Raw genomic sequence first — 54,195 nt, forward strand, 5'->3', positions numbered from 1 at the left:
GGCAACCGGCTGCAACACGCGCTGTGGCGCGAGGCGATCAGCCTGGTCGAAAACGGCATTTGCGATGCCGAGGCGGTGGATACCGTGGTCAAGCAAAGCTTTGGCCGCCGTCTGGCCGTGCTCGGGCCCTTGGAGAATGCTGATCTGGTCGGCACCGATCTCACGCTCGACATCCATTCCACCGTGCTGGCCGATCTGGAGCGGCGGCCCGGCCCCTCGCCCTATCTGGAAAAGCTGGTGTCCGAGGGGAATCTCGGCATGAAATCGGGGGAAGGGTTCCGCAAATGGCGCCCCGAGGAGGCGCAGGCGGTGCGCGACCGGGTGGCCCGTCACCTGACGCGGCTTGAGGGCATATTGGGGGATTGAGCAAAACCCGAAGGCCGCGGGGCCTTTGGGGCGACGATGTGCATGGCCCCGGCAGGGGCATCTTCTGGGGAGGAGATCATCATGAGTGTCACGACAAGACGTCTGTTTCTGACCGGGGCCGGTGCCGCGCTGGCGGCCCCGGCCATCCTGCGCGCCACCCGCGCCTATGCCGCGACGCCGGTGCTGAAAGTGGGCCATGTCAGCCCGCGCACCGGCCCCTTGGCGGGCTTTGCCGAGGCCGATGACTATATCCTGAAGGCCGTGGCCGAGCGGCTGGGGCAGGGGATCGAGAACAACGGCAAGGCCTGGCAGATCGAGATCATCTCGAAGGACAGCCAGTCGAACCCGAACCGCGCCGCCGAAGTCGCCTCGGATCTGATCCTCTCGGAGGAGGTGGACATCGTCGTCGCCGCCTCCACCCCCGACACCGTCAACCCGGTCTCGGATCAGGCCGAGCTGAACGGCGTGCCCTGCATCACCACCGATTGCCCCTGGCAGCCGTATTTCTTTGGCCGCGGCGGCAATCCGGCAACGGGGTTCGAGAGCACCTATCACTTCTTCTGGGGGCTGGAGGACGTCATCGCCGCCTTCCTCGACATGTGGGGCGGCGCGCCGGGCGTGGCCAAGACGGTGGGCGGTCTCTTTCCCAATGACGCCGATGGCAATGCCTGGGGCGATGCCGAGCTGGGCCTGCCGAAACCCTTGGCGGCGGCGGGCTACAGCCTGACCGATCCGGGCCGCTATCAGCCGATGTCGGATGATTTCTCCAATCAGATCGCGGCCTTCAAGGCGGCGGGCTGCGAGATTGTCACCGGCAACATGATCCCGCCGGATTTCGGAACCTTCTGGGCGCAGGCGGCGCAACAGGGCTTTGCGCCAAAGATCGTCACCATCGGCAAGGCGCTCTTGTTCCCCTCGGTGATCGAGGCTTTGGGGCCGCGCGGCGTGGGTCTTTCCTCCGAGGTCTGGTGGTCGCCGGGCCATCCCTTCGCCTCGTCGCTGACCGGGGTTTCCGCCGCCGATCTCGCGGGGGGCTATACCGCCGCCACCGGGCGGCCCTGGACGCAGCCCATCGGCTTTAAGCACGCGCTGTTCGAGGTGGTGGCGGATGTCGTCGCGCGGGCAGAGGATCTGGAAGACCCGGCGGCGATCGTCGAGGCGATCCGCGCGACCAATCTCAAGACCATCGTCGGTCCGGTCGATTTCGCCAAGGGGCCGGTGAAAAACGTCACCAAGACGCCGCTGGTCGCGGGGCAATGGCAAAAAGAGGGCGAGGGGATCGCGTTGAAGGTGGTGGCGAATGCCCATGCGCCCGAGATCCCGACGACGGGCGAGTTGATCCTGCTCTGACAGCCCATGCCTGCCGCGCGGGGCCCTTGGCTGCGCGCGGCACATCTGACGGCCATATCGGGGAGAGCGATGGGCAATATTCTGGAACTGAGCGGCGTCAGCAAGGCCTTTGGCGCGGTGACCGTGGCCGAGAACCAAAGCTGGTCGCTGGCCGAGGGCGAGGCGTTGGGGGTGATCGGTCCGAACGGGGCTGGGAAAACCTCGATGTTCAATCTGGTGACCGGCACGCTGCAACCCGACAGCGGCAGCATCCGCTTTGACGGGGCCGAGGTGACCGGCTGGCCCGCCGCGCGGCGCTGCCGGGCGGGGATGGCGCGCAGCTTTCAGGTGCCGCAGCCCTTTGGCGCGATGACCACCTATGAAAACACGCTGGTGGCGGCAACGCAGGGGGCGGGCCTCTCCGGCGCGGCGGCGGAAGAGCTGTGCCTGCAGGTGTTGCGCCAGACCGGCCTTCTGCCCAAGGCCAACCGGCTGGCGGGCGGGCTGACGCTTTTGGACCGCAAGCGGCTGGAACTGGCGCGGGCGATGTGCGCGCGGCCCCGGCTGTTGTTGCTCGATGAGATCGCGGGCGGGCTGACCGAGCGCGAATGCGGCGCGCTGATCGAGACCATTCAGGGCATTCGCGCCACCGGCGTCTCGATCGTGTGGATCGAGCATGTGGTGCATGCGCTGCTGGCGGTGGTCGACCGGCTGATCGTGATCAATTTCGGCAAGATGATCGCCGAGGGCGCGCCCGAGCCGATCATGCAAAGCGCCACCGTGCGCGAGATTTATCTGGGGCTGGATGCGCATGTCTGACTTTTTCCGCATCACCGCGCTGGATGCCCATTACGGGGATTTTCAGGCGCTTTATGGGCTGAACCTGCATCTGGAACCGGGCGAAGTGGTGGCGATCATCGGCGCCAATGGCGCGGGCAAGACCACGCTGATGCGCTCGGTCTCGGGGCTCTTGCGCAACCGCGCCGAGGCGGTCCGCTGGAAGGGCCGCGAGATTGGCGCGCTCAGGGCCGATCAGGTGGCGGCGCTTGGCATCGCGCTGGTGCCCGAGGGGCGGCAGCTGTTCCCCTCACTCAGCGTCGAGGAGAACCTGCTGATCGGTGGGCAACTGGGGCGCAAGGGGCCGTGGAACCTGCGCCGCCTTTATGACCTGTTCCCGATCCTGGAGGAGCGGCGCGCGGTGCCCGCCACCGCCCTGTCGGGTGGCCAGCAACAGATGGTGGCCATCGGGCGGGCGCTGATGTCGAACCCCGAACTGATCATGATGGATGAGATCAGCCTCGGCCTCGCGCCCGTCATCATCCGGCAGATCTATGAGGCGCTGCCGGGGATTGTCGGCGAGGGGATGGCGGCGATCATCGTGGAGCAGGACATCAGCAAGGCGCTCTCGGTGTCGCGGCGGCTTTACTGTCTGCAAGAGGGGCGGGTTTCACTCGAAGGCGCCTCGGAAACCGTATCGCGGGATGAGATCGCCCGCGCCTATTTCGGGGTGTGAGCATGGATTGGATCAATGCAGGCGTGCAAGGGGCATTGCTGGGCGGGCTATACGCGCTGTTCGCGGCCGGGCTCTCGCTGATTTTCGGGGTGATGCGGCTGGTGAATATCGCGCATGGCGATCTGATCGTGCTCGCCGCCTATCTGGCGCTGAGCACTTCGGTCGCGCTCGGCCTCTCGCCGCTGCTGGCGCTGGTGCTGGTGGTGCCGATGATGGCCCTCCTGGGCTATGCGCTGCAACGGCTGGTGCTGAACCGGGTGATGGGCGAGGACATCCTGCCGCCGCTGCTGGTGACCTTTGGCCTCTCGGTGATCGTGCAGAACGCGCTGTTGCTGGGCTATTCCGCCGATCCGCAAAAGCTCTCGGCGGGGGGGCTGGAGACCGCGAGCGTGCAGCTGGCCGGGCTGTCGCTGGGGGTCTTGCCGCTCCTGACCTTTGCGACGGCAGTGGCGGTGATCGGCGCGCTGCAATGGATGTTTTACCACACGGCCCTGGGCCGGGCCTTTCGCGCCACCTCGGACAATCAGGCGATTGCGCAGCTGATGGGGCTGAACCGGGCGCATATCTTTGGCCTCGCGATGGCATTGGCCCTCGCGGTGACGGCGCTGGCGGGGGTGTTTCTGGGCATCCGCACCTCGTTTGACCCCTCGATCGGCGGCAGCCGCCTGATCTTTGGCTTTGAGGCGGTGATCATCGGCGGGCTGGGCAACCTCTGGGGGACGCTGTTGGGCGGGGTCATTCTGGGCATGGCGCAGACCTTTGGTGCGCAGATAAACCCCGGATTTCAGGTGCTGGCCGGGCATCTGGTGTTTCTGGCGCTGCTGGCCGTACGGCCGCGCGGCCTGTTCCCGAGGATCAGCGGATGAGCCCGATGACGCAGCGCATTTCCGTGTCGCGCCAAAGCCGCGCCACCAATCTTGCGATGATCCTCGCCGCGCTGGCGGTGCTCATCCTCGCGGCGGCGCCCTGGTGGGCGGGGCGCGCCGATCTGCGGCTGATGGGCGAGATCGCGCTGTACCTCTCGCTCGCCTCGCTGTGGAATCTGATGGCGGGCTATGCGGGCCTGGTGTCGGTGGGCCAACAGGCCTTTGTCGGCCTGGGGGGCTATCTGCTCTTTGGGCTGACCATGCGGCTCGGCTGGCCGCCCTTGGCCGCGATCGCGGCGGCGGGGGTCTTGGGGGCGCTGGTGGCGATGCCGGTGGCCACGCTGATCTTTCGCCTGCGGGGGGCCTATTTCGCCATTGGCACCTGGGTGGTGGCCGAAGTCTTCCGCCTCTCGGCCGCGCAATTCTCGGCGCTGGGCGGCGGCTCGGGCACTTCGCTGACGCCAGAGGTGGTCAAGGCACTGGCCGAGGGGCGCGACGCGCGCGAGGCGGTGGCCTATTGGCTGGCGCTGGCGGTGGCGGTGGGGGTGATCGGGGCGGTCTTCGCGCTCCTGCGCTCGCGTCATGGGCTGGCGCTGACCGCCATCCGCGACAATGAGCTGGCGGCGCGCTCGCTTGGCATCGACATCTGGCGCACCAAGTTTCTGGTCTATGTGGTGGCGGCGGGGCTGACCTCGCTGACCGGCGCGCTGATTTTCCTGCAAAAGCTGCGGATCTCGCCCGAGGCTGCCTTTTCCGCCAATGACTGGACCGCCTTCGTCATCTTCATCGTGGTGATCGGCGGCATCGGCACGCTGGAGGGGCCCATTCTCGGCACGCTGGTGTTCTTTGCCCTGCGCGAGACGCTGGCCGATCTCGGCACCCTCTATCTTCTCGTTCTCGGCGCGCTGGCCATCGCGATCATGCTCAAGGCCCCGCGTGGCCTCTGGGGTCTGATACGGGTCCGCACCGGCGCCGAACTGTTCCCCCTGTCGCGCCGCGTGCGCGGCCTTGACCAACCTTCGGAGTGACCCATGGCACGCAAGCCCAGAACCATCATCACCTGCGCCATCACCGGTGCGATCCACACGCCCACCATGTCGGATGCGCTGCCCTATACCGCCGAAGACATCGCGCATCAGGCGATTGCGGCGGCCGACGCAGGTGCCTCGATCCTGCATTTGCACGCGCGGCGCCCCGAGGATGGCGGCGTCTCGGTGGATACCGAGCATTTCCGCGCCTTTCTGCCGCAGGTGAAACAGGCGACAGATGCCGTGGTAAACATCTCGACCGGCGGCAGTCTGACGCTGTCGATTGCCGACCGGGTGAAACCGGCCGAGACCTTCTCGCCCGAGATGTGCTCGCTCAACATGGGGTCGATGAACTTCTCGTTTCACCCCTTGGCCAAGCGCTATGACAGCTGGAAATTCGATTGGGAAAAGGATTACGTCGAAGGGTCGGAAGGCAATATCTTCCGCAATACGTTCAAGGATATCCGTGAGGCCGCGACGCGGCTGGCACCGCATGACATCAAGTTTGAGCATGAATGCTATGACGTGGGGCATCTCTATAACCTGAAATTCTGTATGGATATCGGGCTGTTCAAGGCGCCGATCTTCATTCAGTTCATCTTCGGGATCCTGGGCGGGATCGGGCCGGAGGTGGACAATCTGATCTTCATGAAGCGCACCGCCGACCGTCTGTTTGGTGATGATTACCGCTGGTCCGTCCTTGGGGCGGGGGGCGCGCAGATGCCGCTGGCCACCACCGCCAGCCAGATGGGCGGTAATGTGCGGGTGGGGCTGGAGGACAGCCTGTTCATCTCGCGCGGGGTTCTGGCCGAGAGCAATGCGCAGCAGGTCGCCAAGATCCGCCGCATCGTCGAGGATCTGGGCTGCGAAGTGGCCAGCCCGGATGAGGCGCGCGAGATGCTGGGGCTGAAAGGCGGCGACCGGGTCAATTTCTGACAGCGTCTGAGGGCGTTGCGGGGCAGGGTTGATTGTGTCTGGCCCCGGAGGGGGATGGTGGCAGCGCGTCCGGCTCCGGCTCTGGGGGCCGGAGCGGTTGAAGATCGTTCGGCCAGGGCACGCCGCGCGCGGCACTTCAGGTCCGGCCCGCCGCGTTGTCGGGCGAAACTGCGCGCGGCACCCCGCCGCATGGAGTGTCGCCAAACGCCTTCTGTGGAGGGGCGGCATCCCCCGAGATGCTGCACCCGGACATGCTCAGCGCCGATGCGGCGGCGATGGGGCCGCCCCGGTGCAGCAGCGGAAGCTGTGGCCGCAAACGGGGCATATTCTGCCCGACGCCTGAACGGGGGTGCCGTTCAAGGCCGTGTCACATGGCGCGGTCGCGCGACCACAAGCCACCGATCACCAGGAATGCGGTGCCGAACAGAAGCTGCCAAAGCGCGCTGGAGCCATGCGCGACAAAATCACCACCGCCATAGTTCAAGTAGGTCGCACTTCCGAGGGTGATCGGCGGTTCCGCTCCTTGCCAGCCCTTGATGACTAAAATGCCGATCGCCAGCAGTGACGTAAACAAGCCCGCGAATGTGCAGCCCGAGAGGATCAAAAGACAGTGGCCTGCGGCTTGGCGGGTGCTTGGTGCGCGATCGCCAAGAGATGCGGCCAAATATCCGAAGCCTGTTCCGATGACGTCGTTGTCGAACAGCGCCAAAGGTTTCAATTCGCCGAATAGACTTTCTGCGGCGCTCCTCAATGTCAGATACCACAAGAAGCCGATCAGCGCGCAGGCGAAAAAGCGTTGAACATGCTGAAAATGCGTCATCTCAATCCTGACAGGCTAAACCATTGCATCCTCTATCATCGGCGCATTGCGCGTCAATCTCGGTCTGGACAGCGCCGAGCGTTCCAATGGTCTGAAGGCTGCCCGGGGGCAGATCTCGCCGTTCGCGGGGCAGCTGGGCAAGGTCGCGGCCGGGCTGGTGGCCGCCGCCGTTCCGGCGATGACGGCGAAGCACGCGGGCGCGGCGCGGCAGATCCTGCGGGCAGCTCAGGCGCGACAGAAGCGGCAAGGAGCGGCACGCGGCCAGGGCGGCGACCCGACATCCAGAGTGATGCCCCAGGGGGTGTCGGTACGGCCAATATATTGAGGGAAATGGAGGCGGGTACCGGAATCGAACCGGTCTTCACGGATTTGCAATCCCGAAACAACGTTATTGAATTCAATGCTTTAGATCAAAAAAAGGTTTCCGACAAACCGGGAACGCAAGACGAACGTGATACCCGCAAAAATGCGGTCCAGACCTGCGAGGCCGAGTATCTGCGGCGCGCCGAACGGGCGAGGCCGCTGCAAAACTGGTCCTCTGACCGCTGGGGCTGGAAGCGCGCAATCCGCCGCGATGCGTACCTGTCGGACGCTGCCAAGCTGCTTGCAGCGACGCTGTGCGACGACTTCGCTCACCATGAGACCGCCGCCTGCAACCCGTCTGTCGAGACGCTGGCCGAGGCTTTGGCGAAGTCTGAGCGGTCGATCCAGCGGGCCTTGGCCGAGCTGAAAGACGGTCATTGGATCGCCGTTGCCGCCGTCCAAGGCCGGGGCCGCAAGAACGAAATCCGCTTCCTAAATGGTGACGGAACTGTCGCCCTTACCCCGTCCCAAAAGGTGACAACGCTGTCACCCAAAGAGCCGGAAAAGGTGACAACCGTGACGCTAAAAGGTGACAAACGTGTCACCCCCTATAATAAGGATAAACCAAATAAGAACCAAAGGGCGTGCGCGAGCCGCGAGGCCGAAGATCCGCGCCAACCGCATCAGCGAAAAGTCGTCCACTTCGGCTCCCACAACCTCACCGCGTGGAACGCTTGGCTGGCTGAGCGGGGCTTCAAATTCGCCGTGGAGCAACTGGCCCCGAAAGCGAGCGACCGTGACGGTGTCGGCTACGACATGCCCGGGCGCATGCCTCCGGCCAAGTATGACAAAATTGGTGAAGTCATCGCAGATCGGTATTTCGGGTTCTTGCTAGGGAAGCTGACCGAAGCATGAGCGCCCCCCGTTCCGCCCCCACCCACCAGACCGAAGCACCGAGGAAGCACTGATGGCTCATTGGCCCTACAACACGTCGAAATGGGCGAAGCTGCGCGAGGCGAAGCTGTCGGCGCATCCGCTCTGCGAGATCTGCCAGCGGCGCGGCGATGTGGAAGCCGCTGTGGCGGTCGATCACTTCAAGCCGATCAAGCAAGGCGGCTCGCCGTTCCCGGCCTTGTCGGGCCTGTTGTCGCTTTGTCTGAGCTGCCACAACGAGAAGACCGCCTCTTTCGACAAGCCCGGCGGTCAGGCTTTCCGTCGCCGCTTCAAAGGCTTCGATGCGAACGGCAATCCGATTGACCCCTTCGACGCGTGGCACGCTGCGGCGGGACCGGGGGGCCTTTGAAGACGGGGCTTTGAGGGGTCAAGACCGTACTCCCTACCTTCACGTTGACTTAATTAAATTACAAAAAACAAAAGGTTACGAGCAATGGGCATGAGAGGAAAAGGCGCGAAGCCGAAGGGATTGCTGGTTATCGAGGGCGGCGCGCCGGATCTGTTCCACCCGCAGGGCACCCGCCCGGCACCCCGCGCTTTCCCGTGGGAAGCCCCGGGCCTCGGTCGGGTGGATCGCGTCGTGGCCTTCCTTGAATTCCTGCCGATCACCCAAGGCAAGCTGGCGGGGCAGAACCTCAAGGTGCGCCCGTGGCAGCGCCGCTTTCTCGAAGCCGTCTATGCCGAGGATGCGGCAGGCGACCGCCCGGTGCGCACTGCCGTGCTGACCATGCCCCGCAAGAACGGCAAGACCCAGATCGTCGCAGGCCTCGCGCTGTGCCACCTGCTGGGGCCGGAGGCCGAGGCGCGGGGCGAGATCTACGCCGCCGCCAATGACCGCTTCCAATCGGGCAAAACCTTCAACGAGATCGTGGCCATTCTCGACAGCGTTCCCGAGCTGGACGCCCGGGTCAACGTGACCAAATTCCGCAAAGAGATTGAGGTGCTGACGGGGCCAGGAAAGGGATCGCTCTTCGCCGCCCTCTCTGCCGATGCCGCTGGCAAGCATGGCCTCTCCCCTAGCTTCATCGTCTATGACGAACTCGGCCAAGCCCCGAAGCGGGATCTCTATGAGGCGCTGGATACCGCGATGGGCGCGCGGGACAATCCGCTGATGGTGGTGATTTCCACCCAAGCCGCCGACGATCACGCCATCATGTCCGAGCTGGTGGACTACGGCCAGAAGGTCAACGCGGGCGAGCTGGAAGACGCGGCCTTCCACCTGACCTTCTACGGCGCCAGCGACGCAGACGACCCGTGGCACCCCGACACTTGGGCCAAGGCCAACCCGGCGCTTGGCGACTTCCGCAGCCTGTCAGACGTGCAGCGGCAGGCGGCACAGGCGCAGCGCATGCCCTCGGCCGAGCATAGCTTTCGCAACCTGATCCTGAATCAGCGCGTCTCGGCCCATGTGCGCTTTATCGCCAAGGCCGAATGGGACATGAACGGCACCGCGCCGGATCTGGCCTATCTGCGGGGCCGTCCCTGCTATGCCGGGCTGGATCTTTCGGCCAGCCGCGACCTGACCGCCTTTGTCATGGTCTTCCCCGATGACAACGGCCATTTCGACGTGCTGGCACGGTTCTATCTGCCCGAGGCGGGCCTGCGCGACAAATCCGAGGCGGACCGCGTGCCCTATGACGTCTGGGCGCGGCAGGGCATCCTGACGGCCATTCCGGGCGCGACGGTCGACCCGTCCTTTGTGGCGCAGGACATTGCCGAGGCGGCGGCGGAATACGAGCTGCAGGGCCTCGCCTATGACCGCTGGCGGATCAATGACCTGAAACGCGAGCTGAGCCTGATCGGGGCCGAGGATCTGCCGTTGAAGGAATTCGGCCAAGGCTTCCGCGACATGGCACCGGCCATCGACACGATGGAGCGTCTGGTGGCCGAGGGACGGCTGCGCCACGGCGGCAACCCGATCCTGACCATGTGCGCCTCAAACGCTGTTATTGAGCGGGACGCGGCGGGCAATAGGAAGCTGGCCAAGCATAAGAGCACGGGCCGAATTGACGGAATGGTGGCTCTCGCCATGGCATTGGGGGCGGCAGGCAGACCCGCAGAAATGAGCCTGCCTGCTTGTTTGGCGGAGTTTCTTTCATAGGCCCCAGACGTGCAGCTTAATTTTTGGCTATTGCATTCGGCATCTCTTGCATGATTTTCTGCATTTCGGCGTCAAGCGCAGCTGAGGCCTTCTCTTGCTCTTGGATTTGGAGATCTTGCTCTAAAATCAACATAATTCCCTTCTTTAAAACGGGGAATACTTCTAGGCAGAAACTTTCATCAAGCTCGTGAATTCCCTTACTTAGTATCGCATAGATTTTGCGGTGTTTAACAAGGCCGTCCGGTAGAAACTCCGCTATAGAAGATATCTTCTCGTCCATTCTGAGGGTTTGAAATCCATCAATGGTGCCATTCTTCTTCTCGTATCGTTCAAAATGCGAAAGGATGAGGCTTTCAAAAATTCGGCGCAAGTAAACGAACGATCCAATTCCGATGCCATGACTGGCTAGCCCACTAGCGCGATGCAGTTCTGAAAAATACTTTCTATCAAGAACGCCACGATACTTCTTAAGGTCGGAACTCGCTATGTCCTCCATCGACGGGTACATACCAATTTTGACGATTCCATCTTTAACCACGGAAAATACTGACGTGAACAAATGATCTCGTCGGGTGCACCTCATGTGCACAAAGAAAGTTGCTGGTGAAAATTTAGTTTGCGTCTCGAAGTTAAAATCAGTGAGGTGGGCAGAATATTTCCACCTCTGAAATGTCGCTTCCTGCTCGCACCGCACGCAATAGCAATCGAATTGAATGTCACGCTTCATCAAATCTACGAGAATATCATATTTTTCATCACTCGATATTTCTCGGAAATGCTCGTTGAACTTGAAGGCAGCGTAAAGTGGCGATTCTACGCAGATTTTTCTATAGATATCTTCAACCACTTCGAGACTCCATTTTTTCAAGTGCAATTTTTACACCAACGCCTATACCATGTTCAGAAATAAATATAACTCCAGATTTTTCGAGTGCGGATTTGATTTCAGCGACAGCCGATGCGGAGACCTGCCTTCTATCTTTTTCAAAGTCTACAATCGTTGACAGTCCCACCGATGCGGCATCGGCCAGTTGAGGCTGTGTCATTCCCATCAAGGCACGTGCCGCGCGGCATTGAGCTGGTGTCATATCAACATTTTCTGTTGACGGGCGGAAGGCCCGTAGGTTATCAACATTAAATATTGATACCTCATCTCGGGAGAACCGACAATGCCGAACAAGCACGTTCCGGCAGCCGCCCCCGGCTTGCCTACAGCCCACCTGAACGAAATTCATGACTGCCTCGCCCTAGCGCTGGACGCGACCGAGCGACGGGGCGGCTACAGCCAGACCGAGCGCGAGGCCCGCAGCTACCTGCGCACCGCCCTGCGCCGCACGTCCAAGCTGATCGCGGTGCAGCAATGAACCGCCGCGCCTTCCTCTCTGCCGCCCCCGCCCTCAGTCTGGCCACCCTGCCCGCCGCTGCCGCCGCAGACCCGATCCTGCCGCTCTATGAACGCTGGTGGTTCCTGTTCAACGAGTGGAACCGCCTTTGCACGCTGCTGGAAGACCGGGTTGAAGACACGCCGGAAATGGATGCGATTTTCATGGAGCGTTGGCGGCTCTACGGCCAGATTGCCGACACAGCGCCGCGTAGCGCTGCTGGGGTCGCTGCCATGGCGCATGTCATGTGGATCGAGGAGGGGCCAAGCTCAATCCCCGACACGCCCGCCTATCACACGGAAATCACGCTGGAACGGCACCGCTTGCTGCAATCGCTGCGGCGCGGGGCGCTGGAGATGGCGTAAAAAAATTGCAACGCGACACGAAAATGGATTTATCCCTGCCAATGGTAATGCTACAAATAAAATAACGCAGGAACTCTGGTGGTAGCATGACCAAAACAATCAACCTGAATGAACCGATCTTCGCACAGACTGAACTGTGCGATATGGCGCGGCTGGAAGCGAACACGGTGAACAACTGGGTTCGGCTGAACCATGTGGTGCCCGCCCCCTCGACGGATCGCCGGATGCGGGGGCGTCGGTTCTATACGCTGCTGGAATGCGTCAAGGCGCGGATCATGGGCAGCTGCGTCGAACGTTTGGCCATGCAGCCCGCCCATGCCGCCGAAGTCGCGGCCCATGCGTTGCAGGTGATTGCGAAGGAATTGCCCGGCGAGGAAATCTCGACCATCGACGTTGCGGTTTTCAGCTATCTGATCGTGTCGCAGGCGAGTGGCAATGTCACGGTTTCGACCGCCTATCGCTGGGGTAAGTTCGCGCAGGCCGGGGCAGATCCGACCTTCTACGGCATGAACCCGGACAACTATCCCGCCGCGATGCCGGTGATTTTCCCGCTGGAAGCCTTTGCGATTGTTCCGATCACTCAGTTGTTCCGCGAGGTTTTCAACGCCGCCGCCGAGATCTTGGAAGGGGACAGCGCGTGAAACCCGGCACCCTCGGGACCACCGAAACAGAATTCCGGGTTGCGACCCGTGAAGAGCGCGAGGGGCGGCGCATTTAACAGCCCCACAATCCGGTCGGAGCGGCCTCGGTCGCCAAACTTCACCCGCTCCGACCTTCACCCCATCAACCACAAGGGAATCAAGGATGAGCCTTCTTAACACGTTGCGCGAGAAACGCAGCGCCAAGGTCGCGGAAATGCAGGGCCTGCACAACGCCGCCAAAACAGCGAACCGGGATCTGGAAGCGGGCGAGCGTGCCCGCTTTTCCGCGCTTGAGGCCGAGGTTCGCAGCCTGTCGAACCAGATCACCGATGCCGAGAAGCTGGCCGAGTTTGAGCGCTTTGAGGCGCGCGGCGAGACGCTGGGCGGCGAGATGACCCGCGAGCTGCGCAACTACTCGGTGTCCAAGGCGCTGGCCGAGGGCATGAACGGCGCGCTGACCGGGCTGGAAGCCGAGGTGCATCAGGAATTGTCGCGGGGCCGGGCTGAGACGCGCGGCGTCATGGTGCCGACCGAGATCCTGTTTGAACGCCGCGACCTGACCACCACCACCCCGGCAGGCGGTCCCGGCAACACTCTGATCTCGACCCAGCTTGGCGGTCTGACCGATCGCCGCCGCGCCATGCTGAAAGTGGAAAGCTTGGGGGCCACGGTTCTGCGCGGCCTGACCGGGAACCTTGATCTGCCGCGCCTGACCGAAAGCGGCAGCGCCAGCTTTGTTGCCGAGGCGACCCCGGCCAGCCGTTCTGATGTGAAGTTCGGCAAGGTGGCGATGGGGCCGAAAACCGCTGCGGCGGAATATGCCGTCAGCCGCCGCATGCTGCTGCAAAGCTATACCGCCTTGGAGCCGATCCTGCGCAACGACCTGTCCTATTTGCTGGCGCAAAAGCTGGACAGCGTGGCCATCAAAGGCGGCGGGGCGAACGAACCCGTGGGGATCTTGTCGGATGCGGAAGTGCTGTCGATTGCCAGCGCCGATATGAAGTCGGATCTGCCTGCCGATCTGATCGCGGCGCTGGAGGTTGACGACGTGACGGGCACCCGCGCTTTCCTCACCCATACCTCGGTCATGGCAATGGCGCGCAAGGTCAGAGACGCGGACGGGCATCTTTTCTCTCTGGCCGAGATCTTCCACAACGAACGCGTGGAAGCCTCGACCAACGTTGCGGCCACCACCGCTGCCGCTGGCGAAGATCCGGCCATGTACCCGCTGATCTATGGCGAATGGGCCAGCCTGCATGTCGGCTACTGGTCTGGCGTCGATATTCTGGTGAACCCCTATCACGCCGATGTTGCGTCGGCTGGTGGCGCGATGCTGCACGCCTTCCTCGATTGCGACGTGGTGGTGCGGCACAAGGAAGCCTTCCGCTGGGCCGAGGTGGCGTAATGGCAGTGACCGTGCAAGCGGTGCGCGATGGCGTACCCCTCGGCGTGGCCGTCATCGATACGACGATTGAGGCGTACATTAGGGCGGCAGAGGCTTGGATGCGCGGTATTGGGATTGCTGAGGGAGACCTCAGCAATCCTGCCGTTGAAATCGCCGTAATCGTGTTGGTCAAGACGTGGCTGTTTGAGAACGTTACCCTCGACCCGCCAACGCCCATTGTCATTCCGCGCGGGGTCTTGGCGCTGCTGGCCCCCTTCCGGGAGATCTCGCTATGACGCAGGAACGCCGGGCATTTGCCTTTGAACTGAGAACCAAAGGGCGGCGGCTGGAAGGCTATGCCGCCACTTTCAACACCGAAACCCGCATTGCCGATGCATGGACCGAAACCATCGCGCCGGGCGCTTTCGCGGCCTCTCTGGCATCGGGGGCCGACATTCTGGCACTGATGGACCATGACGCCACCCGCGTCCTTGGCCGCACCCGCTCAAAAACCCTGCGCCTTTCGGAAGACACGCGGGGCCTGACCTTTGAGATCGATCTGCCCGACACCCAAACGGGCCGGGACGTGCTGGCCTTGGCCGAGCGCGGCGATCTGGGTGGCATGTCGTTTGGCTTTAGCGCCCGCGATCAACACCGCAGCGGCGACCACCGCGAGCTGCGCCAGGTCGATCTGTTTGAAATCTCGGTGGTGGCGGCTTGGCCCGCCTATCCCGACACTTTGGTGCAGGCGCGGGCGCGTGATGCGGTCCTGCCGGGGCTGACGGATGCCGGGCGCGTTCTGCGGATGATGGAGGCACAGAAATGGAATTCCTGAACCGCCTGCTGGGCCGTCAGACCCGCGCCGCCGTGGCTCTCTCCGACCCCTATCTTGCCGAGTATTTCGGGCAAGGTGGCGGCGCTTTGTCCTATGTCGATCCGACCCGCGCCTCGGGAACCGCCGTGGCGCACCGCTGCACCATGCTGATTGCCGAGCTGCTGGCCAGCGTGCCCCTGCATGTGTTTCGCCGCGGGGACCGGGGCGGGCGTGACCGCGCCGCGGATCACCCGGCCTACAGCGTGCTGCACGATATGCCGAACGAGGAACAGACCGCCTTTGACTTCCGCCTGAGCCTGACCCTCGCCATTCTCACCCTCGGCAACGCCTATGCCGAGATTTCCCGCAACGGGCGTGGTCAGGTGACGGGCCTGCGCCTGATAAACCCAAAGGCGGTGACGGTAGAGCGGCTGCGTTCGGGACGCCTGCGCTACACCGAGACCGGAACCCCCGGCAAAGTGCTGTTGCAGGACGAGGTTTTGCACATCCGCTACCGCATGGGGCCGGATGGGGTGATGGGGCAGTCGCCTTTGCAGATCGGGCGCGAGACCTTCAACCTCGCGCTGGCGCAGAACGACGCGGCGGCAAAGCAGGCTTCCAAGGGCTTCCGCCCCGAGGGGGCCGTGGTCTTCGCGCAGTCGATCAACCCGAACCAGAAGCTGGACGTGCTCGACAAGCTGCGCCAGAAGATCGAGCGCAACGACAGCACGAGCGGCGTTCTGGTTCTGGATGGCGGGGCCGATTGGAAACCCTTCGCCTTCAGCTCCAAGGATGCTGAATTCCTCGAAAGCCGGAAGCTGACCGCCCTCGATATTTGCCGGATCTATGGCGTTCCCCCGAGCGCCGCCGGCATCACCGATAACGCGACCTATTCCAACATCGGCGAGGAAAGCCGGGCCTTGGTGCAGCGTTGCCTCGCGCCGATGGCGCGGCGCATCGAGCAGGCCATGAACGCCGCTCTGCTGACCGCTGAGGGCCGCAAGGCGTTCTTCATTGAGCATGACCTTGCCGGGCTTCTGCGCGGCGATATGGGGGCACGCTATGAGGCCTACCGCGTCGGGCGCGATGGCGGTTGGCTCTCGGCAAACGAGATCCGGCGGCTGGAAAACATGCCCGAGATCGAAGGCGGCGACGAATACCTGACCCCGCTCAATATGGCACCTGCGGGCACAACGGAGGAAAAATGATGGCGACTGCAGCCCTGTTTGCCAGTGAAAACAGCGCGGCCCGTCTTCTGGACCTGCGGGTCACCGAATTCCGGTCATTGGTCCGGGCGGGCAATCTGCCGCGTGGCCGCGAGATCGCCCCCGGCTTGGTCCGGTGGTCGGTGGAGGATCTGCGCAAGATTGCAAGTGGCGATGCCACCGAAGGAATGGGAGACGTTCAATGGTAAGCGCAAAAAAATTCCTGTGGAGGCATCCCAGCGGGCGTATTTACGTTCGCATCAAAGGCAAGCTGCACCGCATCAAGGCGAGTGAAGGCACCCCAGATTTCGACCGTGAATATTGGGACATCCTGACCGGGAGGCGGATTCAGATCAAAACGTCGTGGCGTACGCTGATCGGCGACTACATGACCTCTGACCGTTGGCTGCGCCTCAAGCCCCGGACGCGGGCGGATTACGACCGCGTAATGACCTATCTTATTGAAAAGATCGGTGACCGTGATGTGAAGGCGCTGACCCGCGCGGATGTTATTTCGGCCCAAAAAGCCAATGCTCACCGGACCCGCTTTGCGAATTACATTCCGCAAATGCTGGTGATCCTCTGTGAACATGCGATTGATCTGGGTTGGCTGGTCAATAACCCGGCCAAAGGCGTGAGGGCGCTTAAAACCCCGGACGAACGGAAGCGCGAGCACCTGCCGTGGCCGGATTGGGCGGTTGAGAAGTTCCGCAACGAAGCCGGGGCGCTGCCGCTGCTGATCTTTGAAATCGGCGTCGGGAGCGTTCAGCGCCCCGGTGACTGGGTGGGGTTTCGCTGGGGGGACTATGACGGCGATTCCCTGACGCTGCGCCAGAACAAGACAGACAAGCCTCTGGTGCTGCCGTGTACCGATCACCTTAAGGTCTCTCTTGATCGGGCCAAGGCGGCACTCGGCGCAGTGCCTATCGCCGCCCGGCCCATCCTGATCACGCGCGAGGGAAACCCGATAAGCTACCGATATATGGCCGATCTGATGCTCAAAGAGCGCAAGCGGCTGGGGCTTGAAGCCTATGATCTGCACGCGCTGCGGTATCGCGGTGTGCAGGAGTTGGCATGGCATGGCTGCGACGATGACGAGATCGCCGCCTATTCCGGCCACGCCACGAAAGAGATGATTGCGAAGTATGCGGGTGAGGCCAGGCAGATCATGCGGGCACGTCAGGCGCGGGAGAAACGGCAATGAACGGAACGAGACCAGAACAGAAACGTGATACCCATAGTGATACCCTGAGGGGTGTATGTACTGCTAAGTCATTGAAGGAAATGGAGGCGGGTACCGGAATCGAACCGGTCTTCACGGATTTGCAATCCGCTGCGTAACCTCTCCGCCAACCCGCCGGAGGTGGGGCGGAGATATACCAATGAAAATCTCTGTGCAAGAGCTTCTGTGACCCGATCTCTGGCCTGGGGGGGGCGGCACTGCGATCTGGTGCCTCTTGCGGGTGCGCAGATGCCCGGTTGCGCAGATGGCGGGCCCGTCAGGGCCGAGGAGCAGGGGGCAGGTGAACAGGGGGCGGGGCAGAATGCTGGCGCTGTGGGGCCGATCCCTCTGCGGCGTGGTGCCGCGATGGTGCGTCTCATTCGCGGGGATGGTGCGGCCGCGGTTGCCGCCGCCGGTTTTCTATGGCAAGAGAGTTTCAGGCATAAATCAGACCCAAGAGTTCAGAAAATGCAGGATTTCGCCACGCGTCGCACCATGATGGTCGACAGCCAGGTTCGCCCCAATGATGTGACGAAGTTCCCGATCATCGAAGCGATGCTCGCGATCCCGCGTGAGGCATTTGTGCCCGCAGCGCGCCGTGAGGCGGCCTATGTCGGGGAGAACCTCGAGATCGGCGGCGGACGCGTCATGCTCGAGGCGCGCACCCTCGCAAAGCTGCTGGACGCGCTGGATGTCACTCCGGCGGATATGGTGCTCGATATTGGCTGTGGGCTGGGCTATTCGGCGGCGGTCATTGCGCGGATCGCGGATGCGGTGGTCGCGGTGGAGGAAGAGAGCTTTGCCGATCAGGCGCAGGCGCTACTGTCGGCCGAGGGCGCGGATAATGCCGTGGTGATCACCGGCGTTCTGGCCGAGGGCGCGGCCAAGCACGGCCCCTATGATGTCATCATGATCGAAGGGGCTGCGGAAACCGTTCCGGACGCGCTGCTGGCACAGTTGAAAGAGGGTGGCCGCATCGGCTGTCTCTTCATGGAGGGCGCATTGGGCATTGCCCGCGTCGGCCACAAGATTGATGGCGCGGTCAGCTGGCGCTATGCCTTCAATGCCGCAGCGCCGGTGCTGCCGGGCTTTGGTGCCGCGAAGGGCTTCGTGCTCTGAGCTGACAGGCGGTAAGGATTGCAGGAAATCCGGGTCTTGGGGCCCGGATTTTTTCGTATCCGGGCGGCCCCTGCGCTGGATCGTTTCCCCGGGGCGGGGCATGTCGTTGCGCGGATGCCGCGCGGTGGGCAGGCCATTGGTGAAAAATGACGATTTCAGATGCGTTGTCTGTGTCGGCGGCACAGAGTAGACTCAGAGCCGCCGCGAATTTTCGGTGATGGGAGTGACGGATGACTGATTCCAGAGCGAATGTGGAAATTGAGGACGTGCTGTCCTCGATCCGGCGACTGGTTTCGCAGGACGTGCCGCCGGTGGCACGGACAGTGCCGGCCCCGGGCCAACTGCGCGCGGCTGTTACGCCATTGACGCCGGTGGCTCCGGTGGCTGCGGCAGCGCCTGCGGTCACCGAAGAGACATTGCGGACACTGAATTTGCGCGCCCCGGCAGCGCCCGCGGCGGCAACGCCGCCGGAGGTACCGGCGCCCGAGGCCGCAGAGGCCAATGATTTTCTGGTGCTGACCCCCGCGCTGCGGGTGAGCGACGCCGCGGAAGAGGATGCCGCCGAAGCAGAGGATGATGCCTGGGAGGTCGAAGACCTTTCCGGGCCTCAGGCCCTGAGCGAGGCCGATGACTGGGTGGTCGAGGAGGTGGCAACGCCCGAGGCGCCGCATGCCGAGGCGATGCCACAGCATGCCGATGAGGCCGAAACCCATGAGGTGGCGGCAGAGGAAGTGCCCGAAGCGGAGGCCGCCGAGGCCCCGTTCTGGGAAGATGCCGTTTCCGAAGACGCGCTGGATCTGGCGCCGCCGCAGGGCGGGTCGGTCACCGCTTGGCCGCATGGTCCTGCGCTGCGCCGCGGGGAAGATGCGGTGGATCTGGTCGCGGAAACGGCTGCCGGGGCCGATCCGGATGACAGCGATGCCGGATTTGTGTCGGAGGCGGAAGCGGCAGCCCTTGCCGATCCTGCGGCGGAGGGGCTGACGCTCGACTATGCGGATGACCTCGGTGAGGAATTGGCGCGGCTCGAGCATAAGATCGCCGAAATGGAAGCTGCTGTGGCCCTCGATTCGCAGGCATTTGAGGCCGATGCGGACGCGGCGGCGGTGCCGGGGGCCGGGGATGGCTTTGCCGCCGAGGCGGCTGCGGGCTTGTCGGCTTGGGAAGAGGATGCCGCGCGCGACCAGAGCCTTGAGCCGATTGGCGACCAGATTGCCGATGTGGCTGATGAGTGGCAGGCTGAAGGGGATGAGGCGGACCCGACGCTGGAGGAGCCTTTGGTGGATCCTTGGGGCGCGCCGGGTGAGAGCTGGGATGACCTCGCCGCGTTGGACGGGGCCTCTGAAGCCGACATGCGGGCGGGCACGGACGTGGCGGACGGCGAGGCAGGCACTGACGCATCGGGCAGTGATGCATTGGACGCTGATGGAGCGGAGGGCGCCTATGGACAGGCTCGGGCTGCGGCCGATCTTTCGCTGACGGACCCTGATGCAGAGGCAGCTGAGGATGCCGACGAGGACGGTGCCTCGGCGGGGGCATTCGCCGAGGCCAGCGTTGCGACGGAGGATGCGGACCCTGAGCAGGCGCTCTGGGCCGACAGCGGCGCTTTGGACTGGAGCGACGAGGATGTCGATGCGACACCTGCGGCGGCCTATGAGGCAGGCCCGCGGCGGCTGCATCTGGCCGATGCGCAGGAGGAACCGCACCATCCGCGCATCCTGCGCTCGACCTACGAACAGCTGCGCAGCGAGGAAGTGCCCTTTGAGGATGAGGCCGAAGAGGGCCTCTTTGATGAGGGCGCTGAAGGCCTGATGGACGAGGAGGCGCTGCGGGTGCTGGTTTCGGAAATGATCCGGCAGGAGTTGCAGGGCACCCTGGGCGAGCGCATCACGCGCAACGTCCGCAAGTTGGTGCGGCGCGAGATCCAGCGTGCGCTGTCGAGCCAGGACTTCGACTGACCACCGCGCGGCGGATCCGGTGGCCGGGCGCGCCTCTGTCCGGGGATGCCGGACCGGCCAGGGAGCGCCCAGGCAGGGTGCGCCGCGGCGGCCGGTGGTGAGGCCGCGAAGCGGTGCCAACGTCCGGATCCCAGGCTACAGGGTGCCGCAACCACAGGACATCACAACATAAAAACGCGCCCCGGTGGGGCGCGTTTTTTGCTCATCCTGAACAGGGTCAGGGATCAGGCAGCTTCCGCTTCTTCGGCAGCCATCCGGCGTTCGCTCTCTTCGCGCGACAGCGCGACCGAGGTGCGGACACCTTTCGAGACAAACTCCATCAGCCCCTTCACCACCCGTTCGTTCGGGTCGATTCCGGCGCAGGACAGCACTTCGCGCCCGTCGCGCGACCGCGCCCAGCGGGCGATCTGCTCGGGGCCGTTGCCGTATTTCTTGTCATCGGCAATCGCGTCATCCAAAGCGGCGAGAACAACGGCTGCAAAAAGTTTGCGGGCCCGTTGGCCTTGCTCATAGTTGAATGCGGAGCCGTCAACGAAATCGCGCATTGTTCCGTCCTTTTTTATTGCTCTTGCGTTTCCTGGCGTAGCGCCGAATATGGCTTTTACGCCGCGATTCGATATGGCCCACATCACATGTCAGCCATGCGCCTATAGCATGGCTCTCGTAAGGCGCATACCGTATTTAGTCGGGTTGCCAGAAAGTAGTCGGACATATATAGGTGCGGCGAAATCAGTATCAACCTGTCTGCAAGGTTTAGTCCCATGCCCAAGATCAACGGCAACGAAATCCGCCCCGGCAATATCCTGGAGCATGACAACGGCCTCTGGGCCGCGGTGAAGGTCAACCACGTGAAACCGGGTAAAGGCGGCGCCTTCGCTCAGGTCGAGCTGAAGAACCTGCGCGACGGCCGCAAGCTGAACGAGCGCTTCCGGTCGGAAGACAAGGTCGAGCGCGTGCGTCTGGACCAGAAAGACCAGCAATTCCTGTACGAAACCGACGGGAAACTGGTGTTCATGGACTCGGAAACCTATGAGCAGACCGAGCTTGACGCCGATCTCCTCGGCGACCGCCGTCCCTTCCTGCAAGACGGGATGATGGCCACCATCGAGTATTTCGGCGAAGAAGCCCTGACCGTGTCGCTGCCGCAAAAGGTGACCTGCACCGTGGTCGAGACCGAGCCGGTCGTCAAAGGTCAGACCGCTGCCAACAGCTACAAACCGGCGATCCTCGACAATGGCGTGCGCATCATGGTGCCGCCGTTCATCGGCACGGATGAGAAAATCATCGTCAACACCGAGATGTTTGAGTATTCGGAACGCGCCTGATCGCGGACCGGCTCACAGCATTGTGACCGCTAACATGAAAGGCCGCCCGGGTTGGGGCGGCCTTTTTGCTGTCTGAAACCCGGATTTCCGCTCAGCCCGAGTTCCGCTAGGCCCGAATTTCCATTCACCCGGATTTCCTGCTCAGAGCGGTGAGAGCGTCGCGTCGCCCGCCTGCATCTGCGGCGCGACGCGGTCCTGGCGCAGATAGGCCAGCGCTTGCCCCCCGGCCTGCGTGTAAACGGTGCCCACCGTTTTCCCCTCGGCGGTGATCTCGGTGCCCGGCGGGGCGCTTCCCGCGATGGCCAGCGTGGCGAGGCCCTTCTTCAGCTCGGTCTTGTGTTTCATGCGGGCGGTGACCTCCTGCCCGACATAGCAGCCCTTGCGGAAATCGACGCCGTGCAGCCGCTCAAACCCCATCTCGAGAATGTAGCTCTCGTTCGGGATCAGCTCGATGCCGGTCTCGGGGATGGTATGCGCCACGCGCAAGGCTTCCCAATCGGTGGCATCTGCGGCGGGCAACTCCGCTGCGGGGCCGTAGAGCCGCCAGCCGAGCGCCGGGTGGCGCGGGTCGGGCAGGGCGCCCTCGGGGGCGGGGCCGGACACCTCCGGGGTGCCGCGCACCACGCCGAGATCGGTGGCGCTGATCTGCACATCGGCCCGCAGTTTGTACATGGAGAGGCGTTGCATCAGCCCGGCGGACAGAGGGGCCGCCACATCCACCAGCAGCCGGTCGCCACCGTCGATCACGAAGAAATCTGCGAGATACTTGCCCTGCGGCGTCAACAGCGCCGTATAGACCGGCCCCTGCGCCAGACGGCTCAGGTCATTGCTGACCAACCCTTGCAGGAAGTTTTGGCGATCAGCCCCGGTCAGCGCGAAAATCTGGCGTTCGGTCATCGGACCCTCCTGTTTTGCAGGCAGGATATAGCCATGCCCCCCGCAGATGTAAGGGGGGGTGTTACGGGCACAATGCATGCGTTGACCTCTCCCCGGTCAGCTTCTACCGATTGGTCAGGAAACCTCGGAGAACATGCCATGAGCCTAGCGCAGGGCCGCCCCTATCTTGCCATTCCCGGCCCCTCGACCATGCCCGACCGGGTGTTGGCGGCCATGCATCGCCCGGCGCCCAACATCTACGAGGGCGCGCTGATCGAAATGACGGCCAGTCTGTTTCCCGATCTCAAGCGTCTGGCGGGCACCCGGCAGCATGTGGCGATCTACATCGCCAATGGGCACGGGGCCTGGGAGGCGGCGAATGCCAATATGTTTTCGCGCGGCGACAAGGCTTTGGTGCTGGCGACGGGGCGGTTCGGCATTGGCTGGGCGGAATCGGCCCGCGCTGTCGGGGTGAATGTCGAGCTGGTCGATTTCGGCCTGAAAACCCCGGTGGATCCTGCGCGGGTCGAGGACGCGCTGCGCGCCGATGTGAACCATGAGATCCGCGCCGTGCTGATGACGCATGTGGACACCGCCTCGTCGGTCAAGAATGACGTGACGGCGGTGCGGGCGGTGCTGGACGCGCTGGGGCATCCGGCGCTGTTGGCGGTGGATTGCATCGCTTCGCTCGGCTGTGACGCGTTTCACATGGACGATTGGGGCGTCGATGTGATGGTGGCGGCCAGCCAGAAGGGGATCATGGTGCCGCCCGGTCTGGGCTTTGTCTGGTTCTCGGACAAGGCGCTGGAGCAGAGCCGCAGCGCCGATTTGGCCACCCCCTATTGGAACTGGACGCCGCGCGCCTTTGCCAAGGAATATTATCAGAATTTCAACGGCACCGCACCGACGCATCACCTGTTCGGCCTGCGGGAATCCTTGACGATGATCCTGGATGAGGAGGGGCTGGAACATGTCTGGGCCCGCCATGCCACGCTGGCGCGTTCGGTCTGGGCGGCCTTTGATGCCTGGGGGCAAGGGGCCGATATTGCGCTGAACATCGCCAATCCGGCGCAGCGCGGCCATTCGGTGACCGCCGCCCGGATCGGCGATGGCGGCGCGCAACGGCTGCGCAGCTGGTGCGAAAGAGAGGCGGGGGTGACCTTGGGCATCGGACTCGGCATGGCGCTGCCCTCCGCGCCGGAATACGGCAGCTTCCTGCGGGTGGCGCATATGGGACATGTCAATGCGCATATGACCTTTGGGGTCATCTCGGTGATGGAGGCCGGGATGCGCGCCTTGGGCATTCCGCATGGCGCGGGCGCGCTGGATGCGGCCGCGGCGGTCATCGCGGGTCGCTGACAGAACAAAGCGGGGGTTGAGAAACGGCGCCGGGGGCAAACCGGCGCCGTTTTGCTGTTCGCAAGTGATCATATTCCATTTGTTGAATTTGATGATCGCTGCTAAGCTGCGGCACATTCAGTCAACAGGAGCGTTGTGATGACTCTGGATCGCGTAATCTTGGCCTTTGCGGGTGTGATGATTTTGCTCAGCCTGGCGCTGACCTACTTCGTGTCACCCTATTTTGTGTGGCTAACAGCCTTTGTTGGGGTCAATCTGATCCAATCCGCCTTCACCGGCTTTTGCCCGGCGGCCATCGTCTTTCGCAAAATGGGCATTCGCAGCGGATGCGCCTTTTCGTAGATCGGCAGGAACCGGAGGGGAAGGGGGAGGGCAGTGGGCGGGAACCCGCTGCCGCGTTGCGGGTTAACAAGGCGGGGGGCTTTGGCCCCTTTGATGCAAGGAGTCCCTCATGATCCACCGTCGCAACCTTCTGACCGGCTTGGCAAGTTTGCCGTTGCTCTCCGCTCCGGCGCTGCTCAGCGCCCAGCCCATGGCGGTAATCACCCCCGCGGTGGCGGCGCCCGATACCGCGCCCGTCGCGCGGCCGCTGCCCCCCATCGCGCCGCAATTCATGCCAACGCCGGTGAACGTGCAGCCCGATCTCATCCCGAATTCCATCATTGTGCTGTCGGATCAGTTCTACCTCTACCACATCACCGCGCCGGGCAAGGCCATGCGCTATGGGGTGGCGGTCGGCCGGGCAGAACTGGTGTTTCGCGGGCAGGCCGAGGTGGGCCGCAAGGTGGAATGGCCGAGCTGGAAACCGACGCCCGAGATGATCGCGCGCAGCCCCTCGCATTATGCCAAATACGCCGATGGAATGCCCGGGGGGCCGACCAATCCGCTGGGGGCGCGGGCGCTCTACCTCTATCAAAACGGCCATGACACCGCGATTCGCATCCATGGCACCACCGAGCCGCAATCGATCGGCTCTGCCGCCTCGAATGGCTGCCTGCGGATGGTGAATGAGCATGTGATTGCGCTCTATGATCAGGTTGCTTTGGGCACGCCGGTGTTCGTCTATTAAGGGGCTGCGCGGGGTGGATCGGAATTCAGCTGCAGCGGCAAAGTTTTCCGCTTGACGTCCCCCGGCGGCTTCACTAGTTAGCCCCCCAATGGCTAGGTAGCTCAGCTGGTTAGAGCACGTGACTCATAATCACGGGGTCGGGGGTTCGAGTCCCCCCCTCGCCACCACTTCAACCCTTTGAAATGTATGAAGTAGACGCAAGGCGTCGCTCAGACCCTCTGGGTCCGTTTGCAGAGGTGTTTGCGGACTTCCTGCTGAAGGAATGCTCTTCCTGCCAGGCAATCGCAGCAATCGCAGATTCTTCGCGCCTCCGGTCGTGTCCGAAAGGGGGGCGCCAGGGATGGCTTCGGCATCTTTCAGCGTCTGCCCGGTGATACCGGTGGTCTCGGGACGCGAGCATCCGGCCCGTTCCCCGGTGATCATTGCCCCGGCTGTGCGCAATGTGGGATGAACCGGCCCCGGGCAGATCACTTTCGGGGACATGGTCCCGCGTCAGATTAATACTTGACTCTTTTTATCAAAATACGGAAACCGACGAAGCTCCCACCCAATTCCAGGCAGGCCGCATTTTCCAACGCTGGAGACTTCCCGTGCACAAGAATTCGATCCGCCGCCTTTTCCTGGCCACCGCCCTTGGTGCGCTGCTGGCCGCACCCGCGCTGGCGCAAAGCGCCTGGACGCCGGGCGTCGAGACGCTGCAGGGCACGATCCGCGCCGGGTCGCGCGATGTGCCGGTGGTGCCGGGGCAGGTGACGCAGATCACCGGCAGCAGACTGGTGCCGGGTCAGGTCCTGCGGTTGCAGCACGGGGCAGACCTCCTGACCGCCGAGCCGGTGACCGTGGGCGCCGACGGCAGCTTCAAAGCCGAGATCACGCTGCCCGTCGATGCCGCCCCCGGCCTGCACCCGATCGCGGTGATCGCCGAGGGTCCGGCGGCTGTGAGCACGGTCCTGCTCAAGGTCTCGGAGGTGGTGCCGCCGCTGAACGAAGCCGCCTTTCACGTGACCACTGCCGAGGTCGGCGAGCGCGCCTATCAGGCGGCGCTGTCGGCCGATGGCAAGCTGTTCGTGGCCTCGGCGCGCGGCAAGGGCGAGGTTGCCAGCCGCCTGATGCGTCTGGATGCGGTGACGCTGGCACCGGAGGCCGAGGCGACGCTGGCGGTTGCCGAAGGCGAGAAGGCGGGGCCGATTGATGTCTTTGGTGTGGGGGTGGATGATGCGCACCGCCGGGTCTGGACCACCAACACGCTGCATGAAACCGTCACCGTCTACGATGCCGACAGCCTGACGCCGGTCAAGGTCTTTGCCGAAGGCTCGGTTTTGCATCCGCGCGATGTGGTGATCGATGCCGCCCGCGGCCGCGCCTATGTCAATGCGGCGCTGACCGGCAAGATCCATGTCTTTGACACGGCGACGCTGGAAGAGCTGGCGCCGATCCAGGTCTCGACCGCCGATGGCCGCGAGGCTTTTGCCTCGATGTCGCTTGATCTGGATGCGGTGAACGGCCAGCTCTACACGATCAGCCGTGGCGCGAGAGCGGTGGCGGCGGTCGATCTGGAAAGCGGCGCGGTGCGGGCTTTCGAGGTGCCGGAACTGAGTCAGGGCTCGGGGGTGGCGCATGACCCGGAAACCGGGCGGCTTTACGCGGTCAGTCAGGATGGCAACAACCTTGTCGTGCTGGACGGCGCAACTGGCGCCGTGCTGGCGGACACGCAGGTCGGCGCGGGCGCGGTGGCGGTGGCCTTTGATCCGGTGGCGGGTCAGGCCTATGTGGCGACCCGCGCGGGCGGCACCGTGGCGGTGCTGGACCGCGACGGCACGCTGGTCGGCAACCTGCCGCTGGGCAAATTGCCCAATGACGTGATCAGCGATGGCAAGGGCGCGGTCTATGCCACCACCATGTTCGGCGCGAGCACCGAGGATGGCGTGCCGGGCACCGTGTCGCGCATCGTGGCGAAATAAGAACGGGGCGGCGGGCTGGTCACCGGCCCGCCGCCGTCACGCGCTGACATCTTGTCCGGGGCCAGGTCGCAGATCCCTGATGAAGTGATCGAGCGAATGCTGCATCCAGCTTCGCGGATCGCCTTGCGGGCACCACTCGGGGAAGTGACCGTCGATCAGCATCCGGCCAAGACCGTAGACAAGTGCGCGACAGGAAAGCAGCACCGTCGGGAGGTCGGCGTCCTGCTGCAAATGCCCGCGGGCGCGGGCCATCGTCAGCAGGGCCAGCATGCGGTCCCGGATCGCATCATTCTGCCTGCGGGCAGCATCCTCGAGGCGGACCAGATTGCGCTGGCTGATGATGGCGAAATGGGTCGGGTTTTCGGCGACCCAATCAAGATAGGCCAGACCAATCCTCCGGATCTGTTCCAGCGGGTCATCATCGGTGGCCAGTTGCCCGGCTTCGACGGCCTGCGCCAGACGTTCCATCGCCTGCGTGGCCACCGCCGCCAGCAGCGCCTCGCGCGTGGGAAAATGGCGAAACGGGGCCCCCGGCGAGACGCCAACGCGCCGGGCCACATCCCGGACCGACAGCGCCTCGACACCTGATTCCGCGACGATGGCAGAAGCCGCTGCGATCAGTGCCTTTGCCAGATCGCCGTGATGGTAGGGTTTCGACATGGGCTTTTCTCCCGATTTCTGGCCGAGGGCATCCGGTGCAACGAATGTAATCACTGATTATTTACTTTGGAAGTCCGGGCGGCGGGGCTACAAGTAATCACTGATTACATATTTGAGGATTGCCATGACCAAGATCCGGAACATCCTGCAGGCATTCGCTGTTGCGGCGCCTGTTTTCTGTGGCAGCGCCGCTCTGGCGGAAGATGTGCCGACACTGCGCATCGTCTGGCCACAAGAGGGAATGGCGGTGCCCCTCGGCGCCGACGCGGAAGGCGTCATCGGGGTTGTGGTGGACAGCACCTTCCGCCTTGCACCCGCAGGGAGTTGTGGTGATGATCCGCAGTGCGGCCATGTCCATCTGAAAATCGATCCGGAGGGCGACGACTGCAACATCCCGGGCCGCGCCTACAACAGCATGAACAGCGACTTTGGCGGTCCTCTGATCATCGCGCGCTTCGGACATTGCAGCGGTCGCGCCGGCGACCATGTGATCGGCGTGTTGCTCGCGGATGACCATCACCAGCCGGTTCTGGTGGATGGGCGGCCCGTCACGGCGCTGGTCAAAGTCACCACGGAGTGAGGGCCCGGGGCCCATTGCTGACTGGCCGCTGAGGGTCCCGCCCGCCTTGTGGCCGCGCGCCGCGCCCTTTTGAACGCCCGCGCCGAAACGGCCGGTCGGGGCGTGGCGCAGCAGGATCCGGGTACGCCTGCAAGGGGGCACGCGCCATTCTGCGGCAGGTGCGCCCGCGGCCAAGGTATTGCGTCTGGCGGGCCCGTCAGAACACCCGCAAGACCTCGGGCAGCCCCCGTTGAAGGCGGATATGCAGATCATGCGTCTATGATCCGCAGCTTTCGGCGTTTCGGTGGGTTCACGCCCGGCACGGTTCCGCCTGACCTGCCGTTGCCAGGCATCCACACCTATCGGTCCGATTTGTTCAAGACCAACCGGATGGCCTCGTATAGACCCAGCTGATGAAACTGGGATACACCATGATTTATGGAACAGATATGCCCAAAACGATCGCATTCTACGAGGCCGCCTTCGGGCTCGCGCCGCGCTTTATCCATGAAAGCAGTCTCTATGCCGAAATGGAAACGGGGGAGACCACACTGGCCTTTGCGGGGATCGAGGCCGCCGAGATGAACGGCCTCGCCTTGATGCCAAACCGCCCGGAGCGGCCCGCCGCTGCGTGGGACATCTGTTTTGTCACCGATGATGTGGCATGCGCCTATAACCGCGAGCTGTCTGCGGGCTGCAGACCCGTCAGCGCGACGTGCATCAAGCCATGGGGTCAGATCGTGTCTTATGTCCGCGATCTGGACGGCTGTATCGTCGAGATTGCCTCTCCCATCGGGGGTACGGCCTGACATGGAGGATGCGGAGAAGGCGGCGGTACTCGAAAGCTTGGTGGAAATGGTGCTGGAGCGGGCGCCGGATGCCCTTCTGCGGCCGATGTATGGCGGCACGGTGATCGAGCTTGAGCCAGGCAATCCCCAGAGCCGCATCGGTGGCTTTTACCTCTACGCCGGGCATGTCTCATTCGAGTTCGCCAAGGGCTTTCAGCTGCAAGACCCGGACGCGCTGCTGGAAGGGACGGGCAAGTTCAGGCGGCACGTCAAGTTGCGGTGTGTCGCCGACATCAGGACCAAAACGCTCGGGCGTTTTCTGGATCAGGCGGTCGCGCTGTGCCAGATGCGCCCGGCGGGCCCTCGCCGCCTTGCCGGACCGCCCCTCTAGGGTCGGAAGCTCCCATGCCGGGACGCGGCGACCCCCGGACGCGGCACTCCCGGTCTCGGGCCCTGTGGCAGAACAGCCCGGGCGCAACGATCGCGGGTGCCGACTGCATGCCTGTCCGCGACGTCAGCGTTGCTGCCCAAATGTGTCAGTTCAACGCAGCGCCACCCCACGCGCACGCATCTTCGCTTCTGCCCTGTCGCTCTGTGCGGCGGACAGGGTCGCCTCTTTCACGACGCTGACCTCGTAACCGCGGTTTCGTGCGGCCAGCGCCGTTTTCAACACGCAATGGTTCAGATCCAGCCCCGCGATGCGCAGCTTTCCGATCCCGCGCTTGGTCAATACTGCGTCTAGCGCACCCGTTTCGAAGGCGTCCTGAACCCGCTTGACCAGAACCTGATCGGCCTTTCCCGCGAACGGTTCTGCCAGCGCGGTGCCGGCGCTGCCTTCAACGGCCCATCCCTTCATCATCAGCCGTGCGATGGCTTTGGTCGACGGGATCGACCACTCTTGCCGAAGCGCGATAATCTGATGGCCCTGTGCCCGTGCCGCAGCGATCTCGCGCAGGATCGCGCGCTCGGCTGCTTGCTTTGCCGCATCGGAATAGGGGCCGTGATCCCAGAATACGGATTGCAGATCGATGAGCAGAAGCGCTGTGTTCTCGCGTGGCGCAATCGGTGTTCCGCGACTGACGGCGCCAATCTTCCAAACGCCAAGCGCAAGCCAGCCAAACCCCAGAAGCGCCGTGGCCACCACCAGATAAGCAACCGTCATGCCTGACCTCCTGCGAGAGTTCTCAGCTTGCCGGTCACGGCAAGCACGACGTTCAACGCCGTCGCGACGTCTTCATCCGTCAGATCCGCGCCGATCTCCTGCATCAGCGCCAACTCCCGCGCGATGATGCCGTCAATCAGCTCACGGCCCGGGTCGGTGAGCGCCACAAGCCGCGAGCGCTTGTGGCGCGGATTTGGACGTTGCTGAACGAACCCGCCCGCCAGCGTCTCGTTCACCATCAGCTGGACATATTGCCGGTTGATTTCGAGCCGGGCGGCAATGTCCGGGACGGTTTGGTCACCGTGCCGCCGCAGAATTTCCAGCACCGCACGCATCCGGACCGTCAGGTCGGTCCCTTCCAGCCCCGCCTCGACGCAGGCTTCAGCCGCCTGCATCAAGGGGCGCGACATCCAGACGAGATGGTGTAGGTGATCTGCTTTCATGATGACATTATGCACGTCATTTTGACATGTACAATGTCAAAATGTGAAAGGCTGACATCGGCCAGGGCAGCCTCCCGATCCCGCAGGGTCAGCGATACAAAGCAGTTGGCCACGGTCCTTTGCAGATGGTTGAAAAGGGCCTCCGCATCGCGCTCGCGGAAATGTCGAAGGCTGAGCCGTTCTGTTTCAATGGTTTTCAAGAATGCTGGCTTTGCGTGATGTTTCACTTTCGCCGGGGTCAGTGCGGTGCGGTCCCCGTTGCAGTGCGGCGGGCGGCAAGGGCAAAGTACACCACCACAGCCAGCGCCAGAATGATGGCGGCCGATGTCATCAACAAGACAGCATGGGTTTGGGTAAAGGCGGCCTTGCCGGCCGCGATCAGCGCCGCGCTTTGCGCCTCGTTCAACCTTGCGGCAACGATATAGGTGTCGCCGATGGTTTGCGCGGCTTCGGTCGCCAGAGCGGGCGGCAGACCGGCCGGGAGGTCAATCGCGCGGCGGAACATGCCGGACAGGAACACCCCGAACAAGGTGATGCCGAGGCCGGATCCCAACTCGTATCCCGTTGCCTCCAGCGAACCGGCCGCGCCGCCCTTGCTGGCCGGAACCGCGCCCATGATCGCAATTGATGACGCGGTGAGGCCGATGCTCAGCGTCAGGCCCAGCACGGCGAGTGCGCAGGGGACCGGCACACCCGGCGCCTGAAAGTCGCTTTGCGCGAGAAAGACCAGGGCCGCGGCCGCGATCACCAGCGACAGGCTTGCCACCATCCGCAGTCCAAAGCGGTTGGACAGATAGCCTGCGACGGGTCCGCCCACGGCCGCTGCAGCCATGATCGGCACCATGAAGATCCCGGCCTGCAACGGGGTCTTGCCGAGCACGTATTGCAGTTCCTGCGACAGGGTCAGCTCCACCCCCGCCAGCGCGCCGGAGGCGACAATCGCCATGATCAGCCCCGCAAGGATGGCAGGATGCGCCAGCAGCGAAAGATCCAGCATCGGCTCTGGTGACCGCAATTGTTGACGCACAAACAGTGCCAGGACCGCGATGCCGAAGCCGATCGCAAGGGCGGTGACCGCCAAAGGCTGTTTGGCACCGGCGCCGGATTTGATCCCATAAACGACACAGATCATGCCGACGATCAGCAGCAGGGCCTGACCGATCGGCCAGGTGCCGGGGGTGGTTTGCTCGGCGCGTGGCAAAAGCCGCCAGCAGACCGGCGCCACAACCAGCATGACCGGCACATTGATCAAGAACACCGACCCCCACCAGAAATGCTGCAGCAGCGCGCCCCCGACCAGAGGGCCAGCAGCGGCACCCGCCGCCCCGACCGTGCCCCACAGACCCAGCGCCATGGCGCGCTCGCCGTCATCCTCAAACGTCTTGCGGATCAGCCCCAGAACGCAGGGCAGGATCATGGCGCCCCCCAGCGCCAGAAACACGCGCGCCGCGATCAGGGACGCCGCAGTTTGGGCACAGGCGGCCCAGACCGATGCGCAAGCGAAAATGGCAAGGCCGGTCAACAGGATCCTGCGGTTGCCGACCCGGTCCGACAGCGTGCCCATCGGCACCAGAAGCCCGGCCATCAGCAAGGGATAGATGTCGATGATCCACAAAACCTCGGTGCCCGACGCATGCAGCGCCTGGGTGAGCGTGGGCAGGGTCACATGCAGAATTGTCATGTCCAGCACGACGGGCAGAAAGGCCAGCATGACCGCCACCAGCACGAGCCAGCGTTTCGGATCGGGGGCGCGCGTCGGCATGGTTCACCTGAAGAAGCTGTTGTAGCTGCCGATATAAATACGTACGTATGGATTGCAATGACGAAGTGAAGGGCAGGGGAAGATGGGCCGCACACCGACAATCAGCCGCGACAGGTTGCTGGATCTGGCCGAAGAGCTGGTGCGCAGTGGCGGTGGCGCCGCCTTGACCATCGGTGCGCTGGCGCAGGCGGCGGGCATTTCCAAGGGCGGTGTGCAGTATGCCTTCGCCAGCAAGGACGCGCTGGTGCGCGGCCTGATCGACCGCTGGACAGATCAGTTCGAGCGCTTGCTGGGCGATCCGCCCGCGGAAGATCCGGTTGGCTTTGTCCGGCGCTACATCGCCGCGACCCGGGCCTCGCAGCAGGCGATGAATGCCAAAATGGCCGCCCTGCTGGTCAGCTATCTGGAAGATCCCGCGAATTTGCAGGAAACGCGCGATTGGTATCGCGGGGTTTTCGGGCGCCTGTCCGGATCCGGCCCTGAGGCCCGGGCCGCACGCGTGGCCTTTCTGGCCGTTGAGGGACTTTTTCTCATGCGCATCAATGGCATTGACGAAGAGGGGGCCTGGACTGACCTGCTTGACGATGTTGAGGTCGTGCTGCAGCGTTTGACGGCCATGACCGTCCCAAAGGGGCAGTAGAGGCCCCAAAGCGCCACATCTTTGGGCGGCGGCTTTGCCGACCTCTCGCGGCGTCAGGGCTGGATCTCCCCGTCCGGGCGCTCTGTTGGGGATGGGGCGGGGCAATCGCGGCGGCGGTCTGCGGGCCGTCGGCTGTGGCTCATTTCCGCCTCGGTGTCTCACCTGCGCGCTCTCGCGCGTCCAGCCATCCCGTGACAGCCATCCCGCGACTGGCCAGGCCCGCAGGCCTCATCACCAGCGGGTGGCGGGCAGCTCGGTCGGGCCAGTGTTTGGATCTAGACCGACCTGCGATCGCTCTGGCGGCGGTCTGCGCGCAGGCTTCATCCCGCTGGCGCTCCCGCCTGCCGGGCGGAACCTGCGGCCCCTGCGGGCGTTTCGCCCTGAGAAGGCAGGAAGGGCCGAGTCACGAAGCGCCCGACAAGAAATCAAGTCCCGACAAGAAAGCAGTGCCTGATCGGAAGGAAGAGAAGATGAGACACAGTCTGATCATCACTGCCCTGGCACTCGTCCCGCTCGGGGCCCGGGCAGATGTCCCCTATCTGGATGACCGCTCCACGCCCGCCGCGGTGGTCCAATCGCTCTATAATGCGATCAATTCCGGGCAGTATCTTCGCGCCTACAGCTATTTCGATGCTGACAGAATTGGCGATTACCCAAGCTTCAAGGCGGGCTATGATACCACGCAGAGCGTTGCACTCCGGCTGGGGGAGCAACGTCAGGACAGCGGCGCGGGGACGACCTATACCCAGCTGCCCGCCGTCATCAAAGCGGTCGAAACCGACGGCCGGACGCAGGTTTACGCGGGGTGTTACACGCTCTCAGCGGTCAGCCCGTCGATTCAGGATTATCCGCCTTTCGTGCCCATCCGCATCATCGGCGGCACGCTGGTCCCGACCGATGCGCCGTTCGAGGCAGCTGTGGGAAAATGCCCGGCCCCCTAGCGCGAGGCCGCTGCGCCCGTCAGGGCAGGGCGGGCCGCTGTCTCCGCTGTCGGCGGTGGGCGTGGCGCCCCTCGGGGTCTGGTCCGAAAAACGCCGGGCCGGGGTTGCGTCATTGCATTGCTTTGGCCGGTGCCAACGGCGCGGCCGTGCCGCTGACTCCGACTACGGCTAACTCCGATTACGGACGGCCCCCCGCGTTGGCGCCCTGCGAAGCGCCCGTGCGGGCGTTCAGACGTCCAGCTCTTCCACGAATTGCGCATTCTCGGTGATGTACTGAAACCGCAATTCAGGCTTTTTCCCCATCAGCCGCTCGACCAGATCGCCGGTTTCGCCCGGCGCATCCTCGTCAATCGTCACCCGGATCAGCTTGCGCGTCTCGGGGTTCATCGTGGTGTCTTTCAGGTCCTTGGCATCCATCTCGCCCAGCCCTTTAAACCGCTGCACGTCGATTTTACCCTTGCCGCCCAGGCCCTTGGCCAGCCACAGCTCTTTCTCGGCATCATCGGCCACATAAAGCCGTTTCGCCCCCTGCGTCAGCCGGTAGAGCGGCGGGCAGGCGAGGTAGAGGTGCCCCTTGTCGATCAGCGGCCGCATCTGGGTGAAGAAAAACGTCATCAACAGGCTGGCGATATGCGCGCCGTCAACATCAGCATCGGTCATGATGATGATCTTGTCATAGCGCAGGTCTTCGACGTTGAACTTGGTGCCCATGCCGACGCCCAAAGCCTCGCAGATGTCGCGGATCTCGGAGTTGTCGTTCAGCTTGTTCGACGCGGCGCCCAGCACGTTCAGGATCTTGCCCTTCAAGGGCAGCAAAGCCTGCGTCTCGCGCGAGCGCGCGCCCTTGGCCGAACCGCCCGCCGAATCGCCCTCCACGATGAAGAGCTCAGTATTCTCGCGGTTCTTCGCGGTGCAATCGGTCAGTTTCCCCGGCAGCCGCAGCTTTTTGGTCGCCGATTTCCGCTGGGTTTCCTTTTCCTGCCGCCGCTTCAGCCGCTCTTCGGCGCGCAGCACCAGAAAATCAAGGATCGCCCCGGCGGATTTGGTATCCGCCGCCAGCCAGTTGTCGAAATGGTCGCGCACGGCGTTTTCCACCAAACGCGCGGCCTCCACCGTGGCCAGCCGGTCCTTGGTCTGGCCCACAAATTCCGGCTCGCGGATGAAACAGGACACCAGCGCGCAGCCCCCCGTGGTCAGATCCTCGCGGGTGATCTGCTCGGCCTTGCGGTTCTTGACGAGATCGCCGTAAGCCCGCACGCCTTTCAGGATGGCGGCCCAAAAGCCTGCCTCATGCGTGCCACCCTCGGGCGTGGGCACGGTGTTACAATAGCTTTGGGTGAAACCGTCGCGCACCGGCGTCCAGTTGACCGCCCATTCGACACTGCCCGGCACGCCGAACTTTTCCTGAAAGCCGACTTTGCCCGCAAAGGGACGGTCGGCATAGGTCATCGACTTGCCAAGGGACTCGGTCAGGTAATCGGCCAGACCGCCAGGGAAGTGGAACACCGCCTCCATCGGGGTTTCGCCATCATTGATCGCGGTTTTCCAGCGGATCTCGACACCCGAGAAGAGATAGGCCTTCGAGCGGACCATCTTCATCATCCGGGCGGGTTTGAACCGGTGATGGCCAAAGATCTGCTCATCGGGGTGAAAGCTGACCTGCGTGCCACGCCGGTTCGGGGCGGCGCCGATCTTTTCCACCGGCCCCTGCGGGATGCCGCGCGAAAAACTCTGCTGGAACAACTCTTTGTTCCGCGCAACCTGCACCACCATGCTGTCGGACAGAGCGTTCACCACCGAGGCACCCACCCCATGCAGACCGCCAGAGGTCTGATAGGCATCGCCCGAGAATTTGCCGCCCGCATGCAGGGTGCACAGGATCACCTCCAGCGCGGATTTGCCGGGGAATTTCGGATGCGGATCAATCGGAATCCCGCGGCCATTGTCGCGCACGATCACCGTGTAATCTTCGCACAGCTCCACCTCGATCCGCGTGGCATGGCCCGCCACCGCCTCGTCCATCGAGTTGTCGAGAATCTCGGCCACCAGGTGATGCAGCGCCCGCTCATCGGTGCCGCCGATATACATGCCGGGGCGTTTGCGAACCGGTTCCAGCCCTTCCAGCACCTCGATCGACGAAGCGTCGTAGGTGTGTTCAGTTGCGCCGGAAAGAAGGTCTTCTGCCATCGGTCTCACCTGTTCATGGGTCAGCCACAGGATTAGACCATGCCGGGCAGGCGGCGCAAGGCGAAGGGGGCAGGGCCGGTGCCGCACCCCCCGCGCGATCAGACGGGTTCGGCCTCGCGCGCGGCCCACATCTGTTGGAAGGCGGGGCGGGATTGTTGGGTTTTCAGCCAGCCAAACAGGGTGGGGAATTCCTCGGCCAGCGGGCTATGTGCTTGGGAATAGCGCAGAACTTCCGCCATATTGATGTCTGCCACGCTAAAGCGGCCGCCCACCAGATAGGGGTGCGTGGCCAGATAGGTTTCCAGCACCGCATAGGGACGGCGCAGGGCCGCCACATGCCGTTGCAGTTCGGCTGCACCTTCGGGCGTTTCGGCGCGTTTCTGACCATAGAGGCCCTGAATGGCCAGCGACGCCGCCTCGATCGAGCTTTGCGCAAAGAGCGTCCATTGCTCCATCAGCGCCGATTCGTTCAGATCCTGCGGCCCGAGCGCACCGCCGTATTTGCGCGCCAGATGCAGGTTGATGACGAGGGATTCGGTCAGCAGCAGCCCTTCATCCTCCAGCACCGGGATTGCCCCGGCCGGTGACAGCGCCAGAAACGCCGCTGAACGCGTGTTCAGCGGCGCATCCGCCGCCTGCGGATCGGCAAGGCGGTAGGCCTGCAACACCGGCACCAGTTCGAGCACCAGGCCGATTTCATGTGCCAGCCAGAAATTGCGCGTGGCGCGGCTGCGGTAGGATCCGTAAAGCTTGGGCATACTGTCCTCATCATGTGGCAGGAAACCCCGCACACCTTCGCGCCGGGGCACCGCGCCGGGGCGAAAGCGGGGCGCGGGGTTACGGCACTCTGGCCGGGTGCTGGCCGAAAGAAAAGAGGCTCTGCGTCGCGATGTGACCCCGCAGCAGGGGCCATATTGTATGGGGTACACGCGTTCCGGCGCTGAAAACGCGGCGAGAGCGGGCGCCGGCACCCGAATCCGCCGGGGGGCCGTCGCGGCAGCGCTTGCCGGGTCATTCGCGCGCAGGTAGTGCTAGGGCATGAACATGTCCTCAACCCCCCTGATTTCCCCGCAGCCCGCGATGACGCGCCTGCAGCATATGCGCGCGCTTTTGGTGCTGGGCCTGCCGCTGGTTGGCAGCCATCTGGCGCAAATGGCGCTGCATGTCACCGATACGGTAATGCTCGGCCGCTATGGCGTCAATGAGCTGGCCGCCGTGGTGCTGGGGGCGGGCCTGTTCTTCGTGGTCTTCATCCTCGGCTCGGGCTTTGGCATCGGGGTGATGGGGGTGGTCGCGGGGGCGCTCGGCTCGGGCGATGAGACGCAGGTGCGGCGCGCGACCCGGATGGGGCTCTGGCTCTCGATCCTCTATGGCGTGCTGGTGTTCCCGGTGATGTGGTTCGCCGGGCCGGTATTCCGCACCCTCGGGCAAGAGGCGGTGGTGGCGCAGCTGGCGCAGGATTACCTGCGGATTGCGGGCCTTGGCATGGTGCCCGCGCTGGTGATCATGGTGCTGAAAAGCCATCTGGCGGCGAATGAGCGCACGCAGGTGGTGTTTTGGGTCACGCTGGCGGCGGTGGGGTTGAACATCGCGCTGAACTGGCTGCTGATTTTCGGCAATTGGGGGATGCCTGAGCTCGGCGTGCGCGGCGCGGCTTTGGCCTCCTTTGCGGTGCAGATGTTCAGTGCGCTGGCCTTGGCGGGCTATGCGGCCTGGGTGCCCGCCTTGCGGCATTTCAACCTCTTCCAGCGGTTCTGGCGCCCCGATTGGCAGGCTTTCGGGCAGATCTTCCGCCTCGGTTGGCCGATTGGCCTGACCGGTCTGGCGGAAGGGGGCCTCTTTCAGGCTTCGGCGCTGATGATGGGCTGGCTGGGCACCATGCAACTGGCCGCGCATGGCATCGCGCTCGAGATAACCGCGTTGGCCTTCATGATCCATCTCGGGCTCTCCAATGCGGCCACCGTGCGGGCGGGCCGGGCCGATGGCGCGGGCGATCTGCAACGGCTGCGCGACGGGGCGGCGATGGCGATCCTGCTGTCGCTCCTGATCGTGGCGCTGGTGATCGTGCTGTTCTTTGCCATCCCCGAAGCGCTGGTGGGTCTGTTCCTCGACCCCGCCGAGCCGCAGGCCCCCGAGATCATCGCCTTTGGCGCGCGGCTGTTGGCCGTGGCGGCGCTGTTCCAGCTCTTTGATGCGATGCAGGCAATGGCGCTGGGCCTGCTGCGCGGGGTGCAGGACACCCGCGTGCCGATGTGGCTGGCAGGGCTCAGCTATTGGGTCATCGGCATCCCGGCCAGCTATCTTCTGGCGTTTCCGCTGGGCTTTGGCGGGCTGGGCCTCTGGCTGGGCCTGTCGATCGGTCTGGCGATGGCCTCGGTTCTGCTGATGCTGCGCTTCTGGCGGGGCCTTGCACGGCGTGCGGCCTGAACGAACGCGCCGCGCGGCTTAATAGCCGCGCGTGCGGTCCACCAGATAGAGGAAAGGCAGCCCCGCCTCACCGCGGCGGATGTTCTCCACCACCACCGCGGCGGCAGAGCCGGGGCGGGTGGCGGCGGCGATATGCGGGGTCACGGTGACGCGGGGATGCGCCCAATAGGGGTGGCCCGCGGGCAAAGGCTCGGTGCGGAACACATCCAGCGTCGCCTGACCCACCTGACCGCTGTCCAGCGCGGCCAAGAGCGCGTCATCATCGATCAGCGTACCGCGACCCGGGTTCAGGATCACCGCCCCGCGCGGCAAAAGCGCCAGCGTTTCGGCATTCAACAGATTGCTGGTATCGGGGGTGTTCGGCAGCAAGGTCACCAGAATCCCGGCGGTGGACAGTGCCTGCCGCAACCCCTCCGCGCCGGAAACACAGGTGATACCGGGCAGGGATTTGGGGCTCCGGCTCCAGCCCGTCACCGCAAAATTCAGCTGCGCCAGCGCTTGCGCGCAGGCCGCACCCAGTTCGCCGAGGCCGAGCACGGTGACCTGCCGGTCCCGCGCCAAAGGCGGGGTCAGCTCGGGCCGCCAGACGCCATCCTGCGCGGCCAGTTGCGCGTCCAGCCCCAGATGATGGCGCAGCACATGGCCGGTGACCCATTCCACCATCCCCTCGGCCAGCCCCTGATCCACCATCCGGCACAGGGGCTGCGTCAGCGTGGCATTGCCCACGATCCGCTCCACCCCGGCCCAGAGGCTGAGCACCGCTTTGGCACGGGTGAAGGGGGTGAAATCCTGCAGCGGGCTGCCCGGCGCATAGATGATGTAATCCACCTCCGCCGGATCGGTATCGTCGCCTGCAAAGCGCGCCGCAATCCCGGCCTGTGCCAGGCTGCGAGTCAGCGGCCCCTCATAGTCGGACCAGTTTGGGGCGGCGAAAAGCAGGGTCAGCATCATTTACCTCGGTCGGTGGATATGGGCGCTTTGCACAAGGCCAAAAGCGATCAGCAGGATCAGCATCGCCGTCCCGCCATAGGAGACCAGCGGCAAGGGCACGCCCACCACCGGCATCAGCCCCATCACCATCGACATATTCACCGCAAAGAACAAGAACAGCGTCCCCGAAATGCCCAAGGTCAGCAGCGAGGCATAGCGGTCGCGGTTTGTCAGCGCCGAATGGATGCAGAACCCCAGAATCATCGCGTAGAGCATCAGCAGCGAGAAGGCGCCGACAAAGCCGAATTCCTCGGCCAGCGTCGTGAAGATAAAGTCGGTATGCTTTTCGGGCAGGAAGTTCAGACGGCTCTGCGTGCCCTGCATATAGCCGCGCCCCGACCAGCCGCCCGACCCGAGCGCGATCTGCGCCTGCATGATGTTATAGCCCGCGCCGAGCGGGTCCGCGCCGGGGTCAAGGAAGGTATCGACCCGGCGGTATTGATAGTCGTGCAACAGCTGCCAATCGGTGCCGCGGCTCTCGATCACCGTGGCCACCAGCGCCACCACGATGGCGATGACGGTCCCGAAATACCACAGGCTGACCCCCGCCGCGAACATCACGATGCCGCCGCCCAAGACCAGCAGGATCGCGGTGCCAAGGTCAGGCTGCACCAGCACAAGGCCGGTGGGCAGCAGGATCATCAGCACCGGCACCAGCACCCACAAGGGTTTGGACACTTTCGACACATCCAGCCAGTCGTAATAGGCGGCCAGCAGCATCACCATGGAGATCTTCATGAGTTCAGAGGGTTGCAGCCGGATCGGCCCCAGATCGATCCAGCGTTGCGCCCCCATGCCGATGGCCCCGAACAGCTCGACCCCGATCAACAACAAGAGCGAGAACAGATAGGCCACCGCCGAGACATTGCGCCAGAACCAGATCGGCACGAAACCCACCGCGAACATCAGCACCATGCCGATGGCAAAGCGCTTCATCTGCGGTTCCGCCCAGACTTCGGCGCGGCCGCCCGAGACGGAATAGAGCATCAGGAACCCGGCGCAGGCGACGGCCGTCAGCAAAAAGGCCAGCGGCCAGTTGGCATGCAGGATCTTGCGCCAGCCGGTGGGGACGGTCTTCAGACTGTATTCGAGAAAGCTCATGCCCGGCTCTTTCCGCTGGGGGCCAGATCCGGATCGACCAGATTCATTTTCTTGCGCTGCTCGGCGATTGTGTCGCGCTGGTTCGAGGGATAGGCCTCCAGCGGCGGCGGGCCGTTGTACAGCGCCTCAAGCAGGATGTCGCGCGCGATAGGGGCTGCCACGGCGGAGCCGCCCGAACCATGCTCGACCACGACGGCCACCGCATATTTCGGATTGCTGACCGGCGCAAAGGCCACGAACAGCGCGTGATCGCGCCGGTTCCACGGCAGTTGCTCGTTCGAGATCACCCCGCGCGCGCGTTCCGCCGCCGAGATGTTGCGCACCTGCGCCGTGCCGCTTTTGCCCGCCATCCGCGCTTCATCCAGCACGATGCGGGCCTTGTTGCCGGTGCCGCGCCCGGAGTTCACCACCCCGGCCATGCCCGCCTGCACCGCCGCCAGATGCTCGGGCTTGACCCCCAGATCGGCGATGTCACTCAGCGGCACCTCGACCCCGTCAACGGCGCGGATCAGGCGTGGCACCAGCGCCTTGCCCGAGGCCACGCGCGCCGTCATCACCGCCAGATGCAAGGGCGAAGCCAGCACATAGCCCTGACCGATGGCGGCGTTCAGCGTGTCGCCGATCTGCCAGTCCTTGCCATATCTTTCCTGTTTCCACGCCTTGTTCGGCGCCACGCCTTCGGACACCGCCGACATCGGCAGATCGTGGCGCACGCCGACGCCCAACCGCTTGGCCATCTCCGAGATCTTGTCGATGCCGACGCGCTGGGCGATGTCATAGTAATAGACGTCGCAGGATTGCTCGAAACTGAGCTGCATGTTCACCGAACCATGCCCGCCGCGCTTCCAGCAGTGAAAGCGCCTGCCGCCCACCTCGATGTAGCCCGGGCAGCGCACCGTATCACTGGCCTTGACCACGCCCGCTTCCAGCGCCGCCAGTGCCGTGATCATCTTGAAGGTGGAGCCGGGCGGATAGAGGCCCTGCACGGTCTTGTCGGCCAGCGGGCGGTGGTCGTTTTCGGTCAGCGCCTTGTAATCCACCGCGGAAATGCCGCGCACGAAAAGGTTGGGGTCAAAAGACGGGGCCGAACTGATCGCCATGATGTCGCCATTGGTCACGTCAATGACCACGGCGGCGGCGCTTTCGGTGCCCAGCCGCTCGTGACAATAGTTCTGAAGGCGGAAATCCATCGTCATCTGGATATTCGCGCCGGGATCACCTTCTTGCCGCCCGAGTTCGCGCATTTCGCGCCCGGCCGAGTTCACCTCGACCCGCCGCGTGCCCGAAGAGCCGCGCAGCTGATCCTCGAGTTTGGCCTCGACACCGATCTTGCCCAGCTGAAATTTCGGGATCATCAGCAACGGATCTGGGTTCTCGATCTTGGACAGATCGTAATCCGAGACCGGTCCGACATAGCCCAGCACATGCGCGAAATCCTGGGCGCGCGGGTAATGCCGCGACAGACCCACCTCCGGCGAGACACCGGGCAGCGAGGGGGCATTGACCGCGACACGCGCGAATTCCTCCCAGCTCAGCCGGTCGGCGACGGTGATCGGCGAAGTGGGGCTGCGCTTCTTGATCTCGGCCAGAAAGCTCTCGGCGTCGCTGTCGGAGATGGCGATCAGGTGCCGCAGGCTGTTCAGCACGGCGGCCACATCGCCCGCATCCTCGCGCGTGATGGTCACGCGGTAGTTTTGCTCATTCCCCGCGATCACCACGCCTTCGCGGTCATAGATCAGACCGCGGGTCGGGGGCAGCAGGCGGATCTTGACCGAGTTTCCCTCGGCCAGCAGGCGGAACTGATCGGCCTGCTCCAGCTGCATCTTGCGCATGCGCAGCGCCAGCACCCCGACGAATCCGGCCTGAATGCCGCCCAGCAGCAGACCCCGGCGGCCGATTTTGCGCACGGATTCCTGTGTGTCTTTCGGTGAGCGTCTCATCTGCGATGCCCCAATGCGTCGACTTCCCCGATGGCGGCCCGTTTCAGCCCGATGCCAAAGCGCGTGGCGGCCACCACGACAGGATAGGCCAAAAGCGTCATCAGCATGCGTAAAAGTTCCGTGCCCAGCCCCGGCTGCGGAATCATCACCAGCGCATGCACCAGCCGGTTGGCCAGCACCATGGCGCAGAGGACACCCGCCACCACCAGCCATTCCAGCACGAAGGTCAGATCGCGCAGCGAGCTCTCTCTCGCGCGCAAGAACTCCGTGCCGACCAGCACCAAAAGCGTCCAGAGGCCGGGGGGCCGCATGAACATCATGTCCTGCAACAGGAAAATGGCCACGATGGACAGGGCGGGCACATATTCCGGCCGCCGCAGCACCCAAGCCAGGGTCAGGGCCAGCGTCAGATCCGGCCCCGGAAAATGCCCGGCGCTGGGCGAGAGCGGCATCAGCTGCAAGAACAGGATCACCATCGCGATGGCAATATAAATCCCTTGGTGAAACAGCCGCTGGGTGGTGATCGGATCAATCATGACCGCCGCTCACTCGCCCTTGCTTTCGGCATCGGCGGGGGGCTGTTCGTTCACCGGCGGCGGGATCAGCACCCCGGCATCCTGCAACTGTTCAACCGGATGGCTGCGCAGTACGCGCAGGAAGTCCAGCCGCTCATAATCGGCCGCAAGGCGCACCCGCAGCCGCCGGTCGCTGCCCTGCGCCACCTGACCCACCAGCAGGCCCGAGGGAAACACCCCGCCATCGCCCGAACTGACCACCCGGTCGCCGGGCCGAACCTGCTCGGGGCTTTCCAGAAAATCCAGCAGGGGCAGGGGGGTATTGTCGCCGGTCAACAGCGCCTTTTGCCCCGAGGGTTGAATGGTCACCGGCATCAGGCTCGACGGATCGGTCAGCAGCACAACCCGGCTGGTCGATTTGCCGACGCCCGAAATGCGCCCCGCAAGGCCCAGCCCGTCCATCGTTGCCCAGCCATCCACGATCCCATCGCGCGACCCCACGTTCAGCAAGACCGATTGCCGGAAGGGAGAACCGCTGTCGGCCAGCACCACCCCCGAAACCGAGGTCAGCTTGGGATCAAGCCGCACGTTGTTCTGTGCCAGAAGCTTGGCATTTTGCTGCTCCAGCTGCACGGCCGCTTCTTTCCACGAACGCATCTGCTGCAGCTCGCGGCGCAGCTCCTGGTTCTGGTCATAGATGCGCGAATAGGACTGAAAGCCCTCAACCATCTGCAACATCTTGGTGGCGGGCAGCATCGCCCAGTCAAAGGTGGGCACAAAGCGGTCGATGAAAGCGGCGCGAAAGCGTTCCACGCGCGGGCTGTCGATGCGCCAGACCAGAAAGATCGCGGCCAGCACAAGGCAGAGCGCCGCAATCAAAATGCGGCGCACTGGTCTTGCAAAGTCAATATGATGGCGGTCTCTGGCCACGTCTGCCCCTCTGGATGCCAGCAATTCCCGGCTGGTTTTCCAGCGCCCGGGATCAGCTGTCGTAGTCGATCACATGCCGCAGTTGCTTCTCATATTCCAGCGCCTTGCCGGTGCCGAGCGCCACACAATTCAGTGACTGATCGGCAATGGAGATCGAGAGGCCGGTCTGCTCGCGCAGGCTCAGATCCAGCTCGCCCAAGAGCGCGCCGCCGCCCGTCAGCATGACGCCACGGTCGACGATATCGGCGGCCAGATCCGGCGGCGTGGTCTCCAGCGCCTGCATCACCGCATCGCAGATCTGCTGCACGGTTTCGGCGAGCGCTTCGGCCACCTGCGCCTGATTGATTTCAATCTCTTTCGGCACGCCGTTCAACAGGTCACGGCCGCGCACGAGGATCGAGGCGCCCCGGCCATCGTCCGGCATGCGGGCGGTGCCGATGGTGGTCTTGATCCGCTCGGCGGTGGATTCACCCACCAGCAGGTTCTGGTTGCGGCGCAGATAGGAGATGATCGCATCATCCATACGGTCGCCGCCCACCCGCACCGAACGCGCGTAAACGATGTCACCCAGCGAGAGCACGGCCACCTCGGTGGTGCCGCCGCCAATGTCGACCACCATGTTGCCGGTCGGGTCGGTGATCGGCATGCCGGCACCGATGGCCGCGGCGATGGGTTCGGCGATCAGGCCCGCGCGGCGTGCGCCTGCCGAGAGAACCGACTGACGGATCGCGCGTTTTTCCACCGGCGTCGCGCCATGCGGCACGCAAACGATGATCTTCGGCTTGGAGAAAGTGGTCCGCTTGTGCACTTTGCGGATGAAATGCTTGATCATCTCTTCCGCGCTGTCAAAATCGGCAATGACGCCATCGCGCATCGGGCGGATCGCCTCGATGCTGCCCGGGGTCCGGCCCAGCATCAGCTTGGCGTCTTCCCCGACGGCCAGAACCTGCTTCTTGCCGTCCTTGACGTGATAGGCCACCACGGAGGGTTCATTCAGAACGATCCCCTTGCCCTTCACATAGACAAGTGTATTCGCTGTGCCGAGGTCGATCGCCATATCCGACGAAAACAGACCACCAAATCCTGCCATTTCGTATTTCCGCTTTCCAATAACCCGCGCGCCCGACTCGGGAGCCGAGCCTGATTGCTGATCCATATAGGCTGCAAGCAAGAAAGGCGGAAGCGCAAATCCCTGTGTGCCCCGGCAGCAATCCGCCAATGAAATAAGGGGTGAGGCGGGGGCTTGACCTTTCTCAACAAAAGTGGCGCCAGAGGGGTGTTTCCCCCGGCGCCACTTGCACTTTTCCAACAATCACTTTTTTGCGCCGTTTTTGCCGTCCGGAGGTGAGCGCTACCGCCCGCGCCCGAAGAGGGGCGCGCGGATCAGACCGATTTGTAGCTGACACCCTTCACATCGGCGTCGGGGGCGGTCTTTTCGCGGCGCAGGATCAGCCGGTTCAGCGCGCCGACATAGGCTTTCACGCTGGCCAGAATGGTGTCGGTATCGGCGGCGGAGCCGGTGACGATGCGGCCGTTTTCCTCCATCCGCACCGAGACAGTGGCCTGGGCATCGGTGCCCTCGGTCACGGCCTGCACCTGATAGAGTTGCAGACGTGCGGCATGCGGGAAGATCGCCTTGACCGCATTGAAGACCGCATCTACCGGGCCGTCGCCCACGGTCTCGGCGCTGTGCTCCACCCCGTTGACCGTCATCTTCAGCGAGGCCGACTGCCCCTCCGAGCCGCAGACCACGCGCAGCCATTTCACCTGCAGCACGTCGCTGTCGGTGTTGGCGGCGCTGTCGGTCATCAGCGCGGTCAGATCCTCGTCGTAGATCTCTTTCTTGCGGTCGGCCAAGGCCTTGAAGCGCACAAAGACATCGTTCAGCTGGTTCTCGGCCAGCTCATACCCCAGATCCGACAGCTTCGAGCGCAGCGCGGCGCGGCCCGAATGCTTGCCCATCGCAATGTTCGTCTCGGTGATGCCGATGTCGGCGGGGCGCATGATCTCAAAGGTTTCGACGTTTTTCAGCACGCCATCCTGATGGATGCCGGATTCGTGCAGGAAGGCGTTCTTGCCGACGATGGCCTTGTTGAACTGCACCGGAAAGCCCGAGACCTGGCTGACGCGGCGCGAGAGGTTCATGATTTTGGTGGTGTCGATGCGGGTCTGATAGGGCATCAGATCCTTGCGCACTTTCAGCGCCATCACCACTTCTTCCAGCGCGGTATTGCCCGCGCGCTCGCCCAGACCGTTGATCGTGCATTCAATCTGACGCGCGCCCGCAGCCACAGCGGCGAGGCTGTTGGCGGTCGCCATACCCAGATCGTTGTGGCAATGGGTGGCAAAGATCACCTGATCGGCGCCCGGCACCCGCTCCAGCAGCATCTGAATGATTTCAGCGCTTTCGGTGGGCAGCGTGTAGCCGACGGTGTCGGGAATGTTGATCGTCGAGGCCCCGGCCTTGATCGCGGTTTCCACCACGCGGCAGAGGTAATCCCGCTCGGTGCGGATCGCGTCCATCGCCGACCATTGCACGTCGTCGCACAGGTTGCGCGCATGCGTCACCGTGTCGTGGATCCGGGTGATCATGTCATCCTGGCTCAGCTTGGTGATGTCGCGGTGCAGCGGCGAGGTGCCGATGAAGGTGTGGATGCGCGGCTTCGGCGCGAAGCGGATCGCCTCCCAGCAGCGGTCGATGTCCTTGTAATTGGCACGGCTCAGGCCACAGATCACCGAATTGCGGGCGTTCTTGGCGATTTCCGAGACGGCGGCGAAATCGCCCTCAGAGGCGATGGGGAAGCCCGCCTCGATGATATCGACACCCATATCGTCCAGAAGGCCGGCGATCTCCAGCTTTTCCGCGTGGGACATGGTGGCGCCGGGCGATTGCTCGCCATCGCGCAGGGTGGTGTCAAAAATCAGAACGCGGTCAGCGGTTTGCGCGGCCGAAAAAGTCGATTTGGTCATGGGATATTCCGTCATTTTTAGCTGAATGTCTTAGCTGTGGCTGGTCTGGAAGGGCTTGGGCGCTGTTCACCTCCGAGCGGTCGCGCCCAGGGGCACGCTCAGAGGCAGCTAAGAAGAAGCAGCAGGCCACGGCTAGCCGAGGCGCCAATGGCGCCCGAGGTTGCGGAAATATGCAGGGTCCGTGTCATGGCTGGAACTATACGGGGCGCGGACGAAAAGAAAAGCCCGAAAGTGAGCCTTTGCCGCGCTTCCTGCGTATCGCTTGGGCGATGTGCAAACGGGGGCAACAGGGGGGGGCGGCATGCGGGCCTTGGTGATTGGCGACAGCGGCGGGATTGGCGGCGCGGTGGCGGCGGATCTGGCGGCGCGGGGCTATGCGGTCTCCGGCCTCTCGCGGCGCGACGGGCTGGACCTCGCGCGGCCCGAGAGCATCGGCCCGGCGGTGGCGGCGCTCAGCGGCGATTTCGAGATGATTTTTGTGGCGACGGGGGCCCTGGGGCAGCCCGAAAAACGGCTCTCGGCGCTGGATCCTGCCGCGCTCGCCGCGCAGATGGCGGTGAATGCGGCGGGGCCGGTGCTGTTGTTGCAGGCGCTGACCGCGCGGCTGCCGCGCGACCGGCGGGCGGTGTTTGCGGTGCTTTCGGCGCGGGTGGGGTCGATCGGCGACAACCATCTGGGGGGCTGGTACAGTTACCGCGCCGCCAAGGCCGCGTTGAACCAGCTGATCCACACCGCCGCGATCGAGCTGGCGCGCAGCCATCCGCAGCTGGTGCTGGCGCTGCTGCACCCCGGCACGGTGGATACCGGCTTTTCGGCGGGCTATGCCGCGCGTAAACTCGCGCCGCCAGAGGCGGCCGCGCGGCTCTTGACCGTGCTGGAGGGCATCCCGCCCGCGGAGACGGGCGGCTTTTGGGATTATAGCGGTGCCCGTGTGCCCTGGTAGGGCTCAGTTCGCCGGGGCAGGGGTTTCCGCATCCGTCGGGGCCGCGTCCCCGGCGGGGGCCTCGGGCGTCGCGGCCTCGGGTGCGGCAGCGTCACCGCCCTCTGTTGCCACCGGGGCAGGGGCCGCTTCCTTCAGCACATTGTCCGACCAATCGCCGGTGGCCACTTCGCCGCTGGCGTATTTCATCGTGCCCTGACCCTGACGGCGGCCCTTGGCGAAATGGCCCTCATAGGTGTCGCCATTGGCATAGGTGGCGATGCCGGTGCCGTCGATCTCGCCCGCCTTCCACGCGCCCTCATAGCGGAAGCCATCGGGCGTGGTCAGCACCCCTTGCCCCTCGCGCTGACCGCCGACAAAGCCGCCGGTGTAGATGGTGCCATCGGCATAGGTGGCCACGCCCTGACCGTGGCGCTGACCATCGAGCCAGTCGCCCTCATAGATATAGCCGTCGGGATAGGTCATCCGGCCCTTGCCCTCGGTCTTGGCGGCCTTGAATTCGCCCTCATAGACCAGACCGTTGGCATAGCGCGCGGTGCCGGTGCCCTCGATCACGCCTGCGGACCAGCCGCCTTCGTAGCTTGAGCCGTCCTTGTAGGTGATCTTGCCGATGCCATCGGGCAGGTCCGCCTTGAACTGCCCCTCATAGACCGAGCCATCGGGATAGGTGACGCGGCCCTGACCCTCGATGCGGCCCTCATGCCAGTCGCCGGTGTAGACATAGCCATCGGTGCCGGTGAAGGTGCCCTTGCCCTCGCGCTTGTCGGCCAGAAAAGTGCCGTCATAGACATCGCCATTGGCATAGGTGACGCGGCCCGGGCCTTGCCGCTTGCCTGCCACCATCTCCCCTTCGTAGAGGTCGCCATTGGCCTGTTTCAACCGGCCGGGACCGTCCATCTCGCCCTGCGCCCAGACACCTTCGTAGGTCAGCCCGTCGGCCATGGTCAGCGTGCCTTGCCCCGCGCGCAGGCCCGCGATCATCCCGCCCTCATAGACCGCGCCATCGGGATAGGTGATCTTGCCCTTGCCCTGCTTGACACCGGCCAGCCAGTCACCCTCATAGCGGTAGCCGCCGGGGCTTTCCATCACGCCGGTGCCATTGTGCATCGCCTTCAGGAAGTCGCCCGTATAGCTGGTGCCATTGGCGTAATGCGCCGTGCCCTTGCCGGTGATTTCCCCCGCGACCCAGTCGCCCTCATAGGTGCCGCCGTCCGAGAAGGTGATCTTGCCCTTGCCGTTCGGCTTGCCGCGGGCAAACTGCCCCTCATAGACCGAGCCATTGGGGAATTTCGCGCGGCCCTCTCCCAGGATCTCGCCATCGACCCAGTCGCCTTCGTATTCATAGCCGTTCGGCAGACGGTAGATGCCGCGCCCATGCTGCTTGCCATTGCGGAAGGTGCCTTCGTAATAGCCGCCATCCTCATATTGCTTGCTGGCTGTTTCCTGTGCAGCGGCCAGACCGGGGGCGAGGGCCAGGCCCGCCGCCAATCCCGCCGAAAGCGCCATCATGCCCCATCCCGCCAATAGCCTGCGCGTCATCCGTGCCGTCTCCTGAATTCTTCTTGGGCCAGATCATGGGCCAGTGTCTTGAGCCAGTTCATGGGGCAGTGTGGCGTGCGGCGGCAAAGTATTCCCTTGCGTCGCTGGCGCTGCACCCGGCGCGGATCAGCCTATCGGCTGGGGCAGGGCCTGACAAGCGGGCGCACGGATGTGCCGGGAAAGCTGGCGGAAATTTGTCCGCGCGGCCCGATGCTGCGGCAGCACGCGCAACCCGGCCCTGCGGCATTCCGGCTTTTCCTCGGCCCCGAACCTGCTAAACCGTTGCAAACGATCCGGAGATGCCCATGGCCGAGACATTCCGCCTCACCCTCGCGCAATTGAACCCCACGGTGGGGGCGTTTGACGCCAATACCGCCAAAGCCCGCGCCGCCTGGGAGGCGGGCCGCGCAGCGGGGGCCGATTTCGTGGCGCTGCCCGAGATGTTCCTGACCGGCTATCAGACGCAGGATCTGGTGATGAAGCCTGCCTTTGCCGCCGATGCCATGGCGCGGATCGAGGCGCTGGCGGCAGAGCTGACCGGGGGGCCGGCGCTGGGCATCGGCGCGCCCTACCGGGATGAGAGCGGGCTTTACAACGCCTATTTCATCCTGAAGGACGGCAAGATCCTTGCGCGGATGCTGAAGCACAACCTGCCGAATGACGATGTGTTCGACGAGGTGCGGCTGTTCAAATCCGGGCCGATTTCCGGCCCCTACCGCCTCGGGCCGCTGATCATCGGCTCGCCCGTCTGCGAGGATGCCTGGCACCCGGAAGTGGCGGAAACCCTGCAGGAAACCGGCGCCGAGATCCTGTTCGTGCCCAATGGCTCGCCCTACCGGCGGCAAAAGCTGGAGCTGCGGCAGAATGTGACCGTGGCACGGGTAATCGAAACCGGGCTGCCGCTGATCTACCTGAATGCGGTCGGCGGCCAGGACGATCAGCTCTTTGACGGGGCGAGCTTCGCGCTGAATCCTGGCGGCGAGCTGGCGCTGCAATTGCCGCCCTTCGAGGAGGTGATCGAGCATCTCGACCTCGAAAAACGCCCCGAAGGCTGGCGCATCCTGCCCGGCCGCCGTGATCTGCAGCCGGATGACTGGCAGCAGGATTACCATGCGATGGTGCTCGGCCTGCGCGACTACCTGCAGAAATCCGGGTTTTCCAAAGTGCTCCTTGGCATGTCGGGCGGCATCGATTCCGCGCTGGTGGCGACGATTGCCGCCGATGCCATCGGCCCCGGGAATGTCCGCTGCGTGATGCTGCCCTCGGAATTCACCTCCGCGCATTCGCTGGAGGATGCCACCGATTGCGCCGCCCGCCTTGGCACCCGCATCGACACCCTGCCCATCGAGGGCCCCCGCGCGGCGGTCGAGGCGGCGCTTGCGCCGCTGATGGCGGGCACCAAGCCCGACGTCACCGAAGAAAACCTGCAATCGCGGCTGCGCGGCCTTCTCCTGATGGCGCTGTCGAACAAATTCGGCGAGATGCTGCTGACCACCGGCAATAAATCCGAAATGGCCGTGGGCTATTGCACGATCTATGGCGATATGTCGGGCGGCTATAACCCGCTGAAAGACCTCTACAAGACCCGGGTCTTTGAAACCTGCCGCTGGCGCAACACCCATCACTTGCCCTGGATGCTGGCCCCGCAAGGCGAAGTCATCCCGCCGCGCATCATCGACAAACCCCCCAGCGCGGAACTGCGCGCCGACCAGAAAGACGAGGACAGCCTGCCCCCCTATGAGGTGCTGGACGCGATCCTCGAACGCCTCGTCGAACAGGAACAATCGGTGGCCGAGATCGTGGCTTCAGGCTTTGACCGTGCCACGGTGAAACGCATTGAGCATCTCCTCTACATCAGCGAGTGGAAGCGCTTCCAATCCGCCCCCGGCCCCCGGCTGACCACCCGCGCCTTCTGGCTCGACCGCCGCTATCCGATCGTCAACCGCTGGCGCGATTCCAGCTGAGGCTTTGCCTGATCTGAAATATCCCGGGGGGAGGCCGCAGGCCGGGGGGCAGCGCCCCCCTTCCTACATCTGTGCCACCACACAATCCGGCAAGATGCGCGCCACATCCGCGCCCTGACAAAGCTCAGTTGCCTCGGTCATCACCGCCGCCGCCGCTGCCGCCGTCCCCTGCCGCAGCGCGCCGGGCAGATCCGAACCCTGCGCGAGGGCAAGGGTGAACCCCGCCATGAAACTGTCGCCCGCGCCGACTTTTGAGCGCACCGGCACCACCGGCGGGCGGCAGTGCCAGCGCCCCTTGTCCGAGACCGCAACTGACCCCTCGGCCCCCCGCGCAATCACCACCACCTGCGCAAGGCCCGCCGCCACCAATGTCGCGGCGAAGGTGGCGGTTTCGGCAAGGGCGGGCAAGGCGCGTCCCGCCAGCGTCTCTGCTTCGGTGTCATCCATGCGCAAGACCGCGATCCCCGGCGCAGGCCTCTCGCGCAGATGCGCCAGCGCCGGGCCGGAGGTGTCAAGCAGCAAGGCGGCGCCGCGCGCCTGTGCCAAAGCGGCCAGCGCTGCGGGGAAATCCTGGGGCACCCCGGGCGGCTGGCTGCCCGAAAGCACCACAAAGGCAGAGGCATCCGCCAGCGCCAGACCGGGGCGCGCGCCGGGCGCCGCCATTTGAGCGGAGAGGGGGGCCGCTGCGGCGGGCGGCGCTGCAGGACAGGTTTCGGGGGGCAGCAGGCCGGCAATCGCCTGCAGGGCCGCCGCTGTATCCTTGGCCTGCCACATCGGCCCTGGCATCACAAAGCGGTATTGCTGCCCGCTCGCCTCCTCGGTCACCGTCAGCGATTGCCGGGTCGGGCCGGGCGCGGGAAACGCCGCCACTTTGATTTCTGTCTGCCCCAGCAGGGCGGCGATTTCCGCCCCCGCAGGCCCCGCCAGCGCGACAAAGGCGGTCGAGGTCCCGCCCATCCGCAGCAGCGCCCGGCTGATGTTGATGCCCCCGCCGCCGGGGTCGCTGTGCGGCGCGGTGCAGCGCAACTTCACCTCGGCGGTGACCTGCGGCGTCGTGCTGGCCAGATCGAGCGCGGGGTTCAGCGTGAGGGTCAGGATCGGGCGCATCGGTGTCTCTCCTGCCGGATGGCGGGCGGGCTTGCGGGACCGGGCGGGGCGCGCCGGGCCCTCAACGGGGGCGCAAAGCGGCGGCCCGGCGGTGGGACGGCTGCCACCAGTGTGACACGTCGGGCGCGGCGCTCCAAGGGCTCCTGTGCCGGGGTGTTTGGGGTGTCGGCGGGCCGTCGGGGCATCCCGGGTGGAGATCCGGCATGGCAGGCGCCTGGATGGGGCATGGCGGGGGACGCCGCGTGTGACAGAAAGCGCCGCGGATGTTTCACCCTTGAAACACAGGGGTGCGGCGGCATGTCGCAGCCTGTCAGACCGGGACATGCGGCGCGCGTAATCTGTCCTTAAGCCCGTTCTGCAAGGGTCACGACCATGTAATGAGGAGCGTTTGATGATTCCCGAAGCCAATGACCCGCGTTGGTCCCGCGTGCTGACCAGCGAAAGTGACCTGAGTGCTGCCTCCCTCGCCACCCGCATCCTTGTGACGCGTTTGCGGCGTGAGGTGAAGTCGGCGCCCGCCGTGCTGTCCTCGAAAATCGGTGAGCTGCGCGACTTCGTCGGCAAGAACACCTTTGCGCATGCCGATGTGGCGCGCTTCTGACCCTGTTCATCTGAGGAGAGACCCATGAAGAATGAAATGTTGACGGTCGCGGAAGCGGCAGAGCGGATCACCTCGGGCGCCGTGATGGCGATTGCCGGGGCAGAGGAGCTGCTGGCAGGTCTGCCGCGCGGCCGCTGGATCGGCGGTACCTCGGTCTATTTCGTGACCGAAACCGGCGGCGCGGTGGTCCGCGACCGGTTGTTCTGCACGACCTTCCCGGAAGCCACCGATGCGACGGCACGCCATGTGGATGTGGCGGGCCTGCCGGGCCTCGCCTCGGGCTATCACCCACATGGCTTCACGATGATCATGATCCCGGCCTTCTCGACCGCGCATTCGGATTTCGCGGTGCATGGCCAGGAATATGACGGCCTGTTCAACCAGCCGCTTCTGGGCTGGATCACCGGCGTGCATCTGGAAGATGTGGGCAAATGCGCCCCGATGGTCTTTGATGGCGCGACCGGGATTGGCTATGACGAAGGCGCGGTGCTGTTGCATGTGGCGCTGCCGGCGGAAGCCAGCATCGACCTTGATATCCTGAACATCTTTGCGCAGGGCGACGCCGAAGAGCACCGCTTTGTCTTTTCGGACAACGGCTTCTCGACGAAGACGGCCACGGTCGGCGGCACCCCGGTGGATCTGGCTAAATACATCGCGGAGAAAGGCATCGACACCCGCCTGCCGCTGGTGGCCAACTATGCCGGGGCGCTGGTCAATGTCTCGATCCAGTCGATTGATGCCGAGACCGGCGAAGTGAAGTTCTACGCGCCGATCGTGGCGGGCGTGGAATACCGCCTCGCGGGCGCGCTCGGCAGCTATGCCGAGGCCTTTGCCAAGGGCACGGACGGCGCGGGCGAGGGGCAGTATTCGTGCAACTGCATCCTGAACTACCTCTATGGCGATCTGGAGGGCAAAAAGACCGGTAAATTCACCGGGCCGGTCACCTTCGGCGAAATCGCCTATATCCTGCTGAACCAGACCATGGTGCGCATGGACATTGGCACCGCTGCCTGATCGGGCACGCAACACTGTCGGTAAAGGGGGCGTTTTCGCCCCCTTTTTCATGCCTGCCTGCCCTTTTTATGCCCGCCGGCCGGCGCCGTGGGACCGTGGCGCGGTCTCAGGTCCACCATTCA

General features: G+C 64.2%; 58 protein-coding genes and 2 tRNA genes (2 of these 60 cut by a window edge). 38 read left to right on the top strand and 22 right to left on the bottom strand.

Going from position 1 to position 54,195, the window contains the following annotated elements; translation table 11 throughout:
• The 7 genes from ACEN2S_RS07580 to ACEN2S_RS07610 all read left to right on the top strand — a co-directional run.
• On the top strand, positions 1-366 hold the final stretch of the coding sequence (locus tag ACEN2S_RS07580) for a 3-hydroxyacyl-CoA dehydrogenase family protein (protein ID WP_441864466.1). It extends 552 nt beyond the left edge of the window; only the last 366 of its 918 coding nucleotides appear in the window; its start codon lies beyond the left edge, outside the window; it ends in the stop codon at positions 364-366.
• A gap of 81 nt (positions 367-447) precedes the next feature.
• Positions 448-1,716 carry an ABC transporter substrate-binding protein gene (locus tag ACEN2S_RS07585; RefSeq protein WP_441864469.1) on the top strand — a complete coding sequence of 423 codons (1,269 nt, stop codon included), beginning with the start codon at positions 448-450 and terminating at the stop codon, positions 1,714-1,716.
• Between the two features lie 69 nt (positions 1,717-1,785).
• The gene (locus ACEN2S_RS07590) at positions 1,786-2,514 is read left to right on the top strand and encodes an ABC transporter ATP-binding protein (protein ID WP_441864471.1); all 729 of its coding nucleotides are present in this window, start codon (positions 1,786-1,788) and stop codon (positions 2,512-2,514) included.
• Entirely contained in the window at positions 2,507-3,208 is a 702-nt protein-coding gene (locus ACEN2S_RS07595) for an ABC transporter ATP-binding protein (protein ID WP_441864473.1), read from the top strand. The genes ACEN2S_RS07590 and ACEN2S_RS07595 overlap by 8 nt, the downstream gene beginning before the upstream one ends.
• Positions 3,209-3,210: 2 nt before the next feature.
• Positions 3,211-4,074, top strand: a complete 864-nt coding sequence (locus ACEN2S_RS07600) for a branched-chain amino acid ABC transporter permease (RefSeq protein WP_441864476.1) — start codon at positions 3,211-3,213, stop codon at positions 4,072-4,074.
• The gene (locus ACEN2S_RS07605) at positions 4,071-5,102 is read left to right on the top strand and encodes a branched-chain amino acid ABC transporter permease (RefSeq protein WP_441864479.1); all 1,032 of its coding nucleotides are present in this window, start codon (positions 4,071-4,073) and stop codon (positions 5,100-5,102) included. The genes ACEN2S_RS07600 and ACEN2S_RS07605 overlap by 4 nt, the downstream gene beginning before the upstream one ends.
• Positions 5,103-5,105: 3 nt before the next feature.
• Positions 5,106-6,038, top strand: a complete 933-nt coding sequence (locus tag ACEN2S_RS07610; protein WP_441864482.1) for a 3-keto-5-aminohexanoate cleavage protein — start codon at positions 5,106-5,108, stop codon at positions 6,036-6,038.
• A 367-nt stretch (positions 6,039-6,405) separates the two neighbouring features.
• Here ACEN2S_RS07610 and ACEN2S_RS07615 read toward each other — a convergent pair whose 3' ends face one another.
• On the bottom strand, positions 6,406-6,858 hold the full coding sequence (locus tag ACEN2S_RS07615; RefSeq protein WP_441864485.1) for a hypothetical protein: 453 nt from the start codon (positions 6,856-6,858) through the stop codon (positions 6,406-6,408).
• Positions 6,859-6,904: 46 nt separating this feature from the next.
• Here ACEN2S_RS07615 and ACEN2S_RS07620 point away from each other — a divergent pair, with 46 nt between their 5' ends.
• The 4 genes from ACEN2S_RS07620 to ACEN2S_RS07635 all read left to right on the top strand — a co-directional run bounded on the left by ACEN2S_RS07620 (position 6,905) and on the right by ACEN2S_RS07635 (position 10,216).
• Entirely contained in the window at positions 6,905-7,183 is a 279-nt protein-coding gene (locus tag ACEN2S_RS07620) for a hypothetical protein (RefSeq protein ID WP_441864488.1), read from the top strand.
• Positions 7,184-7,188: 5 nt separating this feature from the next.
• Positions 7,189-8,076: a helix-turn-helix domain-containing protein gene (locus tag ACEN2S_RS07625; protein WP_441864491.1), complete on the top strand. Its 888-nt coding sequence runs from the start codon at positions 7,189-7,191 to the stop codon at positions 8,074-8,076.
• Between the two features lie 52 nt (positions 8,077-8,128).
• Positions 8,129-8,464, top strand: coding sequence for an HNH endonuclease (locus ACEN2S_RS07630; protein WP_441864494.1), 336 nt, complete (start codon positions 8,129-8,131; stop codon positions 8,462-8,464).
• Between the two features lie 84 nt (positions 8,465-8,548).
• A complete protein-coding gene (locus tag ACEN2S_RS07635) occupies positions 8,549-10,216 on the top strand; it encodes a terminase large subunit (protein WP_441864497.1) in 1,668 nt (555 codons plus the stop codon).
• A gap of 16 nt (positions 10,217-10,232) precedes the next feature.
• On the opposite strand, the gene ACEN2S_RS07640 is transcribed toward ACEN2S_RS07635, so the two are convergent.
• Both ACEN2S_RS07640 and ACEN2S_RS07645 read right to left on the bottom strand, forming a co-directional pair.
• Entirely contained in the window at positions 10,233-11,063 is an 831-nt protein-coding gene (locus ACEN2S_RS07640; RefSeq protein ID WP_441864499.1) for a hypothetical protein, read from the bottom strand.
• Positions 11,056-11,304: a helix-turn-helix domain-containing protein gene (locus ACEN2S_RS07645; protein ID WP_441864502.1), complete on the bottom strand. Its 249-nt coding sequence runs from the start codon at positions 11,302-11,304 to the stop codon at positions 11,056-11,058. Before ACEN2S_RS07645 ends, ACEN2S_RS07640 begins: the two co-directional genes overlap by 8 nt.
• Before the next feature lie 81 nt (positions 11,305-11,385).
• Here ACEN2S_RS07645 and ACEN2S_RS07650 point away from each other — a divergent pair, with 81 nt between their 5' ends.
• The 9 genes from ACEN2S_RS07650 (at position 11,386) to ACEN2S_RS07690 (ending at position 17,211) form a co-directional block, all read left to right on the top strand.
• Positions 11,386-11,580 (top strand): hypothetical protein, encoded by a 195-nt coding sequence (locus tag ACEN2S_RS07650; RefSeq protein ID WP_441864505.1) that lies wholly within the window; start codon positions 11,386-11,388, stop codon positions 11,578-11,580.
• Positions 11,577-11,963, top strand: coding sequence for a hypothetical protein (locus tag ACEN2S_RS07655; protein WP_441864508.1), 387 nt, complete (start codon positions 11,577-11,579; stop codon positions 11,961-11,963). The genes ACEN2S_RS07650 and ACEN2S_RS07655 overlap by 4 nt, the downstream gene beginning before the upstream one ends.
• Positions 11,964-12,049: 86 nt before the next feature.
• A complete protein-coding gene (locus ACEN2S_RS07660) occupies positions 12,050-12,604 on the top strand; it encodes a hypothetical protein (RefSeq protein WP_441864511.1) in 555 nt (184 codons plus the stop codon).
• Positions 12,605-12,767: 163 nt separating this feature from the next.
• Positions 12,768-14,009, top strand: a complete 1,242-nt coding sequence (locus ACEN2S_RS07665; RefSeq protein WP_441864513.1) for a phage major capsid protein — start codon at positions 12,768-12,770, stop codon at positions 14,007-14,009.
• The gene (locus ACEN2S_RS07670; RefSeq protein ID WP_441864516.1) at positions 14,009-14,284 is read left to right on the top strand and encodes a head-tail connector protein; all 276 of its coding nucleotides are present in this window, start codon (positions 14,009-14,011) and stop codon (positions 14,282-14,284) included. Before ACEN2S_RS07665 ends, ACEN2S_RS07670 begins: the two co-directional genes overlap by 1 nt.
• Entirely contained in the window at positions 14,281-14,823 is a 543-nt protein-coding gene (locus ACEN2S_RS07675; protein WP_441864519.1) for an HK97 family phage prohead protease, read from the top strand. Before ACEN2S_RS07670 ends, ACEN2S_RS07675 begins: the two co-directional genes overlap by 4 nt.
• Positions 14,811-16,010 (top strand): phage portal protein, encoded by a 1,200-nt coding sequence (locus tag ACEN2S_RS07680; RefSeq protein WP_441864521.1) that lies wholly within the window; start codon positions 14,811-14,813, stop codon positions 16,008-16,010. The genes ACEN2S_RS07675 and ACEN2S_RS07680 overlap by 13 nt, the downstream gene beginning before the upstream one ends.
• The gene (locus ACEN2S_RS07685; RefSeq protein WP_441864524.1) at positions 16,010-16,216 is read left to right on the top strand and encodes a hypothetical protein; all 207 of its coding nucleotides are present in this window, start codon (positions 16,010-16,012) and stop codon (positions 16,214-16,216) included. The genes ACEN2S_RS07680 and ACEN2S_RS07685 overlap by 1 nt, the downstream gene beginning before the upstream one ends.
• A complete protein-coding gene (locus ACEN2S_RS07690; RefSeq protein ID WP_441864527.1) occupies positions 16,210-17,211 on the top strand; it encodes a site-specific integrase in 1,002 nt (333 codons plus the stop codon). Before ACEN2S_RS07685 ends, ACEN2S_RS07690 begins: the two co-directional genes overlap by 7 nt.
• 81 nt (positions 17,212-17,292) lie before the next feature.
• Here ACEN2S_RS07690 and ACEN2S_RS07695 read toward each other — a convergent pair.
• A tRNA-Cys gene (locus ACEN2S_RS07695) sits at positions 17,293-17,366 on the bottom strand.
• 331 nt (positions 17,367-17,697) lie between these two features.
• Between ACEN2S_RS07695 and ACEN2S_RS07700 the strand changes: the two genes are divergently transcribed.
• Both ACEN2S_RS07700 and ACEN2S_RS07705 read left to right on the top strand, forming a co-directional pair.
• A complete protein-coding gene (locus ACEN2S_RS07700) occupies positions 17,698-18,348 on the top strand; it encodes a protein-L-isoaspartate O-methyltransferase family protein (protein WP_441864530.1) in 651 nt (216 codons plus the stop codon).
• Positions 18,349-18,578: 230 nt separating this feature from the next.
• Positions 18,579-20,303, top strand: a complete 1,725-nt coding sequence (locus ACEN2S_RS07705) for a hypothetical protein (protein ID WP_441864533.1) — start codon at positions 18,579-18,581, stop codon at positions 20,301-20,303.
• 224 nt (positions 20,304-20,527) lie between these two features.
• On the opposite strand, the gene ACEN2S_RS07710 is transcribed toward ACEN2S_RS07705, so the two are convergent.
• A complete protein-coding gene (locus ACEN2S_RS07710) occupies positions 20,528-20,848 on the bottom strand; it encodes a DUF6280 family protein (RefSeq protein WP_068765522.1) in 321 nt (106 codons plus the stop codon).
• A gap of 216 nt (positions 20,849-21,064) precedes the next feature.
• Between ACEN2S_RS07710 and efp the strand changes: the two genes are divergently transcribed.
• Positions 21,065-21,628, top strand: a complete 564-nt coding sequence (efp, locus tag ACEN2S_RS07715; RefSeq protein ID WP_441864536.1) for an elongation factor P — start codon at positions 21,065-21,067, stop codon at positions 21,626-21,628.
• 141 nt (positions 21,629-21,769) lie between these two features.
• Here efp and ygfZ read toward each other — a convergent pair whose 3' ends face one another.
• Positions 21,770-22,525, bottom strand: a complete 756-nt coding sequence (gene ygfZ / locus ACEN2S_RS07720; protein ID WP_441864539.1) for a CAF17-like 4Fe-4S cluster assembly/insertion protein YgfZ — start codon at positions 22,523-22,525, stop codon at positions 21,770-21,772.
• 138 nt (positions 22,526-22,663) lie between these two features.
• Here ygfZ and ACEN2S_RS07725 point away from each other — a divergent pair, with 138 nt between their 5' ends.
• From ACEN2S_RS07725 to ACEN2S_RS07745, 5 genes are all read left to right on the top strand, one after another.
• Positions 22,664-23,863, top strand: coding sequence for a pyridoxal-phosphate-dependent aminotransferase family protein (locus ACEN2S_RS07725; RefSeq protein ID WP_441864542.1), 1,200 nt, complete (start codon positions 22,664-22,666; stop codon positions 23,861-23,863).
• Positions 23,864-24,001: 138 nt separating this feature from the next.
• Positions 24,002-24,205, top strand: a complete 204-nt coding sequence (locus tag ACEN2S_RS07730; RefSeq protein WP_441864544.1) for a YgaP family membrane protein — start codon at positions 24,002-24,004, stop codon at positions 24,203-24,205.
• Positions 24,206-24,314: 109 nt separating this feature from the next.
• Positions 24,315-24,932: a L,D-transpeptidase gene (locus tag ACEN2S_RS07735; protein ID WP_441864547.1), complete on the top strand. Its 618-nt coding sequence runs from the start codon at positions 24,315-24,317 to the stop codon at positions 24,930-24,932.
• A gap of 90 nt (positions 24,933-25,022) precedes the next feature.
• Positions 25,023-25,099 (top strand) — tRNA-Met (locus tag ACEN2S_RS07740).
• 423 nt (positions 25,100-25,522) lie between these two features.
• The gene (locus ACEN2S_RS07745) at positions 25,523-26,893 is read left to right on the top strand and encodes a Vgb family protein (RefSeq protein ID WP_441864550.1); all 1,371 of its coding nucleotides are present in this window, start codon (positions 25,523-25,525) and stop codon (positions 26,891-26,893) included.
• A gap of 36 nt (positions 26,894-26,929) precedes the next feature.
• On the opposite strand, the gene ACEN2S_RS07750 is transcribed toward ACEN2S_RS07745, so the two are convergent.
• A complete protein-coding gene (locus ACEN2S_RS07750) occupies positions 26,930-27,553 on the bottom strand; it encodes a TetR/AcrR family transcriptional regulator (RefSeq protein ID WP_441864552.1) in 624 nt (207 codons plus the stop codon).
• Between the two features lie 124 nt (positions 27,554-27,677).
• On the opposite strand from ACEN2S_RS07750, the gene ACEN2S_RS07755 reads away from it, so the two are divergent.
• The 3 genes from ACEN2S_RS07755 to ACEN2S_RS07765 all read left to right on the top strand — a co-directional run bounded on the left by ACEN2S_RS07755 (position 27,678) and on the right by ACEN2S_RS07765 (position 29,291).
• Positions 27,678-28,133, top strand: coding sequence for a hypothetical protein (locus ACEN2S_RS07755; protein WP_441864555.1), 456 nt, complete (start codon positions 27,678-27,680; stop codon positions 28,131-28,133).
• Between the two features lie 392 nt (positions 28,134-28,525).
• Entirely contained in the window at positions 28,526-28,921 is a 396-nt protein-coding gene (locus ACEN2S_RS07760; protein WP_441864558.1) for a VOC family protein, read from the top strand.
• Position 28,922: 1 nt separating this feature from the next.
• The gene (locus tag ACEN2S_RS07765; RefSeq protein ID WP_441864561.1) at positions 28,923-29,291 is read left to right on the top strand and encodes a DUF1801 domain-containing protein; all 369 of its coding nucleotides are present in this window, start codon (positions 28,923-28,925) and stop codon (positions 29,289-29,291) included.
• A 150-nt stretch (positions 29,292-29,441) separates the two neighbouring features.
• On the opposite strand, the gene ACEN2S_RS07770 is transcribed toward ACEN2S_RS07765, so the two are convergent.
• The 3 genes from ACEN2S_RS07770 to ACEN2S_RS07780 all read right to left on the bottom strand — a co-directional run bounded on the left by ACEN2S_RS07770 (position 29,442) and on the right by ACEN2S_RS07780 (position 32,267).
• Positions 29,442-30,062, bottom strand: coding sequence for a cysteine hydrolase family protein (locus ACEN2S_RS07770; protein WP_441864564.1), 621 nt, complete (start codon positions 30,060-30,062; stop codon positions 29,442-29,444).
• Positions 30,059-30,505 carry a MarR family winged helix-turn-helix transcriptional regulator gene (locus ACEN2S_RS07775; protein ID WP_441864567.1) on the bottom strand — a complete coding sequence of 149 codons (447 nt, stop codon included), beginning with the start codon at positions 30,503-30,505 and terminating at the stop codon, positions 30,059-30,061. Before ACEN2S_RS07775 ends, ACEN2S_RS07770 begins: the two co-directional genes overlap by 4 nt.
• Positions 30,506-30,743: 238 nt before the next feature.
• Positions 30,744-32,267 (bottom strand): MFS transporter, encoded by a 1,524-nt coding sequence (locus ACEN2S_RS07780; protein WP_441864569.1) that lies wholly within the window; start codon positions 32,265-32,267, stop codon positions 30,744-30,746.
• Positions 32,268-32,349: 82 nt separating this feature from the next.
• Here ACEN2S_RS07780 and ACEN2S_RS07785 point away from each other — a divergent pair, with 82 nt between their 5' ends.
• Together ACEN2S_RS07785 and ACEN2S_RS07790 are read left to right on the top strand one after the other, a co-directional pair.
• A complete protein-coding gene (locus ACEN2S_RS07785; RefSeq protein ID WP_441864572.1) occupies positions 32,350-32,907 on the top strand; it encodes a TetR/AcrR family transcriptional regulator in 558 nt (185 codons plus the stop codon).
• A 470-nt stretch (positions 32,908-33,377) separates the two neighbouring features.
• Complete coding sequence (locus ACEN2S_RS07790; RefSeq protein ID WP_441864575.1) at positions 33,378-33,848, top strand: hypothetical protein; 471 nt, start codon at positions 33,378-33,380, stop codon at positions 33,846-33,848.
• 228 nt (positions 33,849-34,076) lie between these two features.
• Here the strand turns inward: ACEN2S_RS07790 and parE are convergent, their stop codons facing one another.
• Entirely contained in the window at positions 34,077-36,035 is a 1,959-nt protein-coding gene (gene parE, locus ACEN2S_RS07795; protein ID WP_441864577.1) for a DNA topoisomerase IV subunit B, read from the bottom strand.
• 98 nt (positions 36,036-36,133) lie between these two features.
• Entirely contained in the window at positions 36,134-36,793 is a 660-nt protein-coding gene (locus ACEN2S_RS07800; protein ID WP_441864580.1) for a glutathione S-transferase family protein, read from the bottom strand.
• Positions 36,794-37,079: 286 nt separating this feature from the next.
• On the opposite strand from ACEN2S_RS07800, the gene ACEN2S_RS07805 reads away from it, so the two are divergent.
• Complete coding sequence (locus ACEN2S_RS07805) at positions 37,080-38,462, top strand: MATE family efflux transporter (RefSeq protein WP_441864582.1); 1,383 nt, start codon at positions 37,080-37,082, stop codon at positions 38,460-38,462.
• A gap of 18 nt (positions 38,463-38,480) precedes the next feature.
• On the opposite strand, the gene ACEN2S_RS07810 is transcribed toward ACEN2S_RS07805, so the two are convergent.
• From ACEN2S_RS07810 to ACEN2S_RS07840, 7 genes are all read right to left on the bottom strand, one after another.
• Positions 38,481-39,410 (bottom strand): 2-hydroxyacid dehydrogenase, encoded by a 930-nt coding sequence (locus ACEN2S_RS07810; RefSeq protein WP_441864585.1) that lies wholly within the window; start codon positions 39,408-39,410, stop codon positions 38,481-38,483.
• A gap of 3 nt (positions 39,411-39,413) precedes the next feature.
• Positions 39,414-40,553, bottom strand: a complete 1,140-nt coding sequence (rodA, locus tag ACEN2S_RS07815) for a rod shape-determining protein RodA (RefSeq protein ID WP_441864588.1) — start codon at positions 40,551-40,553, stop codon at positions 39,414-39,416.
• On the bottom strand, positions 40,550-42,493 hold the full coding sequence (gene mrdA, locus ACEN2S_RS07820) for a penicillin-binding protein 2 (RefSeq protein ID WP_441864591.1): 1,944 nt from the start codon (positions 42,491-42,493) through the stop codon (positions 40,550-40,552). Before mrdA ends, rodA begins: the two co-directional genes overlap by 4 nt.
• Positions 42,490-43,029, bottom strand: coding sequence for a rod shape-determining protein MreD (locus ACEN2S_RS07825; protein ID WP_441864594.1), 540 nt, complete (start codon positions 43,027-43,029; stop codon positions 42,490-42,492). The genes mrdA and ACEN2S_RS07825 overlap by 4 nt, the downstream gene beginning before the upstream one ends.
• A gap of 9 nt (positions 43,030-43,038) precedes the next feature.
• Positions 43,039-43,938: a rod shape-determining protein MreC gene (gene mreC / locus ACEN2S_RS07830; protein ID WP_441864596.1), complete on the bottom strand. Its 900-nt coding sequence runs from the start codon at positions 43,936-43,938 to the stop codon at positions 43,039-43,041.
• A gap of 52 nt (positions 43,939-43,990) precedes the next feature.
• A complete protein-coding gene (locus tag ACEN2S_RS07835) occupies positions 43,991-45,028 on the bottom strand; it encodes a rod shape-determining protein (protein ID WP_441864598.1) in 1,038 nt (345 codons plus the stop codon).
• A gap of 293 nt (positions 45,029-45,321) precedes the next feature.
• A complete protein-coding gene (locus ACEN2S_RS07840; RefSeq protein WP_441864600.1) occupies positions 45,322-46,908 on the bottom strand; it encodes a 2-isopropylmalate synthase in 1,587 nt (528 codons plus the stop codon).
• A 301-nt stretch (positions 46,909-47,209) separates the two neighbouring features.
• Between ACEN2S_RS07840 and ACEN2S_RS07845 the strand changes: the two genes are divergently transcribed.
• Positions 47,210-47,851 (top strand): SDR family NAD(P)-dependent oxidoreductase, encoded by a 642-nt coding sequence (locus ACEN2S_RS07845; RefSeq protein WP_441864603.1) that lies wholly within the window; start codon positions 47,210-47,212, stop codon positions 47,849-47,851.
• Between the two features lie 3 nt (positions 47,852-47,854).
• Here the strand turns inward: ACEN2S_RS07845 and ACEN2S_RS07850 are convergent, their stop codons facing one another.
• A complete protein-coding gene (locus ACEN2S_RS07850; RefSeq protein ID WP_441864606.1) occupies positions 47,855-49,387 on the bottom strand; it encodes an MORN repeat-containing protein in 1,533 nt (510 codons plus the stop codon).
• Between the two features lie 305 nt (positions 49,388-49,692).
• Here ACEN2S_RS07850 and ACEN2S_RS07855 point away from each other — a divergent pair, with 305 nt between their 5' ends.
• On the top strand, positions 49,693-51,351 hold the full coding sequence (locus ACEN2S_RS07855; protein WP_441864609.1) for an NAD+ synthase: 1,659 nt from the start codon (positions 49,693-49,695) through the stop codon (positions 51,349-51,351).
• Positions 51,352-51,414: 63 nt separating this feature from the next.
• Here ACEN2S_RS07855 and ACEN2S_RS07860 read toward each other — a convergent pair whose 3' ends face one another.
• Positions 51,415-52,458: a 1-phosphofructokinase family hexose kinase gene (locus ACEN2S_RS07860; protein ID WP_441864612.1), complete on the bottom strand. Its 1,044-nt coding sequence runs from the start codon at positions 52,456-52,458 to the stop codon at positions 51,415-51,417.
• Between the two features lie 391 nt (positions 52,459-52,849).
• Between ACEN2S_RS07860 and ACEN2S_RS07865 the strand changes: the two genes are divergently transcribed.
• Positions 52,850-53,059, top strand: a complete 210-nt coding sequence (locus ACEN2S_RS07865; RefSeq protein ID WP_441864615.1) for a hypothetical protein — start codon at positions 52,850-52,852, stop codon at positions 53,057-53,059.
• Between the two features lie 24 nt (positions 53,060-53,083).
• On the top strand, positions 53,084-54,073 hold the full coding sequence (locus ACEN2S_RS07870; protein WP_441864618.1) for a DUF6976 family protein: 990 nt from the start codon (positions 53,084-53,086) through the stop codon (positions 54,071-54,073).
• A gap of 106 nt (positions 54,074-54,179) precedes the next feature.
• Here ACEN2S_RS07870 and ACEN2S_RS07875 read toward each other — a convergent pair whose 3' ends face one another.
• A protein-coding gene (locus ACEN2S_RS07875; RefSeq protein WP_441864621.1) for a metallopeptidase family protein crosses the window boundary here: on the bottom strand, positions 54,180-54,195 show its 3' portion. Its footprint extends 392 nt past the window's final position; only the last 16 of its 408 coding nucleotides appear in the window; the start codon falls outside the window, past its right edge; it ends in the stop codon at positions 54,180-54,182.

It is taken from the genome of Phaeovulum sp. W22_SRMD_FR3 (assembly GCF_052113705.1).
Taxonomy (GTDB): domain Bacteria; phylum Pseudomonadota; class Alphaproteobacteria; order Rhodobacterales; family Rhodobacteraceae; genus JBGQOG01.

What these genes read in the sequence shown, in the direction of transcription:
- ACEN2S_RS07670 (WP_441864516.1), top strand. Translation starts at nt 14,009, where the DNA reads ATGGCAGTGACCGTGCAAGCGGTGCGCGATGGCGTACCCCTCGGCGTG.
- ACEN2S_RS07825 (WP_441864594.1), bottom strand. Translation starts at nt 43,029, where the DNA reads ATGATTGATCCGATCACCACCCAGCGGCTGTTTCACCAAGGGATTTAT.
- ACEN2S_RS07675 (WP_441864519.1), top strand. Translation starts at nt 14,281, where the DNA reads ATGACGCAGGAACGCCGGGCATTTGCCTTTGAACTGAGAACCAAAGGG.
- ACEN2S_RS07735 (WP_441864547.1), top strand. Translation starts at nt 24,315, where the DNA reads ATGATCCACCGTCGCAACCTTCTGACCGGCTTGGCAAGTTTGCCGTTG.
- ACEN2S_RS07710 (WP_068765522.1), bottom strand. Translation starts at nt 20,848, where the DNA reads ATGCGCGATTTCGTTGACGGCTCCGCATTCAACTATGAGCAAGGCCAA.
- ACEN2S_RS07600 (WP_441864476.1), top strand. Translation starts at nt 3,211, where the DNA reads ATGGATTGGATCAATGCAGGCGTGCAAGGGGCATTGCTGGGCGGGCTA.
- ACEN2S_RS07700 (WP_441864530.1), top strand. Translation starts at nt 17,698, where the DNA reads ATGCAGGATTTCGCCACGCGTCGCACCATGATGGTCGACAGCCAGGTT.
- ACEN2S_RS07845 (WP_441864603.1), top strand. Translation starts at nt 47,210, where the DNA reads ATGCGGGCCTTGGTGATTGGCGACAGCGGCGGGATTGGCGGCGCGGTG.
- ACEN2S_RS07755 (WP_441864555.1), top strand. Translation starts at nt 27,678, where the DNA reads ATGACCAAGATCCGGAACATCCTGCAGGCATTCGCTGTTGCGGCGCCT.
- ACEN2S_RS07805 (WP_441864582.1), top strand. Translation starts at nt 37,080, where the DNA reads ATGTCCTCAACCCCCCTGATTTCCCCGCAGCCCGCGATGACGCGCCTG.
- ACEN2S_RS07865 (WP_441864615.1), top strand. Translation starts at nt 52,850, where the DNA reads ATGATTCCCGAAGCCAATGACCCGCGTTGGTCCCGCGTGCTGACCAGC.
- ACEN2S_RS07680 (WP_441864521.1), top strand. Translation starts at nt 14,811, where the DNA reads ATGGAATTCCTGAACCGCCTGCTGGGCCGTCAGACCCGCGCCGCCGTG.
- ACEN2S_RS07590 (WP_441864471.1), top strand. Translation starts at nt 1,786, where the DNA reads ATGGGCAATATTCTGGAACTGAGCGGCGTCAGCAAGGCCTTTGGCGCG.
- ACEN2S_RS07645 (WP_441864502.1), bottom strand. Translation starts at nt 11,304, where the DNA reads ATGACACCAGCTCAATGCCGCGCGGCACGTGCCTTGATGGGAATGACA.
- ACEN2S_RS07850 (WP_441864606.1), bottom strand. Translation starts at nt 49,387, where the DNA reads ATGACGCGCAGGCTATTGGCGGGATGGGGCATGATGGCGCTTTCGGCG.
- ACEN2S_RS07790 (WP_441864575.1), top strand. Translation starts at nt 33,378, where the DNA reads ATGAGACACAGTCTGATCATCACTGCCCTGGCACTCGTCCCGCTCGGG.
- ACEN2S_RS07665 (WP_441864513.1), top strand. Translation starts at nt 12,768, where the DNA reads ATGAGCCTTCTTAACACGTTGCGCGAGAAACGCAGCGCCAAGGTCGCG.
- ACEN2S_RS07765 (WP_441864561.1), top strand. Translation starts at nt 28,923, where the DNA reads ATGGAGGATGCGGAGAAGGCGGCGGTACTCGAAAGCTTGGTGGAAATG.
- parE (WP_441864577.1), bottom strand. Translation starts at nt 36,035, where the DNA reads ATGGCAGAAGACCTTCTTTCCGGCGCAACTGAACACACCTACGACGCT.
- ACEN2S_RS07595 (WP_441864473.1), top strand. Translation starts at nt 2,507, where the DNA reads ATGTCTGACTTTTTCCGCATCACCGCGCTGGATGCCCATTACGGGGAT.
- ACEN2S_RS07750 (WP_441864552.1), bottom strand. Translation starts at nt 27,553, where the DNA reads ATGTCGAAACCCTACCATCACGGCGATCTGGCAAAGGCACTGATCGCA.
- ACEN2S_RS07770 (WP_441864564.1), bottom strand. Translation starts at nt 30,062, where the DNA reads ATGACGGTTGCTTATCTGGTGGTGGCCACGGCGCTTCTGGGGTTTGGC.
- ACEN2S_RS07685 (WP_441864524.1), top strand. Translation starts at nt 16,010, where the DNA reads ATGGCGACTGCAGCCCTGTTTGCCAGTGAAAACAGCGCGGCCCGTCTT.
- ACEN2S_RS07615 (WP_441864485.1), bottom strand. Translation starts at nt 6,858, where the DNA reads ATGACGCATTTTCAGCATGTTCAACGCTTTTTCGCCTGCGCGCTGATC.
- ACEN2S_RS07800 (WP_441864580.1), bottom strand. Translation starts at nt 36,793, where the DNA reads ATGCCCAAGCTTTACGGATCCTACCGCAGCCGCGCCACGCGCAATTTC.
- ACEN2S_RS07840 (WP_441864600.1), bottom strand. Translation starts at nt 46,908, where the DNA reads ATGACCAAATCGACTTTTTCGGCCGCGCAAACCGCTGACCGCGTTCTG.
- ACEN2S_RS07585 (WP_441864469.1), top strand. Translation starts at nt 448, where the DNA reads ATGAGTGTCACGACAAGACGTCTGTTTCTGACCGGGGCCGGTGCCGCG.
- ACEN2S_RS07610 (WP_441864482.1), top strand. Translation starts at nt 5,106, where the DNA reads ATGGCACGCAAGCCCAGAACCATCATCACCTGCGCCATCACCGGTGCG.
- ACEN2S_RS07785 (WP_441864572.1), top strand. Translation starts at nt 32,350, where the DNA reads ATGGGCCGCACACCGACAATCAGCCGCGACAGGTTGCTGGATCTGGCC.
- ACEN2S_RS07855 (WP_441864609.1), top strand. Translation starts at nt 49,693, where the DNA reads ATGGCCGAGACATTCCGCCTCACCCTCGCGCAATTGAACCCCACGGTG.
- ACEN2S_RS07760 (WP_441864558.1), top strand. Translation starts at nt 28,526, where the DNA reads ATGAAACTGGGATACACCATGATTTATGGAACAGATATGCCCAAAACG.
- ACEN2S_RS07650 (WP_441864505.1), top strand. Translation starts at nt 11,386, where the DNA reads ATGCCGAACAAGCACGTTCCGGCAGCCGCCCCCGGCTTGCCTACAGCC.
- mrdA (WP_441864591.1), bottom strand. Translation starts at nt 42,493, where the DNA reads ATGAGACGCTCACCGAAAGACACACAGGAATCCGTGCGCAAAATCGGC.
- ACEN2S_RS07625 (WP_441864491.1), top strand. Translation starts at nt 7,189, where the DNA reads ATGGAGGCGGGTACCGGAATCGAACCGGTCTTCACGGATTTGCAATCC.
- ACEN2S_RS07835 (WP_441864598.1), bottom strand. Translation starts at nt 45,028, where the DNA reads ATGGCAGGATTTGGTGGTCTGTTTTCGTCGGATATGGCGATCGACCTC.
- ACEN2S_RS07810 (WP_441864585.1), bottom strand. Translation starts at nt 39,410, where the DNA reads ATGCTGACCCTGCTTTTCGCCGCCCCAAACTGGTCCGACTATGAGGGG.
- ygfZ (WP_441864539.1), bottom strand. Translation starts at nt 22,525, where the DNA reads ATGACCGAACGCCAGATTTTCGCGCTGACCGGGGCTGATCGCCAAAAC.
- ACEN2S_RS07780 (WP_441864569.1), bottom strand. Translation starts at nt 32,267, where the DNA reads ATGCCGACGCGCGCCCCCGATCCGAAACGCTGGCTCGTGCTGGTGGCG.
- ACEN2S_RS07655 (WP_441864508.1), top strand. Translation starts at nt 11,577, where the DNA reads ATGAACCGCCGCGCCTTCCTCTCTGCCGCCCCCGCCCTCAGTCTGGCC.
- ACEN2S_RS07630 (WP_441864494.1), top strand. Translation starts at nt 8,129, where the DNA reads ATGGCTCATTGGCCCTACAACACGTCGAAATGGGCGAAGCTGCGCGAG.
- rodA (WP_441864588.1), bottom strand. Translation starts at nt 40,553, where the DNA reads ATGAGCTTTCTCGAATACAGTCTGAAGACCGTCCCCACCGGCTGGCGC.
- ACEN2S_RS07725 (WP_441864542.1), top strand. Translation starts at nt 22,664, where the DNA reads ATGAGCCTAGCGCAGGGCCGCCCCTATCTTGCCATTCCCGGCCCCTCG.
- ACEN2S_RS07705 (WP_441864533.1), top strand. Translation starts at nt 18,579, where the DNA reads ATGACTGATTCCAGAGCGAATGTGGAAATTGAGGACGTGCTGTCCTCG.
- efp (WP_441864536.1), top strand. Translation starts at nt 21,065, where the DNA reads ATGCCCAAGATCAACGGCAACGAAATCCGCCCCGGCAATATCCTGGAG.
- ACEN2S_RS07690 (WP_441864527.1), top strand. Translation starts at nt 16,210, where the DNA reads ATGGTAAGCGCAAAAAAATTCCTGTGGAGGCATCCCAGCGGGCGTATT.
- ACEN2S_RS07660 (WP_441864511.1), top strand. Translation starts at nt 12,050, where the DNA reads ATGACCAAAACAATCAACCTGAATGAACCGATCTTCGCACAGACTGAA.
- ACEN2S_RS07870 (WP_441864618.1), top strand. Translation starts at nt 53,084, where the DNA reads ATGAAGAATGAAATGTTGACGGTCGCGGAAGCGGCAGAGCGGATCACC.
- ACEN2S_RS07605 (WP_441864479.1), top strand. Translation starts at nt 4,071, where the DNA reads ATGAGCCCGATGACGCAGCGCATTTCCGTGTCGCGCCAAAGCCGCGCC.
- ACEN2S_RS07635 (WP_441864497.1), top strand. Translation starts at nt 8,549, where the DNA reads ATGGGCATGAGAGGAAAAGGCGCGAAGCCGAAGGGATTGCTGGTTATC.
- ACEN2S_RS07860 (WP_441864612.1), bottom strand. Translation starts at nt 52,458, where the DNA reads ATGCGCCCGATCCTGACCCTCACGCTGAACCCCGCGCTCGATCTGGCC.
- ACEN2S_RS07775 (WP_441864567.1), bottom strand. Translation starts at nt 30,505, where the DNA reads ATGAAAGCAGATCACCTACACCATCTCGTCTGGATGTCGCGCCCCTTG.
- ACEN2S_RS07730 (WP_441864544.1), top strand. Translation starts at nt 24,002, where the DNA reads ATGACTCTGGATCGCGTAATCTTGGCCTTTGCGGGTGTGATGATTTTG.